General features: G+C 62.8%; 46 protein-coding genes, 3 tRNA genes and 1 pseudogene (1 of these 50 only partly in view). 33 read left to right on the top strand and 17 right to left on the bottom strand.

Going from position 1 to position 52,315, the window contains the following annotated elements:
- Nucleotides 1–23 precede the first annotated feature (23 nt).
- From V0U35_RS13005 to V0U35_RS12990, 4 genes are all read left to right on the top strand, one after another.
- Nucleotides 24–1,259 (top strand): aminotransferase class V-fold PLP-dependent enzyme, encoded by a 1,236-nt coding sequence (locus V0U35_RS13005; RefSeq protein WP_373696411.1) that lies wholly within the window; start codon nt 24–26, stop codon nt 1,257–1,259.
- Nucleotides 1,260–1,268: 9 nt separating this feature from the next.
- Nucleotides 1,269–1,691, top strand: a complete 423-nt coding sequence (locus V0U35_RS13000) for an SUF system Fe-S cluster assembly protein (protein ID WP_330197164.1) — start codon at nt 1,269–1,271, stop codon at nt 1,689–1,691.
- 14 nt (nt 1,692–1,705) lie between these two features.
- Nucleotides 1,706–2,065 carry a HesB/IscA family protein gene (locus tag V0U35_RS12995; RefSeq protein WP_330197163.1) on the top strand — a complete coding sequence of 120 codons (360 nt, stop codon included), beginning with the start codon at nt 1,706–1,708 and terminating at the stop codon, nt 2,063–2,065.
- A 128-nt stretch (nt 2,066–2,193) separates the two neighbouring features.
- Nucleotides 2,194–2,799 carry a glutathione S-transferase N-terminal domain-containing protein gene (locus tag V0U35_RS12990; protein WP_330197162.1) on the top strand — a complete coding sequence of 202 codons (606 nt, stop codon included), beginning with the start codon at nt 2,194–2,196 and terminating at the stop codon, nt 2,797–2,799.
- On the opposite strand, the gene V0U35_RS12985 is transcribed toward V0U35_RS12990, so the two are convergent.
- The 10 genes from V0U35_RS12985 to V0U35_RS12940 form a co-directional block, all read right to left on the bottom strand.
- Nucleotides 2,769–3,515, bottom strand: a complete 747-nt coding sequence (locus V0U35_RS12985) for a TMEM175 family protein (RefSeq protein WP_330197161.1) — start codon at nt 3,513–3,515, stop codon at nt 2,769–2,771. The genes V0U35_RS12990 and V0U35_RS12985 overlap by 31 nt on opposite strands.
- A 68-nt stretch (nt 3,516–3,583) precedes the next feature.
- Nucleotides 3,584–4,636, bottom strand: a complete 1,053-nt coding sequence (locus V0U35_RS12980) for a GGDEF domain-containing protein (protein ID WP_330197160.1) — start codon at nt 4,634–4,636, stop codon at nt 3,584–3,586.
- Nucleotides 4,637–4,742: 106 nt separating this feature from the next.
- Nucleotides 4,743–6,155, bottom strand: a complete 1,413-nt coding sequence (locus V0U35_RS12975; protein WP_330197159.1) for a DEAD/DEAH box helicase — start codon at nt 6,153–6,155, stop codon at nt 4,743–4,745.
- Between the two features lie 112 nt (nt 6,156–6,267).
- On the bottom strand, nt 6,268–7,539 hold the full coding sequence (locus V0U35_RS12970) for an amidohydrolase family protein (RefSeq protein WP_330197158.1): 1,272 nt from the start codon (nt 7,537–7,539) through the stop codon (nt 6,268–6,270).
- Nucleotides 7,539–9,005 carry an amidohydrolase gene (locus V0U35_RS12965; RefSeq protein ID WP_330197157.1) on the bottom strand — a complete coding sequence of 489 codons (1,467 nt, stop codon included), beginning with the start codon at nt 9,003–9,005 and terminating at the stop codon, nt 7,539–7,541. The genes V0U35_RS12970 and V0U35_RS12965 overlap by 1 nt, the downstream gene beginning before the upstream one ends.
- Before the next feature lie 78 nt (nt 9,006–9,083).
- Nucleotides 9,084–11,129 (bottom strand): DNA topoisomerase IV subunit B, encoded by a 2,046-nt coding sequence (gene parE, locus V0U35_RS12960; RefSeq protein ID WP_330197156.1) that lies wholly within the window; start codon nt 11,127–11,129, stop codon nt 9,084–9,086.
- A gap of 39 nt (nt 11,130–11,168) precedes the next feature.
- Nucleotides 11,169–11,774 (bottom strand): transglycosylase SLT domain-containing protein, encoded by a 606-nt coding sequence (locus V0U35_RS12955; RefSeq protein ID WP_330197155.1) that lies wholly within the window; start codon nt 11,772–11,774, stop codon nt 11,169–11,171.
- A gap of 55 nt (nt 11,775–11,829) precedes the next feature.
- Nucleotides 11,830–15,033: an autotransporter outer membrane beta-barrel domain-containing protein gene (locus V0U35_RS12950; protein WP_330197154.1), complete on the bottom strand. Its 3,204-nt coding sequence runs from the start codon at nt 15,031–15,033 to the stop codon at nt 11,830–11,832.
- Nucleotides 15,034–15,168: 135 nt separating this feature from the next.
- The gene (gene glnA, locus V0U35_RS12945) at nt 15,169–16,572 is read right to left on the bottom strand and encodes a type I glutamate--ammonia ligase (protein WP_330197153.1); all 1,404 of its coding nucleotides are present in this window, start codon (nt 16,570–16,572) and stop codon (nt 15,169–15,171) included.
- A 51-nt stretch (nt 16,573–16,623) separates the two neighbouring features.
- Nucleotides 16,624–16,962 carry a P-II family nitrogen regulator gene (locus V0U35_RS12940; RefSeq protein WP_330197152.1) on the bottom strand — a complete coding sequence of 113 codons (339 nt, stop codon included), beginning with the start codon at nt 16,960–16,962 and terminating at the stop codon, nt 16,624–16,626.
- A 128-nt stretch (nt 16,963–17,090) separates the two neighbouring features.
- On the opposite strand from V0U35_RS12940, the gene V0U35_RS12935 reads away from it, so the two are divergent.
- The 4 genes from V0U35_RS12935 to V0U35_RS12920 all read left to right on the top strand — a co-directional run bounded on the left by V0U35_RS12935 (nt 17,091) and on the right by V0U35_RS12920 (nt 23,087).
- A complete protein-coding gene (locus V0U35_RS12935; protein ID WP_330197151.1) occupies nt 17,091–18,575 on the top strand; it encodes an NAD(P)H-hydrate dehydratase in 1,485 nt (494 codons plus the stop codon).
- Nucleotides 18,576–18,654: 79 nt separating this feature from the next.
- Nucleotides 18,655–20,934, top strand: coding sequence for an NADP-dependent malic enzyme (locus tag V0U35_RS12930; protein WP_330197150.1), 2,280 nt, complete (start codon nt 18,655–18,657; stop codon nt 20,932–20,934).
- Between the two features lie 99 nt (nt 20,935–21,033).
- A complete protein-coding gene (locus V0U35_RS12925; RefSeq protein WP_330197149.1) occupies nt 21,034–22,455 on the top strand; it encodes an MATE family efflux transporter in 1,422 nt (473 codons plus the stop codon).
- 257 nt (nt 22,456–22,712) lie between these two features.
- Nucleotides 22,713–23,087 (top strand): GreA/GreB family elongation factor, encoded by a 375-nt coding sequence (locus V0U35_RS12920; RefSeq protein ID WP_330197148.1) that lies wholly within the window; start codon nt 22,713–22,715, stop codon nt 23,085–23,087.
- A gap of 16 nt (nt 23,088–23,103) precedes the next feature.
- Here the strand turns inward: V0U35_RS12920 and V0U35_RS12915 are convergent, their stop codons facing one another.
- Complete coding sequence (locus V0U35_RS12915; RefSeq protein ID WP_330197146.1) at nt 23,104–23,709, bottom strand: methyltransferase domain-containing protein; 606 nt, start codon at nt 23,707–23,709, stop codon at nt 23,104–23,106.
- Nucleotides 23,710–23,814: 105 nt separating this feature from the next.
- Here V0U35_RS12915 and V0U35_RS12910 point away from each other — a divergent pair.
- Nucleotides 23,815–23,899, top strand: a tRNA-Leu gene (locus V0U35_RS12910).
- A 118-nt stretch (nt 23,900–24,017) separates the two neighbouring features.
- Complete coding sequence (tig, locus tag V0U35_RS12905) at nt 24,018–25,547, top strand: trigger factor (protein ID WP_330197145.1); 1,530 nt, start codon at nt 24,018–24,020, stop codon at nt 25,545–25,547.
- A gap of 60 nt (nt 25,548–25,607) precedes the next feature.
- Here the strand turns inward: tig and V0U35_RS12900 are convergent, their stop codons facing one another.
- Entirely contained in the window at nt 25,608–26,594 is a 987-nt protein-coding gene (locus V0U35_RS12900) for a hypothetical protein (protein WP_330197144.1), read from the bottom strand.
- Nucleotides 26,560–27,135 (bottom strand): hypothetical protein, encoded by a 576-nt coding sequence (locus V0U35_RS12895; protein WP_330197143.1) that lies wholly within the window; start codon nt 27,133–27,135, stop codon nt 26,560–26,562. Before V0U35_RS12895 ends, V0U35_RS12900 begins: the two co-directional genes overlap by 35 nt.
- 198 nt (nt 27,136–27,333) lie before the next feature.
- On the opposite strand from V0U35_RS12895, the gene V0U35_RS12890 reads away from it, so the two are divergent.
- From V0U35_RS12890 to lysM, 5 genes are all read left to right on the top strand, one after another.
- Nucleotides 27,334–27,963, top strand: coding sequence for an ATP-dependent Clp protease proteolytic subunit (locus tag V0U35_RS12890; protein WP_330197141.1), 630 nt, complete (start codon nt 27,334–27,336; stop codon nt 27,961–27,963).
- A gap of 156 nt (nt 27,964–28,119) precedes the next feature.
- The gene (gene clpX / locus V0U35_RS12885; protein ID WP_330197140.1) at nt 28,120–29,412 is read left to right on the top strand and encodes an ATP-dependent Clp protease ATP-binding subunit ClpX; all 1,293 of its coding nucleotides are present in this window, start codon (nt 28,120–28,122) and stop codon (nt 29,410–29,412) included.
- Nucleotides 29,413–29,573: 161 nt separating this feature from the next.
- The gene (gene lon / locus V0U35_RS12880; protein WP_330197139.1) at nt 29,574–31,979 is read left to right on the top strand and encodes an endopeptidase La; all 2,406 of its coding nucleotides are present in this window, start codon (nt 29,574–29,576) and stop codon (nt 31,977–31,979) included.
- A gap of 186 nt (nt 31,980–32,165) precedes the next feature.
- Nucleotides 32,166–32,771 carry a DUF937 domain-containing protein gene (locus tag V0U35_RS12875; RefSeq protein ID WP_330197138.1) on the top strand — a complete coding sequence of 202 codons (606 nt, stop codon included), beginning with the start codon at nt 32,166–32,168 and terminating at the stop codon, nt 32,769–32,771.
- Nucleotides 32,772–32,806: 35 nt separating this feature from the next.
- Complete coding sequence (gene lysM / locus V0U35_RS12870) at nt 32,807–33,259, top strand: peptidoglycan-binding protein LysM (protein WP_330197137.1); 453 nt, start codon at nt 32,807–32,809, stop codon at nt 33,257–33,259.
- A 65-nt stretch (nt 33,260–33,324) separates the two neighbouring features.
- Here the strand turns inward: lysM and V0U35_RS12865 are convergent, their stop codons facing one another.
- The gene (locus V0U35_RS12865; protein ID WP_330197136.1) at nt 33,325–34,842 is read right to left on the bottom strand and encodes a helicase HerA-like domain-containing protein; all 1,518 of its coding nucleotides are present in this window, start codon (nt 34,840–34,842) and stop codon (nt 33,325–33,327) included.
- 190 nt (nt 34,843–35,032) lie between these two features.
- Here V0U35_RS12865 and V0U35_RS12860 point away from each other — a divergent pair, with 190 nt between their 5' ends.
- The 3 genes from V0U35_RS12860 to V0U35_RS12850 all read left to right on the top strand — a co-directional run bounded on the left by V0U35_RS12860 (nt 35,033) and on the right by V0U35_RS12850 (nt 36,904).
- Complete coding sequence (locus V0U35_RS12860; protein WP_330197135.1) at nt 35,033–35,365, top strand: YegP family protein; 333 nt, start codon at nt 35,033–35,035, stop codon at nt 35,363–35,365.
- Nucleotides 35,366–35,645: 280 nt separating this feature from the next.
- Entirely contained in the window at nt 35,646–36,815 is a 1,170-nt protein-coding gene (locus V0U35_RS12855; protein WP_330197134.1) for a bifunctional chorismate mutase/prephenate dehydratase, read from the top strand.
- A gap of 13 nt (nt 36,816–36,828) precedes the next feature.
- A tRNA-Val gene (locus tag V0U35_RS12850) sits at nt 36,829–36,904 on the top strand.
- Nucleotides 36,905–36,909: 5 nt separating this feature from the next.
- On the opposite strand, the gene V0U35_RS12845 is transcribed toward V0U35_RS12850, so the two are convergent.
- Together V0U35_RS12845 and V0U35_RS12840 are read right to left on the bottom strand one after the other, a co-directional pair.
- Nucleotides 36,910–37,710: a MipA/OmpV family protein gene (locus V0U35_RS12845; RefSeq protein ID WP_330197133.1), complete on the bottom strand. Its 801-nt coding sequence runs from the start codon at nt 37,708–37,710 to the stop codon at nt 36,910–36,912.
- Nucleotides 37,711–37,782: 72 nt separating this feature from the next.
- Complete coding sequence (locus V0U35_RS12840) at nt 37,783–38,406, bottom strand: peptidylprolyl isomerase (protein ID WP_330197132.1); 624 nt, start codon at nt 38,404–38,406, stop codon at nt 37,783–37,785.
- A gap of 134 nt (nt 38,407–38,540) precedes the next feature.
- Here V0U35_RS12840 and V0U35_RS12835 point away from each other — a divergent pair.
- Together V0U35_RS12835 and V0U35_RS12830 are read left to right on the top strand one after the other, a co-directional pair.
- Nucleotides 38,541–38,617, top strand: a tRNA-Asp gene (locus V0U35_RS12835).
- A 138-nt stretch (nt 38,618–38,755) separates the two neighbouring features.
- A complete protein-coding gene (locus V0U35_RS12830) occupies nt 38,756–39,349 on the top strand; it encodes a hypothetical protein (RefSeq protein WP_330197131.1) in 594 nt (197 codons plus the stop codon).
- Between the two features lie 58 nt (nt 39,350–39,407).
- Here the strand turns inward: V0U35_RS12830 and V0U35_RS12825 are convergent, their stop codons facing one another.
- A complete protein-coding gene (locus tag V0U35_RS12825) occupies nt 39,408–41,051 on the bottom strand; it encodes an AbgT family transporter (RefSeq protein WP_330197130.1) in 1,644 nt (547 codons plus the stop codon).
- Between the two features lie 272 nt (nt 41,052–41,323).
- Here V0U35_RS12825 and V0U35_RS12820 point away from each other — a divergent pair, with 272 nt between their 5' ends.
- From V0U35_RS12820 to nuoL, 13 genes and pseudogenes are all read left to right on the top strand, one after another.
- Nucleotides 41,324–41,689, top strand: a complete 366-nt coding sequence (locus V0U35_RS12820; protein WP_330197129.1) for an NADH-quinone oxidoreductase subunit A — start codon at nt 41,324–41,326, stop codon at nt 41,687–41,689.
- Nucleotides 41,659–42,263 (top strand): annotated as a pseudogene (locus V0U35_RS12815) (NuoB/complex I 20 kDa subunit family protein). The gene V0U35_RS12820 and the pseudogene V0U35_RS12815 overlap by 31 nt, the downstream one beginning before the upstream one ends.
- Complete coding sequence (locus tag V0U35_RS12810) at nt 42,260–42,871, top strand: NADH-quinone oxidoreductase subunit C (protein WP_330197127.1); 612 nt, start codon at nt 42,260–42,262, stop codon at nt 42,869–42,871. Before V0U35_RS12815 ends, V0U35_RS12810 begins: the two are co-directional and overlap by 4 nt.
- A gap of 4 nt (nt 42,872–42,875) precedes the next feature.
- On the top strand, nt 42,876–44,078 hold the full coding sequence (locus V0U35_RS12805) for an NADH-quinone oxidoreductase subunit D (RefSeq protein ID WP_330197126.1): 1,203 nt from the start codon (nt 42,876–42,878) through the stop codon (nt 44,076–44,078).
- Nucleotides 44,075–45,082: an NADH-quinone oxidoreductase subunit NuoE gene (gene nuoE / locus V0U35_RS12800; protein ID WP_330197125.1), complete on the top strand. Its 1,008-nt coding sequence runs from the start codon at nt 44,075–44,077 to the stop codon at nt 45,080–45,082. Before V0U35_RS12805 ends, nuoE begins: the two co-directional genes overlap by 4 nt.
- Nucleotides 45,082–46,392 carry an NADH-quinone oxidoreductase subunit NuoF gene (gene nuoF, locus V0U35_RS12795; protein WP_330197124.1) on the top strand — a complete coding sequence of 437 codons (1,311 nt, stop codon included), beginning with the start codon at nt 45,082–45,084 and terminating at the stop codon, nt 46,390–46,392. The genes nuoE and nuoF overlap by 1 nt, the downstream gene beginning before the upstream one ends.
- 3 nt (nt 46,393–46,395) lie before the next feature.
- Nucleotides 46,396–46,878, top strand: a complete 483-nt coding sequence (locus tag V0U35_RS12790) for a hypothetical protein (RefSeq protein WP_330197123.1) — start codon at nt 46,396–46,398, stop codon at nt 46,876–46,878.
- Nucleotides 46,875–48,977, top strand: a complete 2,103-nt coding sequence (nuoG, locus tag V0U35_RS12785) for an NADH-quinone oxidoreductase subunit NuoG (RefSeq protein ID WP_330197122.1) — start codon at nt 46,875–46,877, stop codon at nt 48,975–48,977. The genes V0U35_RS12790 and nuoG overlap by 4 nt, the downstream gene beginning before the upstream one ends.
- A 4-nt stretch (nt 48,978–48,981) precedes the next feature.
- Entirely contained in the window at nt 48,982–50,031 is a 1,050-nt protein-coding gene (gene nuoH / locus V0U35_RS12780) for an NADH-quinone oxidoreductase subunit NuoH (protein WP_330197121.1), read from the top strand.
- 1 nt (nt 50,032) lies between these two features.
- Entirely contained in the window at nt 50,033–50,521 is a 489-nt protein-coding gene (gene nuoI, locus V0U35_RS12775; protein WP_330197120.1) for an NADH-quinone oxidoreductase subunit NuoI, read from the top strand.
- Between the two features lie 40 nt (nt 50,522–50,561).
- Nucleotides 50,562–51,176, top strand: a complete 615-nt coding sequence (locus tag V0U35_RS12770; protein WP_330197119.1) for an NADH-quinone oxidoreductase subunit J — start codon at nt 50,562–50,564, stop codon at nt 51,174–51,176.
- Nucleotides 51,176–51,484, top strand: coding sequence for an NADH-quinone oxidoreductase subunit NuoK (gene nuoK / locus V0U35_RS12765; protein ID WP_330197167.1), 309 nt, complete (start codon nt 51,176–51,178; stop codon nt 51,482–51,484). Before V0U35_RS12770 ends, nuoK begins: the two co-directional genes overlap by 1 nt.
- 8 nt (nt 51,485–51,492) lie before the next feature.
- Nucleotides 51,493–52,315: the 5' end (the start) of an NADH-quinone oxidoreductase subunit L gene (gene nuoL, locus V0U35_RS12760; RefSeq protein WP_330197118.1), read on the top strand. 1,331 nt of this gene lie beyond the right edge of the window; 823 of the gene's 2,154 nt are visible here — the first part of the coding sequence; its start codon is at nt 51,493–51,495; its stop codon lies beyond the right edge, outside the window.

Genomic DNA, 52,315 nt, shown 5'->3' with positions numbered 1-52,315 from the left:
GGGTTGGGGTGGGGGGCGATCCTATGAACGCACACGCCAAACCTCCCCTCGATATCGCCGCCATACGCGGCGAATTCCCGATCCTGACCCGCGAGATCAACGGCAGGCCGCTTGTCTATCTCGACAACGCGGCCTCGGCGCAGAAGCCGCGCGCGGTGATCGATGCCGTCAGCCGCGTCTATGAGCACAGCTACGCCAATGTGCACCGCGGCCTGCATACGCTCGCGAATGAAGCCACAGAGGCCTTTGAGGGCGCACGCGAGAAAGTCGCGACTTTCCTGGGAGCTTCGACCCCCGACGAGATCGTGTTCACGCGCGGTGCGACCGAGGCGATCAACCTTGTCGCGGCGGCCTTCGGTCCCGGCCTGGAGCCGGGCGACGAAATCCTGATCAGCCAGATGGAACACCACTCCAATATCGTTCCCTGGATGATGCTCGCCGAGCGGACTGGCGCACGGGTTGTCTGGACCCCGGTAACCGACACCGGCGAGCTCGACACGGAGGCGCTCTCCGGCCTGATCAGCGCGAAAACCAGGCTGATCGCGATCACCCACATGTCCAACGTGCTGGGCACGGTCAACGATGCGGCCGCGATCACGAAGCTCGCCCATGACAAGGGCGTGCCGGTGCTGCTGGACGGCTCGCAGGCGGCCGTGCATCTGCCGGTCAACGTGTCGGAGATCGGGTGCGACTTCTACGCGTTTACAGGGCACAAGCTCTACGGCCCGAACGGGGCGGGCGCGCTTTATGCCAGGGGCGACTGGCTCGACCGTTTGCCGCCCTGGCAGGGCGGGGGCGAGATGATTGCCGACGTTCATGAGGACCGCATCACCTTCGCCGATGCGCCGCACAAATTCGAAGCCGGTACGCCCGCCATTGCTGATGTGATTGGCCTGGGCGCGGCGATCGACTGGGTCTCGCAATTCGACCGCATGGCGATCCTGGCCCATGAGCGCGCCCTGATGGACCGTGCGATGACGGGGCTTGCCGATATCGACGGGCTGCGTCTGATTGGAACGGCGCAGGACAAGGGCGCGATCATCGCATTCGCACTCGACGGGGCTCATGCCCACGATGTCGCGCAAATCCTTGACCGCTACGGCGTTGCGGTGCGGGCCGGGCACCACTGCGCCCAGCCGCTGATGCGCCGCTTTGGCGTGGACTCCACCGCGCGCGCCAGTTTTGCGCTCTACAACACGGCCGAGGAGGCGGATGCCTTCGTCGAGGCGTTGAAAAAAGCCCGTGGCTTTCTCATCTAGGACAGCGTGATGACCGAAACTGTAAAACGCGACCTGATCGACCTGTCCCCGCCGGCACTGCCGCAGGCGGATGCCGGTCCTGAGACAACCGAACCGAAAGCCGAGTTGACGCTGTCCGATGCGGAAATCACGCGCATTACCGATGACGTCGTGGCTGCGATGAAGACAGTCTTTGATCCGGAAATCCCGGTTGATATCTATGAATTGGGCCTGATTTATAAAGTTGATCTGGAAGATGATCATACCCTCAAGATCGACATGACGCTGACCGCGCCGGGATGTCCGGTGGCCGGTGAAATGCCGGTCTGGGTCCGCGATGCGGCCGAGACCGTGGACGGGATCGACAAGGCCATCGTCAACCTGGTCTTTGATCCGCCCTGGACGCCCGACCGGATGACCGACGAAGCGCGTCTTGCGCTCAACATGCTCTAGGGAGAGCCTGACCCATGACCCGTGAACGCCCCAAGGCCCTGAGCCTCACCGATGCCGCCGCCGAGCGAGTGAAGGCGCTGATGGCCAAGCGCGGAGCCGGTTTCCTGCGCGTCGGCGTCAAGAATGGCGGCTGTGCCGGCATGGAATATGTCATGGACTATGTCGCCGAGCCCGAACCGCTCGACGAGCGGGTCGATGACAAGGGTGTCTCCATTGTGATCGACGGGACCTCGCTTCTCTTTTTGCTCGGCTCGGTCATTGACTACGAGGTCACACCGCTGCACGCGAAATTCGTATTCCGCAATCCCAACGAGACCGATGCTTGCGGGTGCGGGGAAAGTGTGACGCTCGTCGCCGCGGCACCGGCGGGCTGAGTTCGCGCCCGATCTGTGATTAGCTGTCGAAAGCGGTGCGATTGCGCTTTCACCTCTGGCGGTCGCGGGTCTAGATAGTCGCGGGCGAGGGACGAAATGACCTGTTCCTGGGAAGGGGGCACCCGCCAATGAAGCTGATCATTTCCGAAACGTCGCCCTATGCCCGCAAATGCCGGGCTCTGGTGCGCGAAAAAGGTTTGCAGCCCAAGGTTCAGGAAGTCGTATCGATACCGTTCGACGACGCCCCTGAACTCCTGGAAGCCAACCCGCTCGGCAAGGTCCCGGCGCTGACCCGTGACAATGCGTCGACGCTGATCGACAGCCCCCTGATCTGCGAGTTTCTCGACAGCCTGGACGAACCGCGATGGGTACCGGCATCCGGCCCGGCCCGCTGGCGTGTCCTGCGGTTCCAGTCACTGGCCGATGGGCTCGTCGATCTGACCATCGGCCGTCGCATCGAACTCGTGCGCGACGAAAACCTGCGCTACGATTTCTGGGTCGGACGCCAGGAACGGGGGATCGCGAGAACCCTCGACCTTCTCGAGGACGAAAGCGACAAGTTTTCCGGTGCGGTCGATCTGGGTGCGCTGTCGATTGCGGTTGCGCTCGGCTATCTCGACTTCCGCTATCCGGAAAGCAACTGGCGGGACGGGCATCCCGGGCTGGCCGGGCTGTTCGCACGCTGGAGTGAGCGTCCGTCGTTTCAGGACACGGTCCCGCCTTCCGGGGCGTGAGCGGCATTGGCACGTTTGCGGGCCCGGGATGAGAGCCATCCCATGATCGGACCGATCACGAAATAGACGCCCCCGGCCATCGTCGACCAGCCGACCGGCAGCAGGAATCCCAACAGGATCGCTGCGACAGACACGCCAATCGCGGCCAGCCCCTGGTCGACCTCCAGCCGGGTCATGATGCGTTCCGCCTCGGACAGCTCCAGCACGTCTGATCGCCGCAAGGCATGCGCGTAGAGTAACGCAAACAGCCCGAAGACCAGCGCATAGCCGGCTGCGTAGACCGCCAGCATGTAAGGCACATCAGCCAGTGACAGCGTCGATTCGATCTGTCCCGGTGTCTGGAAGTAGCCGGTGAAGAAATTGACCAGGAAGGTCGCCATGAACTTCAGCGGATAGGCGAAGATCATGATCAGGAACAGGATGGTCGAGTTGATCAGGACGGTAAGCCCGTCCTCAAGGTCATAACGCCGGAAAAAGGCGTGATGTTTCGACCAGATCAGCAGGATCAGCGCGAAACTGAAGGCAATGGCAATTGCCTCTCGCCAGAGCGAGGCCAGCTCGCGGAAGGTCGCGGGGACCGCCGAGGCCACAATGAGAGTCAGCGATAGCGCAAAGACGATGTCGGACAGGTTCTCGAGCCGCGTGACATCGCGGCCGCGCCAGCGGAAATAGCGTTCGCCGCGCAGGCTGCGCCGGTTCTTCTGCTCGGTATCCAATGAAAACTCCCCCCGGAAAGCCTTTCCGGGGGGAGTGAAGCAGGCTTTGCCTGTACCGTCGAGCCGGATCAGGCGGCGGCGGCAGCGTCCTCTGGCGTTTCCACGCTGACGCGGTTCCGGCCGTTCTGTTTCGACTTGTAGAGATTGGTGTCGGAGCGCTCGATCAGGGATTCGATCGCTTCGCCCGGGCGGTATTTCGCAACGCCGAGCGAGACGGTGATATTGCCCAGATCCTCATTGGTAGATTTGCGCAACAGTTTTTTCGATTCGACTGTGTGCCGGATGGTCTCGGCCAGCTTGGACGCTTCGGCCAGGGACGTGTTCGGCAGGACGATGCCGAATTCCTCTCCGCCGTAACGTGCGACCGTATCGGTATCCTTGGCGTGCCGTGTCATGCAGCCCGCGACAAAGCGGATGATCTGGTCACCGGTCTGGTGGCCCCAGGTGTCGTTGAAGCGCTTGAAATGGTCGATGTCGCAGAGAATGAGGCAGAACTCCTCTTTCTTCTCATCGGCCTGGCGACGACCCTTGCGCAGTTTCTCGTCGAAACGCTTGCGGTTGGCGACGCCGGTCAGGGCGTCGGTCATCGCCTCCTCGCGGACGCGTTCGAGATTGGTCCGCAGCTGCGTGACTTCGGTCGAAGTCTCCTGGAGCCGGCGTTCGAGCGAGCGCGACCGGTTCTGCATCTTGGCCGTCGCCTCGACGAGGTCCTGGATCATGCGGCGCATGGTATCGGGGTCTGACGCGTTCGCCAATTCACCTTCGGCTCCCGCGAGGGTCTGGCCATAAGCTTCGGTATCGCGGCTGGCATCCGCGAGTGTCTTGGACACATTGCCGAGCTCCTTGCTCATGACACCTGATGAGTTGAGCAGAAGGTCTTCGATAACTTTCTGGCTGAAGAACTTGTCGTAGAGCCGGTCATTGATGGCAGCGGTGAAGGGCTCGCCGGACTCGATCATGGACTGAAGCGTGTCACAGAGATCGGCGTTGTGGTCGCTCGCATAAGACGACCAGACTGCGTAATTCTCGGGGCTGGGCGGCACGTCATGGGTTTCCATGAGTTCAAGCGCCCGTTTCGCCAGTGCACGGCATTCCGCGCCATTCAGAAGTCGTCCGTTCACCGCTTGCCCTTCCATTCACGAATGATGACCCTCCCCAGGGACATCTGTGTTGGCCGGAAGACTAGAGGCGAAAGGGAAAGAACCGGTAAACGGCCGGGCAGAAACGCTAGCCCAGATTGAAAAAGTCGGGCGTCTGGTCCCCGAATCCGGTCTGTTTCCGCTCACCCTTCGAGGATTTGCCGGATTTTCCGCTCTTGCTCCCCGTCGCGGCTTTTTCCGTCGTGGCACCGCTGCCGGACCTGGCCGGTTCGTCTGCCTTTTTCTTCCGGCCACCGCCACGGCCGGAGCGGGAGGGTTTGCCGGACTCGGCATCCTTGGCACGGGTATCCTTGGTATCGCCATCCTTGGCGTCCGCCTCGCCGGCGTCCGGAACAGTCTTTTGCGGCGCGGCCTTCGAACCGAAATCAGCGGTTTCGATCTTGTGTCCGATCAGGGCTTCGATGGCATCAAGTGATTTGGCGTCCAGCGGTCCGGCCAGTGTGACCGCTTCGCCGCCCAGTCCGGCCCGGCCCGTCCGGCCGATCCGGTGGACATAGTCATCGGCATGATGCGGGACGTCATAGTTGAAGACGTGACTGACCGCGGGAATGTCGAGGCCGCGTGCGGCGACATCGCTGGCCACCAGGAACCGCAATTCACCGGACTTGAAGCGTTCCAGCGTCTTGGTCCGCTGGCTCTGGTCCAGGTCGCCATGGATTGGCGCGGCCGAGAAACCGTGCTTGGACAGCGAGCGTGCGACCGTGTCGACATCGCGCTTGCGGTTGCAGAAGATAATGCCGTTCTTGACACCGTCGCGACCGATCGCGGTCCGCAATAGGTCGCGTTTGGCCTTGGGCGTCTTGTCTTTCACCCGCGCAATCAGCTGACGGATGTTGGTTCCCGTTGTGGCCGGCCTGGACACTTCGACACGCTCGGGGTTTTTCAGGAATTTAGAGACCAGGCTCTGGATTTCCTTTGGCATGGTCGCCGAAAAGAACAGGGTTTGCCGGCGCGGCGGGACCAGGGAGAAAATTTTCTCGATGTCGGGGATGAAGCCCATGTCCAGCATGCGGTCGGCTTCATCGACAACCATGATCTGGACGTCGAGGAGCAGGATCTTGCCGCGCTCGATCATGTCGAGCAGGCGGCCCGGTGTCGCGATCAGGACATCGGCACCCTGGTTGAGGATTTTCTCCTGCGGACCAAAAGCCACGCCGCCAATCAGCAAGGCCATCGTCAGTTTGGTGTTCGCGGCGTATTTCTCGAAATTCTCGGCAACCTGAGCGGCCAGTTCCCGCGTCGGCTCGATGATCAGCGAGCGCGGCATTCGGGCCTTGGCGCGACCGCGCGACAGCCGCTCGATCAGAGGCAGCGTGAAGGACGCGGTCTTGCCGGTGCCGGTTTGCGCGATACCCAGGACATCCTTGCCGGCCAGGGCAGGGGGAATTGCCCCGGCCTGAATCGGCGTGGGTTCGCTGTAGCCTGCCGCATCAAGCGCATCGAGGAGCGCCTTACCGAGACCGAGTTCTTGAAACGTCATGTGATCCTTGTGACCGGCTTCTACGCAAACGGCTGCGCCCTGGGGCGCAGCCGCTCCGTTACAGTCGCGCGCACCATAGGGTGAACGCCCGTCCTGTCAACGCGTTGGCGCGTCAGCGCCTATAGGCGAAGGGCGTTTCGTCCTCAAGGTCGGCATAGCGGTCACGCAGCCGCGTCTGCCGGCTTTCCATGTCCGTTTCCTCGCCGTCGACGAAAACATGGGTGGGCGCGCTCATGACTTCGAGCGGGTCGCCATCCCAGATAACGATGTCGGCGGCATAGCCGGTCGCCAGCGCGCCATAGCGGTCACCGACACCGTAGATTTCCGCCGGTGTCAGCGTGATCGCCCGGAAGGCTGCATCCCACGGCACGCCATGGGCCACGGCATTGCCGGCGTGCTGCGGCAGGAGCCGGGCATTGATGTACCCGTCTGCGGTGTCAGTCGTGTAGGCGACCGTCACACCGGCGGCATTGAGCCGTTGGGCCGCCGTCAGCGTCGAGCCAAGCGATTCGAACGAACCGGGCAGGTTGCGCATTGGATCGAGCAGGACGGGGATGCCGGAATCGGCCAGCTCATCGGCGACCATCCACGCCTCGGCACCGCCCCGGATAATCAGGCGGACCGCCCGATTGTCTTCCTGGAAACGGATCAGACGCAGGATGTCCGACGCCCGGTTGACCGTGACGACAAGCGGCATGCGTCCACGTACTACTTCGACCATCGCCGCCGCATCGGTCCGGCCCAGGGCCTCGCCCTGAGGACTGTTCAGATAGCGCCCGGGATAGCCGCGCGCATCAGCAAAGGCCGCTTCAAGGAAGGCCCAGGCCGCCGACCGGGACCCGCCAGCTGAATTGGCACCGGATTGGCCCATTTCGGCGTACATGAAGCTCTGGGTGTCAAACAGGGAGTCATATCCGCCGCCGGTATGGCCCAGGGCACCCTGACCGGCGATCAGATTGGCTCCGGTCGAAGGATAGACCGCATACCGTGTGACGCCTTCCATCCGGTTCACCGCCAAATGGCTGCTGTTCGGATTGAAACCGTCGGCGACATCGATAGAGGCCGAAAAGCTGGAACCGGAGGCGGCCGTATCCCGGGCCGAGCTCTCGGCACCGACTTCGACCAGGCCCAGCTGGCTGACAGGCGCGAAAATGCCAGGCGTGACCCATCCGCCGTTGGCGTCCACAGTGCGCAGACCTTCCGGCACGGCAAGGTCGGCGCTGACGCCGGTGATCTGACCGCCGCGAACCAGAACGGTGCCGTTCTCGATCACGCCATCGCCAGTATTGGTGATGACCCGTCCATTGATGATGGCGAAATCCTGCGCGGTGGCGGCCGGAATGGCGGCCAGGCCCAGCGCGGCCAGTGCGATAAGCATTCTCATCAGTCTTCTCCCTCACCTGGCAGGCCCAGCCGGAAATCACGAACCGTCTGACGCGTTTCATCGGAGCGGTCATAGAGAACCGCGCCATCGATGAAGACCTGGTCCGCAACGGCGTAGGTCGAATACGGATTGGCTGACCAGATCACGACGTCGGCGCGCTTGCCTTCTTCGAGCGAGCCGGTCTCGTCGAAAATGCCCAGCGCGCGGGCCGGGTTCGAGGACACCCAGGCCCAAGCCTCGGCCTCGCTGATATCAAGACCCATCCGGCGACCGTCAGACAGCGCCTTGGCGATCTCCTGGTTCAGGCGCTGTATGCCCAGCGAGTCATCAGAGTGGATCATGGCACAGGCCCCATTGGCGTGGGTCAGTGCCAGGTTTTCGCGAATGGTGTCATAGGCTTCCATCTTGAAGCCGCCCCAGTCGGCCCAGACCGCAGCGCAGATATCGGCGTCGGCCAGCAGGTCGGGTATCTTGTAGGCTTCGACCGCGTGGTGGAAGGCGGTCACCTGATAGCCGAACTCCTGGCTCATATCGATGACCTGGGCCATCTGGTCCGCCCGGTAGCAGTGCATCTGCACCAGGATGTCGCCTTCCAGTGCGCCCATCAGCGTGTCGAGTTCGAGGTCACGGGTCGGCGGATTATTGTTGTCCGGGTCGTCCCAATGCTCGTTCCAGCTGTCGCGATAATCGCTGGCGCGCTGCCACGCCGCGCGATAGCCGGCCATATTGCCCATGTCCGTCGCCGGGGACTGGTTGCGGCCACCATAGACGCGGGCCGGGTTTTCACCGCAGGCCATTTTCAGCGTGTAGGGCGCGTCGGGGAATTTCATGCCCTGCACCGTCCGCGAGGGAACATTGCGCAGGATAATGCCGCGGCCACCGAACAGGTTGGCTGAACCCGGCAGAACCTGAAGCGTGGTCACGCCGCCAGCCAGTGCGGCATCGAAGCCGGGATCCTGCGGCCAGACGCTGTGCTCGGCCCACACTTCTGCGGTGATCGGGCTGGTGATTTCATTGCCGTCCGAATGCGCGTCAGCGCCGGGCGAGGGATAGACCCCCAGATGTGAGTGGATGTCGATAATGCCGGGCGTGACGAAACGGCCCTGGGCATCGATGACGGTCGCACCGTCCGGTGCTTCGATATCGGTTCCGATGGCGGAAATCCGTCCGTCGACCATCAGCAGCGAGCCGTTTTCGATCCGCCCGCCAATCCCGTCGAGAATGGTCGCCCCGGTGATCAGGGTCGTCTCACCCGGCAGGGGCTCATAGGTTGAAGGATAGGGATCGGTATCGTGACGAACGAGATTGTCATTCCCGGATGATTCGGCCGTGCTGGATCCCTCTGCCTCTCCGCCGCCAGACGAATCGCTTGCCGGCTCGGCGTCCTCTGGCACGCCGTTGTTGCAGGCCGCCAAGAGCCCGGCCGCCGCGACAATCGCGGCCCACCTGTGCAGTCGTAACGTCATCGGATATCTACCCCATAATTCCCGCGGCACGGGGATGTGCCCCTTCGCGTATATTCAACACGGGGCAGGCGGGGTGCGTCAAACGTCGATTGAGCCGAACTGGGGCGCGTGTTCCTGGATGTACTGGAAGCGAAGTTCGGCCTTCCGGCCCATCAGTGTCTCGACCAGGGCTTCAAAACTCGGACGGGCGGCTTCCGGGAAAGTCACGCGCGCGAGCTGGCGAGTCTTGGGATCCATCGTCGTGGTTTTCAGCTGGGCGGGCGTCATCTCTCCCAGGCCCTTGAACCGGCTGATGTCGACCTTGCTCGACTTGAATTCCTGCGCGATCAGGGCGTCGCGGTGCGCCTCGTCACGCGCATAGGCGTTCTTGCCGCCCTGCGTCAGCTTGTAGAGGGGAGGCTGAGCCATGAAGAGCCGGCCCGATTCAATCAGAGCCGGCATGGCCGTGTAGAAAAACGTGATCAGCAGCGCCGCGATATGCGCCCCGTCCACATCGGCATCGGTCATGATAATGATCCGCTCATAGCGCAGGTCATCGAGGTTGAATTTTGATCCCGTCCCGCAGCCCATTGCCAGTTGCAGATCGGAGATCTCCTGGTTGGCCGCGATTTTGTCGAGACTGGCCGACGCCACGTTGAGGATCTTGCCCCGCAGCGGCAGAATGGCTTGTGTTTCCCGGTTGCGGGCCTGTTTGGCCGAGCCGCCGGCGGAATCGCCCTCGACCAGGAACAACTCGGTCCCGTCAGCATCCGCCCGGGAGCAATCCGACAGCTTGCCGGGCAGGCGCAGCTTGCGCGCCGCCGTCTGGCGCTTGACCTGTTTTTCCTTGCGACGGCGCAGCCGGTCCTCGGCGCGCTCGATACACCAGTCGATCAGGCGTTCGGCTTCCTTCGGTGAGCCGGCCAGCCAGTGATCGAACCGGTCGCGAACCGCCGTCTCGACAAGGCGCGCGGCTTCGGGCGTCGCGAGCCGGTCCTTGGTCTGGCCCTGGAATTCGGGATCATGGACGAAGACCGAGACCAGCGCGCCGGCGCCGCCCAGCACGTCGTCGGGGGTGATCAGGCCGCCCTTCTTGATACCCGCGATCTCGGCATAGGCGCGGACACCCTTGGTCAGGGCATTGCGCAGGCCCTGCTCGTGTGTACCGCCTTGCGGCGTCGGGACGGTGTTACAGAAGGACTGGGTAAATCCGTCGGCATCGCCAAAGCCGGTCGGCGACCACGTCACGGCCCATTCCACGCCGCCATGGCCGCTTTCCCGCTCGATCCGGCCGCTAAAGCTTTCAGCCGTGACGAGCGTCTTGCCCTTGACGATTTCGGCAAGCCGGTCGGCAAGCCCGCCCGGAAAGGACAGGACAGCCTCGGCCGGCGTCTCGGTACCCTCGACGAGTTCCGGCGCGCATTTCCACCGGATTTCCACGCCCCGGCGCAGGAAAGCCTTGGTACGGGCCATGGCGAACAGGCGTGCGGGACGCAGGCGGGCTTTCTCGCCAAAGATCTGCGGATCGGGACGGAAGCGGGCGCTGGTTCCGCGCCGGTTGGGGGCGGGGCCAACGGTTTCCAGTGGACCTTGCGGCAGGCCGCGCGAGAAGCTCTGGCGGTAGAGCGTGCGTTCGCGGGCCACCTCGACCACCAGCGAGTCCGACAGCGCATTGACGACCGACACGCCCACGCCGTGCAGGCCGCCGGCGGTCTTGTAGGCCTTGTCGGAGAATTTCCCGCCCGCATGGAGTGTCGTCAGCACGACTTCCAGTGCCGACTGGTCCTTGAATTTCGGGTGCGGATCGACCGGAATGCCCCGTCCATTGTCGGTCACGGTCACAAAGCCATCGGCATCCAGGCGGACCTCGATCCGGTCGGCCCAGCCCGCCACGGCTTCATCCATGGAATTGTCGAGCACCTCGGCGAAGAGATGGTGCATCGCGCGGTCGTCGGTGCCGCCAATATACATGCCGGGCCGGCGGCGGACCGCTTCGAGACCTTCCAGGACCTCGATATGTTCCGCGTCATAGCCGGTGCCCGACGGGGCGGCGGACTTGGCCGGAGACGGGGCCGGAGAGGGCGCAGCGTCCGGTTTGGCCGGGGCAGCGCCGAACAGGTCGGATTGGGCCGAGGGTCTGGTCATGATGGGAAGTCTGCCCGAATGAAACGATTCGGGAAAAGCCTATAGCAGCCAGAAACGGCCCCGGTTGAGCCGTCTTTCGCAGCGATCAAGCTGGGACTGATAGCGCGCGGCGTCCTGGGCAACGGTATCGGCGGCCCGCATCAGCCAGGCATGCTGCCGGTAGGTGCCGCGGTTATAGCCGCCATGGCCCTGGTGGTAGGCGAGATAGAGCGCGCGCGCATCGGTCGGGGCAATCCCGGAGCGTTGTCCGCTGAGATGGCCGTACCAGCCGACGAAATCGACGGCGTCTTCAAAGCTGTCGCGGTCCGCAAAGCGTTGCCCGGTGGCTTCCTGAAACTCATCCCAGGTTCCGTCGAGTGCCTGCGCATAGCCATAGGCCGAGGACGGACGGCTGCCGGGAATGAAGCCGAGCAGGCGACGCCGGGCCGGCCGGGCATGGGCATTGAAACTGGACTCGCGTTTCAGGATGGCAAGCTGGATCGCCGGCGAAATCCCCCAGCGTCGCTCGCTGCGCTGTAGGGCCCGCCACCAGGACCGGTTGTCCTCCAGGATTAAACAGGCATCAGCGGTCTGCTCGGGCGGGGCGTGACCGCACCCGACGGCAAACAGGCTCAAGGCCAGTATGGAGGTTCGAAACAGCCGCATGTCGCGGACAAATGTCCGCGAACACGGTTAACCAGCGGTTTCCAGTCAGTCCGGCCTAGAAGACGAGGCGCAGCACAAGGCGGGCCGTGTGGCGCACAAATCCTTCACGCAGGTCGGCGTCGTAGTCGAACGAGAAGGTCGAGTAGTCCGACCCGGCCTGCATCGCGAAGCCCAGAATCACACCCGAGCCGGGCAGGTCCTCGGCCTGGAAGGTGAAGGGATTGTTGTAGCCCACGAAACGCGCCGTGGTTTCCGAATCCACGCCGCCCAGCTCGTTGCGGTAACCGATCCGGAATTGCGGCGACCACCAGGCATCGGAGTCGCCATAGACCGCGCCGATCGTGAAGCTGGCCGTCGACGAGAAGGTCTGCGTTTCGCGGTCATCAACCAGGAGGTCAATGCCGACCCCGCCGCCGGTTTCCTCGTAGGAGCTTTCAAACAGGCGCAGATAATCAACCGAGATCGCCGGGCGCGCATACCAGCGGCCCATCTCCAGATCGCGGCCGAAGCGGGCCGAGGCGGCATAGTGATAGCCCGTCCATTCCGCTGTTGCGGTCTGGTCGAACGTGCCGATCAGGACCCGGCGTTCGGACTCAAAGCGATCAATACCGGCACCGGCGTAGAAATCACCGGTGAATCCGCCAGCCTCAAAGCCGCCATAGCCGCCGAACTGGGCGGTGAGGGCGGTCATGGGTTCGTCGACACCGTTGGATTCCGCGATTTCGCTGGCCGCGCCAACGAGGTTCAGGCCGACGCTGTAGAAGGGACCGGCCGGGCGGTCGATACCGGCGGCAACGCCGACGCCCTGACCGCGATAGCCCGGACCGAAGGCATTGGCTGCGCGGTCGGCGAAATAACCGAATTCCTGGACCCAGATACCGCCGGTCTGGTCCGGGCTGCGCCGGGCCGCATCGAGGCGGTTCGACAGGGCACCGATGGCGCTGTCATTGCTGGCGATGGCGAACTGGATCGCGCTGGCCGAATATTCCGGCAAAAGCTGGTCATAGGCCGAGAAGAAGTCCGCCGCCGTTGTCAGCCGCGCGAAGGCAGCGCCCAGCGCGCTATTGTCTTCCCAGGTCTGGAAGGCCGCGTTGTAGGCGGCCCCCTGATTGTCGTGCATGCCCAGCTCGCTCGCCGTGCGGCGGCGCATCGTCAGGACCAGCGTATTGGTGTCGTTCGGATCCCGCGACAGTGTCGACGAATACAGATACGGCGCGTCGGTGTTCTCAAGCTCGGTCAGCGCCTCGTCAATCACAAGCGTGCTGGCACGGAGCACGATATAGGATGCTCCGTCGCCGATCAGGTTGGACAGGGAGGCGGTGACACGAGACCCGGCCTGGAATGTCGCCGTGTCAGTGACATCGAGCAGCGGCGCGCCAGAGGGTGCCTGGTCGACCTGGAAAATCAGGCGTGATCCATCGCCGAAGCGCGCTTCGCGGATGGTGGCGGTTGCGGTGTTGAGGATTTCGAGGTCCCCGCCATCGGCCTGGATGGAGAGGTCGCCATCGGCATCGTGGATGGCGCTGGAAATCTGGGCCGTGCCGGACACCCGAAGCGTATCTGCGCCGGTCCCGAAATAGAGGTCGCCGTCAATAATGCCGGCTGAAGCATCAATCGTGTCGTCGCCCGATCCCATGCGGATATCGCCACGGACACCGGTCTGGGAATCGTCTTCAACGCCGTCAGCCAGCATCTGGCGATAGGTCACATCAATGGTCGAATTGCGCACATCAATGGCCGTGCGCTCGATCATTTCCTCCGGCGAGTCCGACCCGTCATCCGTCGTCGGGTCGAGCGCTCCACCGTTCTCGTCCCGCAGAAGTGCAGTGATAAAGCCGGTATTCTCGATCGTCCCGAGCGTGTTGGACTGATCGATAATGCCATAGGCACCACCACGGCCATTCGCCGTCGCAATGATGACGCTGTTATTGCGCAGGATCGGGGTGTTCGCGCCGGCCAGAATCACGATGGCACGGGCATCGCCATTCGTGCCGTTCATGATTGCCCGGATCTGCAGGTCGTTGCGGATGACCGGAATGATCGCACCGTTACCGAGCAGGACGGCGGTGGCATTGGCCGAGAAGGATTCCGCGGCAATTGTCCCGAGATTGTAGAGGCCGCCCTCCAGCGTCGTTGTGTAGAACACATTGTCGACCATGGCCCCTTCGATACGAAGGCCGGTCGACGTATTCCCGTCCAGAAAACCCGAACCGGTCACCGTGCCGCGATTCACAAAGCTGAACTGGAAAGCCTCTTCGGTCGAATCCTCGTCGTCCGGGTCGGCCGGAAGCGTCACAAGACCCAGCACGATATTGCCGGCTGTGCCGGTCGCAAATTCCGGTGAAATCCAGATGGCCGGTGCCGTTGTCCGCGCGTTGATGGTTGCGCCCTGGGTAATGGTCTGTCCGTTCGCCGAGGAGAACCCTTGTGAATAGAATCCACCACCCAGGCTGGCACCGATCTGGATTGCGGAGCCGGACAGGCGGATATCGTCCTCGTCAATGAAACGCGCGCCGATAACCGTCGGGCGGAAGGACACGCGGTAGGCCGAGGTGTCGACCGTGCCGCCGACGAAGAACATGCCGTCAATCGCCGAACCGACACGGATGCCGACACTGTCCACACCATTGGCGGTAATCCGGCCATTGTGAGTGAGGTCGCCGGTCAGGCCACCGCGGATGTCGATACCATAGGAGTAGTCACCCGTTATCCCGATTTGCCCGGCATTTTCTATGTTGCCATCGACAAGACCCATGGCCCGAATGCCGGCTGACTGGTTGCCGATAACAGTGATCACACCCGATCCGGTATTGACGATGTCGCCGGTAAACGTGCCCGGATCAATCAGGATCGCGACGCGGTTGGAACCGAACGCGGTCGGTCCATCCAGGTCGCCATCGCCGTCCTCGTCGGTCGGACCATCCGTGGACGACACGTTGATCTGCCCGGAATTGGTCACGCCGCCTGTCACGCCGTCATTAACCTGGATACCGACACCACCATCGGCACCGATCACCGAGATGTTGCCGCGGTTGTCAACGGTGTGGTTGCCGTCGACGATAACGGCTGGTCCGGGATCGGTATCGGCCAGCGTAACCCGGCCGGTATTGGTGATGATCAGATTGTCGCCATTGTCGCCCAGCGTCGACGTCCGGATCGGGTCCGTACGTTCGTCTGTCACTTCGGTATCACCAAAGGCCAGGGGCGCGCCCAGGAGGGCCGCGCTCAACGCGCTGGAAAGCAACAGACTTTTCCGCATGACAACACTCACAAACTGACAATCCGCTCGAGTCGAAAAAACCCGAGACAGCTATTTAGCCGAGTGGGTCCGCCACGTCGACCGTTTCCAGCGGCAAGGCGGCAGCGGAACCGGTGTTCCGCTGCCTCAAGCCCGCTAGCACTTGTAGTACATGTCGAATTCGACCGGGTGCGGATGCATTTCGTAGCGTTGCACTTCGGCCATCTTCAGCTCGATGAAGGCGTCGATCTGGTCGTCGTCGAACACATTGCCTTTCTTCAGGAAGGCGCGGTCGGCGTCGAGTGACTCCAGCGCTTCGCGAAGCGTCCGGCAGACGGTCGGGATGTCCCGCAGCTCTTCGGGCGGCAGGTCATAGAGGTCCTTGTCCATCGCGTCGCCGGGGTGGATTTGGTTCTCGATGCCATCAAGACCGGCCATCATCAGGGCCGAGAAGGTCAGGTAGGGGTTGCCGGCCGGATCCGGGAAGCGGGATTCAATCCGCTTGCCCTTCGGCGACGGCGTGTGCGGGATGCGGATCGACGCCGAGCGGTTGCGCGCCGAATAGGCCAGCAGGACCGGCGCTTCAAATCCCGGCACGAGGCGCTTGTAGCTGTTCGTGGTCGGGTTGGCGAACGCGTTGATCGCGCGGGCGTGCTTGATGATACCGCCGATGTAATAGAGGCAGGTTTCCGACAGGTCGGCATAACCATTGCCAGCGAAGGTCGGTTCGCCGCCCTTCCAGATCGACTGGTGGACGTGCATACCGGTGCCGTTGTCGTTCCAGACCGGCTTGGGCATGAAGGTCGCGGTCTTGCCATAGGCGTGGGCGACCATCTGGACGATGTATTTGTAGACCTGCATCCGGTCGGCCATCGTCGTCAGCGTGGAGAATTTCATCCCCAGCTCGTGCTGCGACGGCGCGACTTCGTGGTGGTGCTTTTCCGGCTCGAGACCGAGCTCGGTCATCACGGCCAGCATTTCGGAACGCATGTCCTGGGCGGAATCGATCGGCGGCACGGGGAAGTAGCCGCCCTTCGGTCCCGGACGGTGGCCCATGTTTCCGCCTTCCATCATGGTCGCGGAGTTGTAGGGGCCTTCGTCGGAGTCGATCGCGTAGCCGGTATCGTCCTGGCTGGTGGACCAGCGCACGTCGTCGAACACGAAGAATTCAGCTTCCGGGCCGATATAGATCGTGTCGCCGATACCGCTGGATTTCAGATAGGCCTCGGCCTTCTTCGCGGTGGTGCGCGGATCGCGGTTGTAGCTTTCGCCCGTCATCGGATCGAGCACGTCACAGAACAGGAACATCGTCTTGTTCTGGAAGAAGGGATCGATCGGCGCGTAATTGGCGTCCGGCTTCAGCGTCATGTCGGATTCGTTGATGGCTTTCCAACCATCGATCGAGGAGCCGTCGAACATGATCCCGTCCTCGAAAAAGTCGTCATCGACCATCGAGACATCGAAGGTGACGTGCTGCATTTTCCCGCGCGTGTCGGTGAATCTCAGATCCACGAACTCGACGTCTTCGTCTTTGATCTTCTTGAGTACCTTGTCGGACATTTTAGGAAGGGCTCCTGTTTGAGCGTTGGTGGTGGCGGGAGTAGGCAGCGGTCACAAGGCGTTGTCGTCGGTCTCGCCAGTGCGGATGCGGACCGCGGCATCCACCGGCGAAATGAAGATTTTGCCGTCACCGATACGTCCGGTGCAGGCGGCGGTCTGGATCGCCTCGACGATGGCCTCGACACGGGCGTCGGTGGCGACCAGTTCGATTTTGATCTTGGGCAGGAAGTCGATGACATATTCGGCACCCTTGTAGAGTTCCGAGTGTCCCTTCTGGCGTCCGAAGCCCTTGGCTTCGATCACGGTCATGCCTTGAACCCCGATATCCTGAAGCGCATCACGCACGTCATCGAGCTTGAAAGGCTTGATAATGGCTTCGATTTTTTTCATCCCACCCCGGTGCGTGTTTGACGATCCGGGTTGGGAGACGACAGAATCCGCCCGGATGAAGAGAACGCAGGTGCAGCATTAAACGATTCCGAATCAAAATGGCGCCCGTCAACGCAGAAATTTTTTCCGTGGACGCCATCAGGCGCGCCGACGCGTTTGCGATCGCGAACGGCGTTGACGGCTGGACGCTCATGCAGGCGGCCGGTCAGGCCGTCGCGCAATCCATCGCCCAGCGATGGTCGAAACGGCCGGTCCGGGTGTTGTGTGGCCCGGGCAATAATGGCGGCGACGGATTTGTTGCCGCTGCAGCGCTGCGGGAGAAGGGCTGGCCGGTTCGCGTTTTCCTGCTGGGCGATGCCGCAAAACTGACCGGCGATGCGGCCAGGGCCTATGCGCACTGGGGTGATCCTGCCGAACCGCTAGAGAATGCCCGGCCGGATGAAGCAGGGCTGGTGATCGACGCCCTCTTTGGTGCGGGCCTGGCCCGGCCGCTTGAAGGCCAGGCTGCTGAATTGTGCACTGCAACCAATAGCGCCAGAGCGGTTTGTGTCGCGGTTGATGTGCCCAGCGGTCTCGACGGCGACCGGGCGCAGGCGGACGGCGCTGTATTCAGGGCGGACCTGACCGTCACCTTCCATCGCCCCAAACCCGCTCACCTTCTCGAGCCGGGGCGCGGCCAGTGCGGAGAGATTGTTTGCGTCGACATCGGCATTCCGGATGGCTGGCGCGCTGAGATTGAGCCGGTCGGCGATTATAACACGCCGGACCTTTGGCCTGACCTGCCTACCCGCCCGGATAGGCAGACCCACAAGCACGGGCGCGGCCGCCTGGCCGTCCTTTCCGGTGGCCCGTCCGCGACGGGAGCTGCGCGCCTCGCCGCGCAGGCAGGGCTTCGCGCCGGGTCCGGTCTGGTCACGGTTCTGAGCCCGAAGAATGCGCTCCTGGTCAACGCCCAATCCCTGAGCGAGGTCATGGTGCGCGGCTTTGATGGCGTGGAAGGGTTCCTCGCCGGGCTGGATGGCCTGCGGGCGACCGCCGCCGTGCTCGGGCCGGGGGCAGGCGTGGGTGAGGGGACACGAGAGCTCGTCATCGCCGCTTTGTCCCGTTCACCAGCGCTGGTCCTTGATGCCGATGCGCTGACGAGCTTCGAGGGCGAGACGGACCATCTGTTTTCGCACCTGCGTCCCGGCGATGTCCTGACACCTCATGCGGGTGAGTTCGCACGCCTTTTCCCCGATCTGGCTGAAGCCCCAATCAACAAGATCGAAGCCGCCCGCACCGCGGCGGAGCGGGCAGGCTGTGTGGTTGTCTTTAAAGGCCCGGACACGGTCATTGCCGCACCGGACGGTCGCGTCCGGGTCAACACCCACGCAACCCCGGCGCTGGCGACGGCTGGGACAGGCGATGTGCTGGCCGGGATAACCGGCGCTTTCCTCGCCCAGGGTACCGATGCGTTCGATGCAGCCAGCGCGGCGGTCTGGCTGCATGGCGATGCCGGTTTGCGCGCCGGGGAGGGGCTGATCGCGGGCGATGTCATCGCGGCCTTACCCAACAGCTTCGCGGCGCTACGCAGGCGGCGGCGGACGGATGCCGCCCGGTCCGCGTTGAAATGACATTCGGGCGGGCGCGAATCCCGCTACCGGGGTAAGGATCAGGATCGAGACGCTTGGGACCAAGAGGGCGGGCCGCGCCATGACCGAGAAGAAACCGCTGACGCCGATTGAACGCGACGCGCTGGAATTTCATGCCGAACCCGTGCCTGGGAAAATTGCGCTCGCGCCGACAAAGCCGATGGCGACCCAGCGCGATCTGTCGCTGGCCTATTCGCCCGGTGTTGCCGCGCCGGTGAAGGCGATCGCCGAGGACCCGGAAGCGGTCTACGACTACACCTCCAAGAGCAACATGGTCGCCGTCGTCTCGAACGGCACGGCCATTCTGGGCCTGGGCAATCTCGGGCCCCGTGCGTCCAAGCCGGTGATGGAAGGCAAGGCCGTTCTCTTCAAGCGCTTTGCCGATATCGATGCTTTCGACATCGAGGTTGACTACACCGACCCGGACAAGTTCGTGGACTGCGTCGCCGGGTTTGGCGACAGTTTCGGCGGCATCAACCTGGAAGACATCGCCAGCCCGCACTGTTTCGAGATCGAGCAGCGCCTGCGCGAGCTTCTGCCCATTCCCGTCTTCCATGACGACCAGCACGGCACCGCGATCATCGCGGCCGCCGGTCTGCTCAACGCCTGCGATCTGACCGGTCGCAAGATGTCTGAGCTAAATGTTGTCCTGTGCGGGGCCGGGGCGGCGGGCCTGTCGGTGCTCGACCTCATCCAATCCATGGGCGTTGATCCGGACAAGGTGCTCGTCGTCGACAAGGACGGTGTCGTCCATGATCGGCGCAATGATCTCTATCCGCGCCTCGCGACCTACGCGAAGAAGACCGATCTGCGCACGCTGGAGCAGGCGATGAAGGGCGCGGACTGTTTCATCGGTCTGTCGGCGGGCGGCATCGTGACCGGCGAAATGGTCCGCTCGATGAATGCCGAACCGATCATCTTCGCGATGGCCAATCCCGAGCCGGAAATCCGGCCCGAAGCGGTTCTGGAAGTCCGCAAGGACGCGATCATCGCGACGGGGCGCTCGGACTATCCCAACCAGGTCAATAACGTCCTCGGCTTCCCCTACATCTTCCGAGGCGCATTGGACGTGCGCGCGCGAACGATAAACGAGGAGATGAAGATCGCCGCGGCCAAGGCGCTCGCTGATCTCGCCCGTCTCGACGTGCCCGACGAGGTCGCCGCGGCCTACAAGTCCGGGCGGATGCAGTACGGCAAGGACTACATCATCCCGACGCCCTTCGATCCGCGTCTCATTGGCCATGTCCCGCCCTTCGTGGCGCGTGCGGCGGTGGAAAGCGGTGTCGCCCGCATCGAGGCCAAGGACGACGAGAGCTACCGCCATTCACTGGCGCGCCGGGTCGATCCGACAGCGGCCCTGCAACAGCGCGTAACCGCCGCGATCCGGGCCGACCAGAAGACCATCGTCTTTGCCGAAGGCGAAGCACCGTCTGTGATCCGCGCGGCCCATGCCTTCCAGAACCAGGGATTGGGCAAGCCCATCCTCGTCGCCCGCGAGCAGATCGCCCATCAGAACATGCGCGAACTCGGCATCCCCGAGGACGCGCTGGAGATTTGCAATGCGCGCCTGTCAGACCACAATTACGACTATGCGAAATTCCTCTACGAGCGGCTCCAGCGCCGGGGTTTCCTGAAGCGCGATGTGCAGCGGCTGGTCAACACCAACCGGAATGTCTTCTCCGCCCTGATGGTCAAGATGGGCCACGCCGACGGCATGGTCTCGGGTGTCACGCGCCACACCAACACGGTGATGAATGATGTTCGCCTCGTACTCGACCCGATCGAGGGCGGGCGTATCGTCGGGATCAATGCCGCGATCTCGCGCGGGCGGACGCTGCTGATCGGCGACGTGGTCGAGACCGAGTTCCCGACACCGGACGAGCTGGCTGACATCGCCGAGGAAATGGCCGCGACCGCGCGCCGCTTCGGACTGACGCCGCGTGTGGCCTTCCTCTCTTATTCCTCGTTCGGCAACCCGCCGGGCGAGCGGACCGAGAAGATGGCCGGGGCTGTCCGTGTGCTCGACGCGCGCGGCGTGGACTTCGAATACGAAGGCGAGATGGCCGCTGACGTAGCGCTCAACCCCGAACACAAGGAACTTTATCCGTTCTCGCGCCTGACCGAGCCAGCCAATGTCCTTGTCATGCCGGCAGTGCATTCCGCCTCCATCGCGACACGGCTCCTGAAAGCCGCCGGTGCGGCGACCGTGATCGGCCCGATCATCGTCGGGCTGGAAAAGCCGGTTCAGATCACAAGGCTCGGCGCGTCGGTCTCCGACATCGTCAACCTCGCCGGGCTTGCCGCCTTCGATCCGTCGGCGGCGGGGTTGAAGACGAACTAGCGTTCTATTCACAGGCGCACACGGGCCAAACGCCCTTTCGTGATGCGCGTGTGATCGAACCACCCTATATGGTCACCCCAACGCACAGAGGGGACTGACATGGCCGGACGCGCCAGCCGCGACATGACCGAGGGACCGGTCTTCGGACACATCATGCGCATGGTCATCCCGATGAGCTTTGCCATCGTGGCGATGATGCTGACCGGCATTGTCGATGCCTACTGGGTGGGGCGGCTCGGTACGGCCCAGCAGGCCGCCGTGCAGATGAGCTTCCCCGTCTCCATGCTGATGATGAGCGTGGCCATCGGGCTGGGAGCCGGGGCGGTCTCCGCCGTCTCCCGCGCGGCGGGCAAGAAGGATTTCTCCTCGGTCCGGCGCATCGCCACCGACGCGCTGACCCTCGCCCTCCTGATGGTCGGGGCGGTCTCCATTCTCGGCATTCTGCTGGTTGAGCCGCTCTTCCGCGTCATCGGCGCAACCGAGACGATGATGCCGCACGTGACCGACTACATGACGGTCTGGTTTGCTGGCAATGTGCTGATCGTCGGCCCGATGGTGGCGAGCAACGTCCTGCGCGCCATCGGCAATGCGGTCGTCCCCTCGATGATGATGATCATCGCCGCGGTGGTGAACCTCATCCTCGATCCGTTTTTCATCTTCTCCGAAGTGCCGTTCGTCGGCCTGCCGGGCCTCGGCTGGGGCGTATCGGGTGCGGCTCTGGCGACGGTTGCGGCCAACGCCGTCACTTTCCTGCTGGTCGGCTGGTATCTCGCCTTCCGGGAAAAGCTGATCGACTTTTCCTGGCCGGGCTTCAGCGAGGTCTTCCACCACTGGGGCGAGATCGCGCGCGTCGGTATCCCGGCCTGCATCTCCAACACCTTCAATCCGCTTTCCATGGTCGTGGTCATGGGCGGATTCGGCATGGCGCAGTTCGGTGACGCGGCGGTCGCCGGGGTCGGGGTCGGGGGACGGCTGGAAGCCTTTGGCATCGTCCCATTATTCGCGCTCTCGGCCTCCATCGGGGCGGTGGCGGGGCAGAATGGCGGTGCGGAACTGACCGACCGGGTCCGGCGCGCCTTCCTGACGAGTTTCGCCTTCTGCCTGGGGTGGGGTCTGCTCGTCGCCCTGGTCCTGATCGTGGCGCAGGGACCGCTGGCGGCGTCCTTCCTGCCCAGCGCGGCAGGGCAAGAGGTGGCGCGCCTCTATTGGATGCTGGTGACGCTGACGGTCTTTGGCTACGGCATCACCATTGCCGCGAGCGCCGGGTTCAACGGGCTGGGGCGGCCCTCCTACGGTGTCATGATCACATCGAGCCGGGCGATCATGGTGATCGGCTTCTCGATAGCCGGGGCCTTCATCGCCGGCGGCCCCATCGGCGTGATCGCCGGTCTGGCTGTCGCCAATCTCCTGTCTGGTGTCGGCACGGCGGCCTATGTGCTGACCCGCGCGCCGATGACGGCCAAGGCGGGCAAGGGGCGCAAGGTTCCTAAACCGGTCGACAAGGTCGATGCCCCGGCCTGATCAACGAAAAAGCAATCCTGATTGACTTGTGCTGCGGCCAGGCAGATGCTCGGCTTTATGGCTTGCAACTCGATACATGCGCGCGGCTTGTCCCGCATTGATGAGGGTCTGCTTCTCGTAAGCAGTCAGCCCCGGGCCTAGCCGATTCCGGTCAGGTGCCGGGGTCAATTTCCGCCACAGATCACATTCCATCCCGACAGATATCGCTTGCGCCATCTTGATGGCCGCAACGATCCGTCACTGCTTTCGAGAGTCCCATGCGCGCCAATCCCGCCGTTTATGTCACCCGTTCCGATTATGACCAGCTCTCCGGGCTTGCTGCCCGTGATTCCGCCGCATCCTTTGGCGCAGCACTGCTCGGTCAGGAGCTTGACCGGGCAATCCTTGTGCAAACCGGTTCCAGCCGGTCATTTGTGCGTCTGAATTCGACCGTCACCTATCTGGACATGCGGACCGGCCGCGAAAGAGTGGTCAGGCTGGTCCTGCCTCAGGACGCCGATATTGATCAGGGCCTGATCTCGGTCCTGTCTCCGGTAGGTGCTGCCCTGCTCGGTCTGGTGCCAGGCCGGGTCTTTGGCTGGGAGGATGACCGGGGACGGTCCTGTCTGATCCGTATTGTCTCGATCGACTGACCCGCAATTCGCAAGCTCACCGCCGCTCCAGAATGACCGCCAGTTCCGGCTTCCCGTTCAGCGACGGGTGCGGGTAGGAGGCCGGGCTGGTCTTCGGCCAGGTCCAGCGGTCGGCCGGGAACAACGCGCGCATCGCGTCCAGTGAACAGCCATAGGGCGGACCGCCGCGCTCCGCCTTCTGCATGAAGAGGGCAAAGAGCTGTCCGCCGGGCTTCAGCCAGGCGTAAACGGTCGCCTCGTATTCGGTGCGCAGGCGGGGCGGGATGGCACAGAGGAAGGTCTGCTCGTAAACGCCATCGAGCGGCGCGTCCGGCCGCCAGGCCAGCACATCGCCTTCAAAGAGCGTGGCGGTGAGATCGCATTCCTCCAGCCGCTTTCGCTGCCAATTGATCGCGGTCGTCGAAAGGTCCGCGGCAATCGTCGCGATGCCCGCATCGGCGAAGGCGGCGACTTCCGGCGCGCGCCCGCAACCGGGTACGATCACCGAGTCGAGCCCGTCGAACGCGCCCGAGGCCTGCCAGTCGACAAAGGCCGGATGCAGGCCGGGCCGTTCCCACGGCGTTGAGTCTTCGACAAAGCGTTGCTCCCAGTCGAGGGCGGAACGGGTCTCGTCAGTGGTCATGGGCGTGAACGCTTCCGGCACGGGGAATTCCGTTTGCCTCTACATAGGAGCCTGCTATCACGCCGTCACGCGGGATGTGTGCCTTGCGCACCATCCCGGCGCGATGCGGATGTGGCGGAACTGGTAGACGCGCTGGATTTAGGTTCCAGTGGAGCAATCCGTGGAGGTTCGAGTCCTCTCATCCGCACCATAACTCCGCACCTGCCGCGCCTGCCCGTTGCGCGCGGGGAATCGCCGTGACATAACGCGCGCTCTTTCAACCGGGGGCGCACACCACCCGCCCGAAACGCATGACTTAAGGCCGATCGATGAACGTCACCGAAAAGAAGTCCGAAGGCTTGAGCCGCACCTTTGAAGTCACCATTCCTTCCAAGGATTTGCAGGCTCGCCTGACCACCAAGATCGAGGAAATCCAGCCGCAGGTCCGCCTGAAGGGCTTCCGTCCGGGCAAGGTGCCGGCCTCGCATATCCGCAAGGTGTTCGGCGAATCGATCCTCGGCGACGTGCTCGACGAGATGCTGCCCGAAACCGTCAAGTCGGTGATGGACGAGCGCAAGCTCGAAGCCGCCTCCCAGCCCAAGCTGGAGGTCAAGACCGATCCGAAAGGCGCGATGGCGGGCGAGGACTTCGAATTCGAGATCCAGGTCGACATCATGCCGGAGTTCGAGGCTGCCGATCCGGCCAAGCTGAAACTGACCCGTCCGGTCGCCGAAGTCGGCAAGGACCAGATCGACGAAGCGCTCGCGAACCTTGCCAAGGAAGCGCGCTCCTACAAGGAAAAGACCGCCAAGACGGCCAAGGCCGAAGAGGGCGATGTCGTGGTCATCGACTTTGTCGGCAAGATCGACGGCGAAGCCTTTGACGGTGGTTCGGCCACCGATTCCCGCGTCGCCATCGGCGACGGGGCCTTCATCCCGGGTTTCGAGGAGCAACTCGTCGGGGCCAAGAAGGGTGAAGAGCGCCAGCTGAAAGTGACCTTCCCGAAGGATTATGGTGCCGAGCACCTGGCCGGCAAGGAGGCCACGTTCGACGTCACGGTGAAGTCCATCGAGGCTCCCACCGAGACCAAGATCGACGACGATCTGGCCAAGAATTTCGGTCTCAGCTCGCTCGACGAACTCAAGAACGCGCTCAAGTCCCGGTTCGAGAAAGAGCACAGCCAGCAATCCCGGATGAAGGTGAAGCGCGATCTGCTCGACCAGCTCGACGCCGCGCACAACTTCGACCTGCCGCCGGGCATGGTCGACCAGGAATTCGAGACCATCTGGCGCGAAGTCAGCCACGCGATGGAGCACGGCCACCTCGAGGACGAGGACAAGGACAAGTCCGAAGACGAGCTGCGCACCGAATATCGCGGCATTGCCGAGCGCCGTGTTCGCCTCGGCCTGGTCCTCGCCAAGATCGGCAAGGGCTCCAAGGTCGAAGTGAGCCAGGAAGAGGTCGCCCGCGCGATCAATGCCGAGGCCGGCAAATACCCCGGCCAGGAAAAGCAGGTCGTGGAATACTTCCAGAAGAACCCGAACGCCGTCGCCCAGATGCGCGCGCCGATCTATGAAGAGAAGGTCGTCGATTACATCATCGAGCTGGCGGACGTGAAGGACACCAAGGTGTCGCGCGACGCGCTGTTCGCCGAGGACGAGGAACCGAAAGCCAAGGCCTCTGCCAAGAAAGCGCCGGCCAAGAAGGCGGCTGCGAAAAAGGCTCCGGCCAAGAAGGCCGCTGCCAAGTCTGACGACGCCAAGCCGGCCGCCAAGAAAGCCCCGGCCAAGAAGGCCGCCGCGAAAAAGGCTCCGGCGAAGAAGGCACCTGCCAAGAAGGCCGCTGCGAAGAAATCCTGATCCTTTGCAGGTTCAGAACAATATCACGAGCGGGGCGGTCATCGGCCGCCCCGTTTCGATTCACGGTATGGCTGACTCGACCGGTAGGTCGGCACCGTCCGAGGCGAGTGCTTCGATGATGTGCCATAGACTGTTGGGATCGCTAGAAAGCTGACGAGCAAGTTGAGATAGCGCTTCGCATTCCAGCTCGCCGTCGGAATCAGGCAGTGCAGCCAGCAGCGTCTCCGCAAGGCCGAGGTAGATCGCTGCCGTCGTTGATTGGTCAAACGGCAAATCGCTCCTGTGTGCATCAAGAAGCCGGGCGAGCGTCTGATCCGAGAAAGGGGCCGCATCCTCAGCCTCATCGTCCGACTCAAAGGCGATGGAAGAAGGAGGGTGAGCGTGCCGCGGCAATTCTCTGGTCGTCACAAGGGTTGCACAATATCCGACCAGATAGGCAGCGACTTCTTCCTCTATCGTCCCCACATCGCGAAATGCCGACTGGTCAACTGCCCAGCGATGAAAAGTTTCGTGCGCGGACGTGCGAGCGATCCTCGCGATAAGGTGATCCGAATCTGCGTGAAATGCGATCGGTAGTCGCCACGGATCCCCCCGGCGGCGCAGCCCGCGATCGACCCTTGAAAATCCGGCTCCACCATCAATCAGGTAGAGCGTGACGTCCATTGGCGGAGCCTGTTCCCCCGTGCAGAACGTAAATCCGCGATTCAAAACCTCTTGAATGGATACGGCGGCATTTACCGTGAGGCTGCGGTCCTCAGAGCTGTGGTTTAACTCCACTTCCGCAGACGGGCGGAACGAGACCGGAATTTCGGTGGCGGGCCGGATTGTCTGCAAGTGGCCGGGAAGGACGACCCCAGCTGACCAGATGACGCCCAGGGGCGACTGAGTATGTTGAAAAGAGTGTCCTGAGGCGTGCTGCGCCGTGATCGGCATGTCGGGGGTTGCGCAAGCGGCCAGGGCGAGTGCCGAAAGGACGGCCGCCGGTTTCCAGGCGGCCATCCCGGCATACTGACTAGCAGATAACGACGTAGGGCTGTCCTTGCTCACACTCGTTGATCCACATCTCGCCATCGGACGCGACAAGTGATCCATCATATTGAACGCTTATCAAGAAGGTGTTGTAGCCTTCCTCTGTGCTGAGCGGACCGGAATAGAGCTCGAAATCTGCCGATGCGGCACCTTGTGCATTTACAGCCGCCCAGGAATTGACGGCATTGGGATCACTCGGCGTGATGACATTGCCCGAACGCGACCAGCCGAACGTCTGAGAGGCGACTAGGCCGCCACTTGCGTTGCGGGCATGAACCGTGATCGAACCCGACTGTGGGACGCTGACGCTTGAGCCATCAAGGTGAAACGACAGCAAGTTCGCGTCGATGCCCTGTAGGAGCGGATTTGGCTCGACATATTCGGGTTGATCTTCGCCGCCCCAGGTTCCTCCCACTGTGCCACGGGTGACAGTCTCGTCCGTGCAGCCTTGTTGACCGCACGTTTCCGTTCTTTCGACCTCAACTTCCCAATTGACCGACGTGCACCCATGCAAGCCAGCAATCGCCACTGTCCCTACCAATAAAACGATACGCCGCATGTCCGAAATCTCCCGATATAAAACACGCAAAGGTAGAGTATAGACAACTTTAGCGCAAGCTGCGAAAGGCGTCGCACAGTCGGATGTCTTGCGCGGGGCGTTTTCGCTTCCGATAGTCCTGTTCGCCACTCGTTAAGTGAATCGGTCTTCTGTCCCCGGCCGAACCCACAGTCATTTCCATCCGGAGCGCGTTACACGATGAGAGATCCCGAAGACGTCATGATGAACCTCGTCCCCATGGTGGTGGAGCAATCCAGCCGGGGCGAGCGGGCCTACGACATCTATTCCCGCCTGCTGAAGGAGCGCATCATCTTCGTTACCGGTCCGATCGAGGACCACATGGCGACGCTCATCATCGCCCAGCTGCTGTTCCTGGAATCGGAAAACCCGAAGAAGGAAATCGCGATGTACATCAACTCGCCGGGCGGTGTGGTCACTGCGGGCCTGGGGATTTACGACACGATGCAGTACATCCGCTCGCCGGTCTCGACCTCCTGCATCGGCATGGCGGCCTCGATGGGCTCGCTACTGCTGGCCGGGGGCGAGAAGGGTATGCGGTCCGCCACGCCGAACGCCCGCGTCATGGTTCACCAGCCCTCGGGCGGTTTCCGCGGTCAGGCCTCGGACATAGAGCGGCATGCCGAGGATATCCTGAAGCTGAAGCGCCGCCTCTACGAAATTTACGTAAAACACACCGGTCAGGACTACGATACAGTCGAACAGAAACTGGATCGCGATACCTTCCTGTCCGCCGATGAAGCCAAGGATTGGGGCCTCATCGACCACGTGTTCGAGAAGCGGGAAGGTCTCGAGACGCCGAAGGAGTAGGGTGGCATTACGGTTAACCGCGCTTGATCGTTGCGCCCGCAATGTGGTCGTATGCGCAGGCGCGGAAACCTTTCGCTAAACTCCGGCCCTGATCCTGCATGGGTTTGGGGCCGAAGCGGAGGGCAGCGTGCCGCGCAAGTGTGAGGGAAGGCAGTCATGAGCAAATCATCCGACAGCAGCGGAGGCGGCGACGCCAAGAACACGCTCTACTGCTCATTCTGCGGCAAGAGCCAGCATGAGGTCCGCAAGCTGATCGCGGGCCCGACCGTGTTCATCTGCGATGAATGCGTCGAGCTGTGCATGGACATCATCCGCGAGGAGAACAAGTCCACCCTCGTCAAGAACAAGGAAGGCGTTCCGACCCCGCAGGAGATCAACCAGGTCCTCGACGACTATGTGATTGGTCAGGCGCGCGCCAAGCGCGTGCTCGCCGTGGCGGTCCACAACCACTACAAGCGCCTCAACCACGCCGCCCAGAACCAGGACGTGGAACTGGCCAAGTCGAACATCCTGCTGATCGGCCCGACCGGTTGCGGCAAGACGCTGCTGGCCCAGACGCTGGCGCGCATCATCGACGTGCCCTTCACCATGGCCGATGCGACCACGCTGACCGAGGCCGGCTATGTCGGTGAGGATGTCGAGAACATCATCCTGAAACTGCTGCAGAGCGCGGACTACAATGTCGAGCGCGCCCAGCGCGGCATCGTCTATATCGACGAGGTCGACAAGATTTCGCGCAAGTCCGACAACCCGTCGATCACGCGCGACGTGTCAGGCGAGGGCGTCCAGCAGGCGCTTCTGAAGATCATGGAAGGCACGGTCGCATCCGTGCCGCCGCAGGGCGGCCGCAAGCATCCGCAGCAGGAATTCCTGCAGGTGGACACGACCAACATCCTCTTCATCGTCGGCGGCGCGTTCGCCGGGCTGGAGAAAGTCATTTCCCAGCGCGGCAAGGGCTCGGCCATCGGCTTCGGGGCCGACGTGCGTGAAACCGACGACCGGCGCACGGGCGACATCCTGAAGGAAGTTGAACCCGATGATCTGCTGCGCTTTGGCCTGATCCCGGAATTCGTCGGCCGTCTGCCGGTCATTGCGACTCTGGAAGATCTCGACGAGGGTGCCCTGATCCAGATCCTGACTGAGCCGAAGAACGCGCTCGTGAAGCAGTATCAGCGCCTCTTCGACATGGAAGGCGTGGGCCTGACCTTCAACGATGAAGCGCTGAAGGCCATTGCCCGCAAGGCCATTGCCCGCAAGACGGGGGCCCGTGGCCTGCGCTCCATCATGGAAGGCATTCTTCTGGAGACCATGTTCGAACTTCCGGGCCTGGAAGGCGTGGAAGAGGTCGTGGTCAATGGCGAGACCGTAGAGGGCAATGCCAAGCCGCTCTACATCTACGCCGAGAAGAAGAAGGCCGAACCGCGCGCCGAGCCGCGTTCCAGCGCCTGACCTTGACGCGCGGCGGCCTGATCGCCACCTGACCCATAGAGAGGGGCCGGATCAGGCCCTGCTGCAAAACGCCCGCAGACCGGCTCGAATCGCGCCACTCTGCAGGGCTGAGACACTTGCGCGCCGATTGTGCCGTGGCGCATCAGGAGACCTGTCAGTCCATGTCTGAATCCCGTACGCTTCCGCTTCTTCCGCTTCGCGACATCGTCGTGTTCCCGCACATGATCGTGCCGCTCTTCGTCGGCCGCGAGAAATCGGTGAAGGCGCTGGAAGAAGTCATGCGCGGCGACAAGCAGATCCTGCTCGCCACCCAGATGAATGCGGGCGATGACGACCCGGCCACCTCGGCGATCCACCAGACCGGCGTGCTGGTTTCGGTCCTGCAATTGCTCAAACTGCCTGACGGTACGGTCAAGGTGCTCGTCGAAGGCGGTTCGCGCGTGCGCATTGCCCGCTATCTCGACAATCCGGAGTATTTCGAAGCCGAAGCCGAGATCATTCCCGATGCGGCTGGCGATGCCTCGGAAATCGAGGCGCTGATGCGCGCCGCGGCGGAAAAATTCGACGATTACGTCAAGCTCAACAAGAAGGTGCCGCCCGAAGCGCTGGCGTCGGTCGGTCAGATCACCGACCCCTCCAAGCTCGCCGACACCATCGCCGCGAATCTGGCCGTGAAGATCGCTGACAAGCAGGTCCTGCTTGAGGAAAGCGATGTGGCGCGCCGGCTGGAGCGCGGTCTCGGCCTGATGGAAGGCGAGATCAGCGTCCTCCAGGTCGAGAAGAAGATCCGCAGCCGCGTCAAGCGCCAGATGGAAAAGACGCAGCGCGAGTACTATCTCAACGAGCAGATGAAGGCGATCCAGCGCGAGCTGGGAGAGCCGGATGAAACGCGCGAGGAACTCGCCGAGCTCGAGACCCGCATCGCTGAAGCCAAGCTCTCGAAGGAAGCCCGCACCAAGGCGGAAGCCGAATTCAAGAAACTCAAGCAGATGGGCCCGATGTCGGCCGAAGCGACCGTCGTGCGCAACTATCTCGACTGGGTGCTGGCGCTGCCCTGGGGCAAGCGCAAGCGCCTGAAGTCGGACCTGAAACGCGCCGAGACCATTCTTGATGATGACCATTACGGTCTCGAGAAGGTCAAGGAACGCATCCTCGAATATCTCGCGGTTCAGGCCCGGGCGAAAAAGATCAAGGGGCCGATCCTCTGCCTCGTCGGACCGCCTGGCGTCGGCAAGACCTCGCTCGGCCGTTCGATCGCTCGTGCAACGGGGCGCGAATTCGTGCGCATGTCGCTCGGCGGTGTTCGCGACGAGGCGGAAATCCGCGGCCATCGGCGGACCTATATCGGCTCGATGCCGGGCCGGATCATCCAGTCACTGAAGAAGGCCAAGTCGGCCAATCCGCTCTTCCTGCTCGACGAGATCGACAAGCTCGGCGCGGACTATCGCGGCGACCCGTCCTCGGCGCTGCTCGAAGTGCTGGACCCGGAACAGAATTCGACCTTCGCCGACCACTATCTCGAACTCGACTATGACCTGTCGGGCATCATGTTCGTGACTACAGCGAACTCGCTGAACATGCCCCAACCGCTTCTCGACCGGATGGAGATCATTCGTATCGCCGGTTACACCGAGGACGAGAAGGTCGAGATTGCCCAGCGCCACCTGATCCCGAAACAGCGCAAGGAACACGTGCTGAAGGACGAAGAATGGTCCCTGAGCGAACCGGCGCTGCGTGACCTCATCCGCTATTACACGCGTGAGGCGGGTGTGCGTAACCTGGAACGCGAGATCGCCAATCTCGCCCGCAAGGCCGTGCGCAAGATCGAGGGCGGAGAAACGAAGTCCGTCGATGTCACGACCGAAAACCTTAATGACTTCGCCGGTGTGCGAAAACACCGCTTTGGCGAGACCGAGGGCGACGACAAGATCGGCGTCGTGACAGGCCTGGCCTGGACCGAGGTCGGCGGCGACCTGCTGACCATCGAAGCGGTCAAGATGGCCGGCCGTGGCAAGATGACCGTGACCGGCAATCTGCGCGACGTGATGAAGGAATCCATTTCCGCGGCGAACAGCTTTGTTCAGGCCCGCGCCCCGTCGCTCGGTGTAAAGCCCACCGTCTTCCGGGCGACCGACATCCACGTTCACGTGCCCGAAGGCGCGACGCCCAAGGATGGTCCGTCGGCCGGTGTGGGCATGATGACGGCCATTGTCTCGGTGCTGAACCAGATCCCCGTGCGCAAGGATGTCGCCATGACTGGCGAAATCACACTGCGCGGCCGGGTCCTGCCGATTGGTGGGCTGAAGGAAAAACTCCTCGCCGCGCTGCGCGGCGGTGTGAAGACGGTTCTTATCCCGTCGGAGAACGAGAAGGACCTCGCCGACATCCCCGACAATGTGAAGTCGGGCCTGGAAATCATTCCGGTCTCCACTGTCGAGGAAGTCCTCAAGAACGCCCTGGTCCGGGAGGTCGAACCGGCCGAATGGACTGAGGCCGATGAGGCCGCGCTCGCCGCGCTCTCATCCCAGCCCCAGAGCGGGCAGGGCGGCGGTGCCGTCGCCCACTGACGGCGGTTTTTTTCAGGACTGATGAATTGCCAAGCGCCGCTCGTGTTAAACGGGCGGCGCTTTTCCTGCACGATTACAGCTTGTGGGCGACTTGCAGCCGCGCCATAGGCAGCCCGGAAACGGGCGTCTAGGCTTGATTCCGAGGGCGGCGCTTCAGGCGCAATCAGACCAAGGGATCATCGTTTTATGAACAATTCTGCCATTCTCGACATGCTCGCCTCCGCGCAAGGGGGCAGTGCGATTTCCAATATCGCCTCGCGGTTCGGCCTTGATGAAGGTCAGGCGCGATCAGCGGTCGAGGCGCTGCTTCCGGCACTGGGGGCTGGCGTCGAGCGCGAACAGCGCGCCGGGGGGCTATCGTCCCTGCTGGGACAGCTGCAGCCTGAAACCGCTGACCGTGTCCTCGAGACCGAAGATGCTCTGGCGGACGAAACGACGGTCGAGCAGGGAAACACCCTGCTAGGCGAACTGTTCGGCTCCCGGGAGGTCTCGCGCCGTGTCGCCGCGGATGCATCCGCCCGAACCGGTGTGGATGATGGTATACTCAAACAATTGCTGCCGGTGATCGCGACCATGGTGGTCAGCCGCATGGCGCAGGCCGACCCCGATCACGGCGCGCGTCCGGCGCAAAGCAGCTTTGGCGGCCTGACGGGAATGCTCGGTTCGCTAGCGGGCGGCAGCGGCAATCAGGGAGGCGGCCTCGCCGGCATTCTCGGCGCGTTGGGTCAACAGGGAGGACAGGATGGAATTGCAGACGACATCCTGGGCCTTATCAACCGGCGCGGCCGGTAGCGCGTTTGCATCAAGGGAAGAAAGGGACCTCAATCATGTTCAATCTGATCAATGTGGTGGCGGAAGCCGGCAAGGCACTCGGCTTCGACCGGTCAAAATCGCGGGACGAAAACCGCGACGTGGTAGAGCGGGAAATCCGCAGCCTGGACGTTGAAGGTGCCAAGGATGTCGAGCTGGACATCGAGGACGACAAGGTCGTCCTGAAAGGCCAGGGGCTGAGCCAGGCCGCCAAGGAAAAGCTGCTGATGGCAGCTGGCAACATCAAGGGCGTGGCCGGTGTTCACGACAAGATCATCGCCGCCAAGAAAGAGGCCGCCGGAAATTTTCACACGGTGAAGTCCGGGGAGTCGCTGTCGAAGATCGCCCAACAGCACTATGGCAAGGCGAACGAGTACAACAAGATTTTCGAAGCCAACAAGCCCATGCTGGATCACCCGGACCGGATCTATCCCGGGCAACTCCTGCGTATCCCGCCGAAAGGCAAGTAAGCCGACCAGGGCCTACGGGCGGAAACGGGGCTCCCGGTCATTGACCGGGAGCCTTTTTCGTTCTGCTAGCGCCGGCGAAGCGATCCGAATATGCCGCGTACGACCTCGCGCACCAGCGTGTTGGAGGACTGCCGCAAGACTCTGTTGATGGTGGATTGGGCCGACGAAGTCCGCCGGCGTGTCCGCCGCCGCGTCGTGGTTCGGCGCGTCGTCTGGCGGCTCGCGCGCTGGCGTTCGGCCCGCCGCGCTTCGGCCGCTTCACGTTCGGCGGCTTCCAGTTCCGCCTGACGCTGTTCGGCCGCACGCCGTTCCAGCATCTCATAGGCGGACTCCCGATCAATCTCGGTGTCGTAAACCCCGGTCATCGGCCCGTTCTGGACAAGGGCCCGCCGTTCATCGGGCAGGATGGGGCCCAGTCGCGAGGAGGGCGGGCGGATCAGTGTGCGCTGGACAACGGAGGGCTCGCCTTTCTCTGCCAGCGTCGAGACCAGCGCTTCGCCAACACCGAGCTGGGTGATCGTGTCTTCGGTGTCAAAGGCCGGGTTGGGCCGGAACGACCCGGCGGCGGCGCGAACGGCCTTCTGTTCGTTGGGCGTATAGGCCCGCAAGGCATGCTGGATACGGTTGCCGAGCTGAGCGAGCACTGACTCCGGCAGATCACGTGGATTCTGGGTGACGAAGTAAACGCCGACACCCTTGGACCGGATCAGCTTCACCGTCTGGTCGATTTTCTCCAGCAACGCCTTGGGCGCGTCCCGGAACAGAAGGTGCGCCTCGTCGAAGAAGAAGACCAGTCGCGGTTTGTCGGGGTCACCGACCTCGGGCAGTTCCTCGAACAGCTCCGAGAGCAACCACAGCAAGAAGGTGGAATAGAGCCCCGGATTATTGATCAGCCGCGTGGCGTCCATGATGTTCACATGGCCGCGGCCATCCGCATCAACCTTCATCATGTCGTCAAGTGACAGGGCAGGCTCGCCGAAGAAGTGATCAAGGCCTTCGCGTTCGAGAACGAGCAGGCGGCGCTGGATGGCTCCGACCGAGGCCGGCGAGACATTGCCATAGCTGCGGCTGAGTTCACTGCGACGGTCCGAGACATGCGCCAGCAGCGAGCGCAGATCCTTCAGATCAAGCAGAAGCAGGCCATCATCGTCGGCCAGCTGGAAGGCGATGTTCAAAACCCCTTCCTGGGTGTCGTTCAGTCCCAGAAGGCGTGACAGCAGCAGTGGCCCCATCTCCGACACTGTGGTCCTCAAGGGATGCCCCAACTCCCCGAACACGTCCCAGAACACCGCCGGTGAGGCGGCATAGCCGTAAGGATCGAGACCGATCTTCTCGGCGCGCGAAACCAGTTTCGGGTGCAGCTTGTGTTCGGCACTGCCCGACACGCCAATCCCGGACAAATCACCCTTCACGTCGGCGGCGAAAATCGGAACGCCGGCATTGGAAAACCCTTCGGCGAGGATTTGCAGCGTGACGGTCTTGCCGGTGCCGGTCGCGCCCGCGATCAGCCCATGCCGGTTGGCACGTTTCAACAGGAGCGTCTGTGCCTCGCCGTCCGCACCGCCGATGAAAATTCTGTCCAATGTTGTCTCCTATGGAACCGGGTCCGTGAATCTGCGTCTGAGCCAGGATTGATGTAAGCCAATAGCTCCGAGTTGACCAATAGACCCGGTGCAAGCGACTATAGTCCCAGATTTCCGAATTCCGGGAATTTTCTGGACTTACAACCCTGCCGCATAAAGCCGCACGTTATACAATTGGAGCACGAAACTCATGGCCGGAAAATTTGAACTGAAAAAAGCCAACAACGGTGAATTCTATTTCTCGCTGATTGCGGGCAATCACGAGAATGTCGGCCGGTCCGAGACCTACAAGGCCAAGGCCAGCGCGCTCAACGGCATCGAGTCCGTCAAGAAGAATGCGGGGAATATGGCGCGCTACATCATCAAGGAAGGCAAGAACGGCAAGTTCTACGTCTCTCTCAAGGCCGGCAATGGCGAAGTCATTCTGACCGGACAGGGCTATTCTTCGGAAGATGGCGCGAAAAAGGGTTGCGAAGCGATCGGCCGCGCTGCTGACGGTGCCAGCACAGACGACCAGACCTGAGCTGGGCTCTCCGGCACTGGAGACCAGACGCCGTCCCGGAAACGGGGCGGCGTTTTTTGTTATGGTGCTGGCATGCCCGCTTGACCGGCCCGCCGCGCCGCCGCATCGTCGTGGCCATGACACGCGCAGCGATCTATTTTGCGGGCTTTTTTACGACCGACCGGAACCGGGAGGCCGCCCGCTGACGCGCTGATTGTCCAGGACATCACACCGCACAGCTACACAGGGCCTCCCGCTTCGGGGGGCCTTTTTCGTTTCCGCACGAGGGAGGACACAGATCATGGATGGACACACGCTGGAGACGCTTCGCGAGTCGATCGACGCAGTTGATCGCGACATTCTTCACCTGGGCGCGCGGCGGGCTGCCCTGGCGTCGGAGGTCGCGCGGGCGAAGAGCCGGTCGGGCGCACCGGTCCGCGATACGGCAAGGGAACGTGACGTCATCGCCTCCGCGATCGAGATGGGACGGGGACTGGGGCTGGAGCCTTCGGCAGTTGAGCGCCTGTTCCAGACGCTGATCGATCTGTCACTGCGAGGGCAGCGGGCCGAACTCGACGCCCGCGCTGCAACCGACATGGACGAAGTCTCGGTTGCCTATCTCGGCGGGCCGGGAACTTACTCCCACTTCGCCGCCCAGGCCCATTTCGGCCCGCGCCATGGCGGCGTGGCTCCGGTCGTGCGGCGGGACTTTTCGGCCATTGTGCGCGCGGCCGAGGAGGGCGAGGCGGACTACGCCTTCCTGCCGATCGAGAATACGACGACCGGCGGGATCAACGAGGTCTATGACCTGTTGCTCGATACCGGTCTCAGCATCGTCGGCGAGCATCACTACCGCGTGCGCCATTGCCTGGTCGGGCGGACGGGTTCGCTTGATGGCGTGGAACGTGTCTACGGCCACCCCCAGGCGCTGGCCCAGTGCCGCCGCTTCCTGTCAAAGTATGACGGGGTCACAACGCATTTCGCGTCGAGTTCAACCCGGGCTATCGAGCACGCCATGGAGGATGGGCCCGGTGTCGCCGCCATAGCGGGCGCGGATGCTGCGCGCCTCTTCGGTCTCAACGTCATCAGCGAGGATATCGGCGATGCCGAGGAGAACTACACCCGCTTCGTCGCGTTGGCCCGCAAGGCGAAACCGCCTGCGCTGAACCTGCCGTGCAAGACCTCGCTCGTCTTCGCCACCGCACATGAGCCGGGCTCGCTGGTCGACGTGCTGGCCGCCTTCCGCGACGAGGGGGTCAATCTCGCCAAGCTGGAATCCCGGCCTGTGCCCGGCAAGCCGTGGGAGGAGATGTTCTTCCTTGATGTCGAGCGCCACAGCGAGGATCCGGCCTGCCGCCGGGCGCTGGCGGCGATTGGCGACCGGGCGCTGCGGCTGCGTGTGCTGGGCTGTTATGGCGCGGACCGGCTGGCACCTGTTTCCGTTCTGGCCAATCCGGCAAAGCCCGGCTAAAAGCGCGATCAACGGGCGGTTAGCTCAGCTGGGAGAGCATCTCGTTTACACCGAGAGGGTCGGGGGTTCGAACCCCTCACCGCCCACCATTCCCCTAGAATCGTCGGCCGATTCCGATCCCGGCGAAATAGGCCGTGTCGTCGCCCCGGACCGTGACGATGGGACTATCGGCATAGTCGCCCTGCAGCTGTAAGGCCCCGAAGACGCCAGTGACCGACCAATTCTCACTGACCTGCTGATCCAGGAAGAGCGTCAGGCCGATGTCCTGCACGCCGCCTTCGGCGGTGTAGGGCGCGAGCCCGCTTGCCGCGGCGCCGGCTGCATCGACCGAGAACAGGGCGCTCGCATAGTCGTCGCCAGACCCCGAAACCGACAGATTTGCGATAAACAGTGTGGTGCGTGACAGCGGTGTAGCGTAGGCGAGCGAGGTCGACCAGAAGACGCCGCCATACTCGCCGGTCAGGTCGCCACCGGCGCGGGCGCTGACATAGACGCGGTCGTATTGGTTGGCGACGCCGTTCGCGACCTGCAGGCGGACGAAGCCGCCCGCGACCGCCGCACCGTCGCGTTCAGGCAGAAGCCGCACGACCGCGTCATCGATATCGTCGTCGCGTCCGCCATACCAGCGCACATAAGCCCCGGCTTCGAGCGGGCCCTCATTGATGAAAGCCGCTGACAGGCCCGGACCTTCGACCTGGTAGGTCACGCCGCCCAGTGTCGCACGTCCGGCCCCGAACGGCAGGAAGCGGTAATCGTCAGACCCGGGATGGTCGGGTGCCGTCGCAACGCCGAATGCCACGAAATTGGGCGCGCCAACCTCCTCCTGCGCCAGGGCCGGGCTGGCCAGCAACAAGGGCAGGCCAATCAGAAAAGATGTAGCAGGGGCGCGGCGCATGGATGTCCTCCGGTCAGCGGGTTCAATGACTTATACGTGGATCGCGGCCGGTTGGTTTGCCCTGCCGACACATTATTCTGCGATCCGGATTCGTTCGATCCGGACCGGCTCGGTCAGCCACTGCGCAGAATAGCCGTCCGGCGCACTGTCATTGCCCGTCGGGGCCTGCCAGATCGCCTCGGCGACCTCCATGCCGCCGGTGACGTAACCGAAGACGGCAAAGCCTTCGCCATCGGGATGGCGGCCGTCCGGCCCTGCATCGAGGATCAGGCTGTCGGTGATGACGATGAAGAATTCGCTCGACGCTGAACCCGGCTCGTTGCGCGCCATCGAGATCGCACCGCGCGTGTGGGTCAGGCCCGTCGCGTCCGTGCGTTCATGGGCGATGGGCACCGCGCCGGGCAGGCCGTCGAACCCGGCCCCGCCCTGGATCACGTCGATCCGGGCTTCGGGCCGGTCATTGTCGGCCCGGACGGTCCGGTAAAAACTCGTCCCGTCGAAGGCTCCGGCCTCGGCGAGTGCGACGAAGTTCGCGACCGTCACCGGCGCGGCCGCGGCATCGAGCGCAAGCGTGATATCGCCCGCGCGGGTTTCGATGATGGCGCTCACCATGCCCGGCGAATCGGACGTGTCATCGTCCGGGCTGCAGGCGAGGAGGGTCAGGGCGGCGAGTGAAGCGAGGGCGGGGCGGAGCATGGCGGCTATCCTTTGCAGCGGCACTTAAGGGCGAGGTGAGTCTAGCGCATTTTCCGCCGCGAAACGCGCTTGACCGGACCGGCCACCTCCCTTAGACAACGCCTCCTCGCTGATGCGAGAGGAATGGCCCTTTTGCGGGTGTAGCTCAGTTGGTTAGAGCGCCGGCCTGTCACGCCGGAGGCCGCGGGTTCGAGTCCCGTCACTCGCGCCATTTCTTCAAAACACAGCCCACTCACGGATCGGTGGCGCATCCGTTGGAACCGGCCTTGAAAAATTTCAGCCTTGGAGCTCAGATGCGGCATTCCTGATTTTGCCGGTCGTCTCCCGGTAAGTTTGCCGGGAGCCGGTTATGGCCAATCGCGAAACAACTGAGTCTCCAGTTGCGTCATCGCCCGGATTCGGTCCGGGGATCATTACGGTCACCATTGGCTCGATGACCCTGAATACGCTGAATCTTGCAGCCCTCGCCGATGATGTCGTCGAATGGCGTGAATTCTTTTCCGACGGTGTTCTTACACCGTACGTCAATCTCCGCGAGTTCGTGCTGGGGCTGTTTCCGTTCGAAATCCCGTACGCCGAATGGATCATCAATATCCTGGTCATCAATGCACTGTTTGTCGTTGGTGCCCGGATTGGAACCTATGTGAATCTGCAGCAGGGTCAGGAGCGCATTCCCGAGTACGACAACTGGCGCAATGACGTGTTCGTATACCTGATTGCGCCGTTTCTGCTACTGCTGTGCGTTGCCGTTTCGGTCTATTATGTAATTGTATTCGCAGGCCGATATATAATTCCATCGGGCGCGCTCAAGACCCATTTCCAAGGATTGAACCAGAGAGGCAGCCTCTGCCGGATGTCGCTCCACATCGTGGGGTTTTTCCTGGTTGCCCTGATCCCCTTCTTCGGATTGCTCTTCTTCGCAACGAACGCCTTTGTCGCCTAGCCCATACGAAAACGGCCGCCCGGAAGGGGCGGCCGTTCGCGTTTGAGGACTGCCTGATTTATTGCGTCGCGGCAGGCAGTTCGTAGGCGACTTCCGCGCCGGGCCCCAATGGCAGGCCGAGATAGACCCAGGCCACCGTCATCAGAATGCCGGTGACGATCAGCCAGATGGAGTAGGGGATCATCGAGGCGGTCAGCGAGCCGATGCCGAATTCCGGTACCCAGCGGCGCGCGAAGACGAGGATCAGCGGGAAATACACCATCAGCGGGGTGATGATGTTCGTACCGCTGTCGCCGACGCGATAGGCCGCCGTCGCCATTTCCGGGCTGACGCCAAGCAGCATCAGCATCGGCACCAGGACCGGAGCCATAAGCGCCCATTTCGCGCTCGCCGAACCCACAAAGAGATTCAGAAGGGCGGCGAAGAGCACGATCAGCCCCAGTACGATGGGCAGGGGCAGGCCGGACGCCTCGATGGCATTAGCCCCGTTGACCGCCGAGATCAGGCCCAACTGGGACTCATTGAACAGTTCGACGAAATAGGCGGCGAAGAAAGCGAGGACGAGATAATAGCCCATGTCCTTCATGGCACCGGCCATCATGTCGACGATGTCGCGGTGCGACTTGATCGTCCCGGCGGCCCGGCCATAGGCCACACCCGCGAAGATGAAGAGCAGCATGAAGCCCGCCACCAGCGAGGTGAAGAAGGGCACCAGGCGCTGCGTTGTGCCCAGTGACGTATCGGAACTGAACAGCGGGGCGTTGCCGCCATAGAGCGAGGCCGATCCGCCGGTGACCAGCGCCACCACGTCGATCGTCATGAACAGCCAGATCAGCGCGACGATCAGGACGGCGATACCGGCGTGGGCGAGGCCCTTCTTCTGGCCCGGTGTCATTTCGGCGTCCGGGTCATTGTCGGGATCGTCTGACCCGGCGACCGTTCCGCCCTGCCAGGGGCCGAGGCGCGGCTCGATGATCCGGTCAGTGACAAACCAGATGACCGGCAGGAAGAGGAAGGTCATCGCGGCAATGAAATACCAGTTCCCGGCGATGTTCATGGTCCAGGCCGGGTCGAGCGCGACGACCGCTTCCTCGGTGATACCAAAGAGGAGCGCGTCTAGCTGGCCGGGTAATAGATTGGCCGAGAAGCCGCCTGAAACACCGGCGAAGGCAGCAGTAATCCCGGCGACCGGATGGCGCCCGGCGGCGGCAAAGATCACCGCAGCAAGCGGGATCAGCACCACATAGGCGGCATCCGCGGCCAGGTTGCCCATCATCGCCGCCAGCGCCACGGCCGGCGTCAGAAACAGTCTCGGAACATCGCGGACGGCTGCGCGCATGGCCGTACCGAACAGGCCGGCCCGCTCGGCCACGCCTGCGCCGAGCATCACGACAAGTACATAGCCAAGCGGGTGGAAGCCGGTGAAGATCTCCGGCATCTCGACCAGCAGGTGCCGGATGACATCGGGGTGCAGCGCGCTGATCGCCGAAACGATGACCGGATTGCCGCTGTCATCCAGGCGGGTTGGGTGCTCGACCTCGAGACCGGCGAAATAGGCAATCGTCGAGATCACCGCCATGGCAATGATCAGGTAGAAGAAGATGAAGGCCGGGTCGGGAAGGCGGTTCCCGGCCCGTTCGACGAGGCCGAGAAATCCGGTCTGTTTTTCCGGTGCCGGTGTGTTTCCGGTCTGATCGCTCATGCAGGGCTCTCCGTTTGAGTTTTCGCGGGCAAGCTAAGAGGAGGCGCAAGCCTCTGGCAAGGAAAACCGCCTCAGTTAAGAACCATTCTCAATCAACGGCTTGCGGCGTGTTTTTGACAGACAAAAGCGGCGCTTTCGCCTTGCAGGTGAGAGACTGTCGCTCTAGCTTCCGCACCGATCAGGCGGGGGCTTGCTCTTGTGGATTCGGCTCGCCCGAATTCGTCACCTCCGTCATTTTTGGCCGCACGGGCGAACTGTCAGGGATCCGGGCGATGGACACGCTCCTACTCGACTACCTACCGATTGTGATCTTTCTGGGAATCGCGACCGCGCTTGGCGTGATTTTCCTGCTGGCCGCTTATGTGCTGGCCCCGTCCGATCCCGATTCGGAAAAGGTCTCGACCTACGAATGCGGGTTCAACGCTTTCGATGACGCGCGCATGAAATTCGATGTGCGCTTCTACCTGGTGGCCATCCTGTTCATCATTTTCGATCTCGAAGTCGCCTTCCTCTTTCCCTGGGCCGTGACGCTGCAGGAGACGGGGCCCTTCGCATTCTGGTCGATGATGGTCTTCCTTGCCGTTCTCACCGTGGGCTTTGTCTACGAGTGGAAGAAGGGCGCGCTGGAGTGGGAGTAGAGACGACGTCATGACCGAGACCCGCACCCCGGCACTCACTGCCGCACGCGCCGCGACGCCGCATTATGATCCGAAGAAGCACGATCCGTTTTTCGACGGCGTGTCCGACGCGCTGGCCGACAAGGGCTTCGTTGTCGCTGCCGCTGACGATCTCATCACATGGGCACGCACCGGCTCGCTGATGTGGATGACGTTCGGCTTGGCGTGCTGCGCGGTCGAAATGATGCAGGCCTCGATGCCGCGCTATGACGTGGAGCGCTTCGGGTTCGCGCCGCGCGCATCCCCGCGCCAGTCCGACGTGATGATCGTCGCGGGTACGCTCACCAACAAGATGGCTCCGGCCCTGCGCAAGGTCTATGACCAGATGCCCGAGCCCCGCTACGTCATTTCGATGGGGTCGTGCGCCAATGGCGGCGGTTACTACCACTATTCCTATGCGGTGGTGCGCGGCTGCGACCGGATCGTTCCGGTCGACATCTATGTGCCGGGCTGCCCGCCGACAGCCGAAGCGCTGGTCTACGGCATCCTGCAGCTGCAGAAGAAGATCCGCCGCGAGGGGAGTATCGAGCGATGAGCGAGGCTCTGTCCGAACTCGGCGAACACATCGCCAATGTCCTCGATTCCGCGATCCGCGAGCAGTCGGTGACCCATGGCGAACTGACGCTGACCATCCACCGCGACCGGATCGAGGAAATGCTGCGCTTCCTGCGCGATGATCCGGCTTGCCGCTTCACCACGCTGATCGACATTTGCGGGGTGGACTATCCCCAGCGGGCCGACCGGTTCGACGTGGTCTATCACCTGCTGTCGATGCATCTGAACCAGCGCATCCGGGTCAAGCTCTCGACCGACGAGGACACGCCGGTCGCCAGCGTACACGAGATTTTCCCGGTCGCCGACTGGTTTGAGCGCGAAGCCTTCGACATGTACGGCATCGTCTTCTCCGATCACCCGGACCTGCGCCGCCTGCTGACCGATTACGGCTTTGAAGGCTATCCGCTGCGCAAGGATTTTCCGCTGTCCGGCCATGTCGAAGTGCGGTGGGACGAGGAGCAGAAACGCGTGGTCTATGAACCGGTCGAGCTGGTCCAGGAATTCCGCGACTTCGATTTCCTCTCGCCCTGGGAAGGCGCGAAATACGTCATCCCGGGTGACGAAAAAGCCAAGCAGGGAGGGGCGTAAGATCATGGCCATCACCGATCCCTCCACCGAGGAACGCACATTCACCATCAATTTCGGGCCTCAGCACCCGGCCGCGCACGGCGTGCTGCGCCTCGTGCTGGAGCTCGACGGCGAGATCGTCGAGCGCGTCGATCCGCATATCGGCCTTTTGCACCGCGGCACCGAGAAGCTGCTGGAGCACAAGACCTATCTCCAGGGCATTGGCTATTTCGACCGGCTCGACTATGTCGCGCCGATGAACCAGGAGCATGCCTTCTGCATGGCGGTCGAGCGGCTTGCGGGAATCGAGGTTCCGATCCGCGCCAGCTATGTTCGTGTCCTCTACTGCGAGATCGGCCGGATCCTGTCGCACCTCCTCAATGTCACCACGCAGGCGATGGATGTCGGAGCGCTGACTCCGCCGCTGTGGGGGTTCGAGGAACGTGAAAAGCTCATGGTCTTCTATGAGCGCGCCTCGGGTTCGCGCATGCACGCGCATTATTTCCGGCCTGGCGGTGTGCACCAGGATCTGCCGCCCGACCTGATCGACGATATCGGCGCGTGGTGTGAGCAATTCCCCGAAAAGCTCGACGACATCGACACGCTGCTGACCGAGAACCGCATCTTCAAACAGCGAAACGTCGATATCGGTGTCGTGACGCGTGAAGACGCGCTCGCCTGGGGCTTCTCTGGCGTCATGGTGCGTGGCTCGGGCATGGCCTGGGATCTGCGCCGGTCACAGCCCTACGAAGTCTATGACGATCTCGAATTCGACATTCCGGTCGGCAAGAACGGGGACTGCTGGGACCGTTATCTCTGCCGCATGGAAGAGATGCGCGAGTCGGTAAAGATCATGCGCCAGTGCGTCGAATGGCTCAAAAAGCCGGAAAACGCGGGCGAAGTCCTGCCGACCCGGTCGAAATTCGCCCCGCCGCGCCGCGCGGAAATGAAGCGGTCAATGGAAGCGCTGATCCACCACTTCAAGCTCTACACCGAAGGCGCGCACGTCCCGGCCGGCGAGACCTATGCCGCCGTTGAAGCGCCCAAGGGCGAGTTCGGCGTCTATCTCGTCGCCGACGGCACCAACAAGCCTTACCGGGTGAAGATCCGCGCGCCGGGTTTCGCCCACCTCGCGGCGATGGACTACCTCAATCGCGGCCACATGCTGGCCGACGTTTCGGCGATCCTCGGTTCGCTCGATATCGTGTTCGGAGAAATTGACCGATGAGTGTGCGCCGCCTTGCAACCGTCCAGCCGGAAAGCTTCTCGTTTTCAAAGGAAAGCGAGAAACTTGTGACGTTCTGGATGAATAAGTATCCGGACAACAAGAAGGCGTCTGCCGTGATCCCGCTTCTGTGGATTGCGCAAAAGCAGGAAGGCTGGGTCAGTGAGCCTGCCATCCAGCTGATCGCCAACCGCCTGAATATGCCGCGTATCCGGGTTTACGAGGTCGCGACCTTCTACACCCAGTTCAATCTCGCCCCGGTGGGAGAGCACTTCATCCAGGTCTGCGGCACCACGCCGTGCTGGCTGCGCGGGGCCGGGGACATCAAGTCCGTTTGCGAGAAGAAGATCGGCCCGAAAGGCACGGTCCGCGCTGACGGCAAGCTGTCCTGGAACGAGGTGGAATGCCTCGGGGCCTGCGCCAATGCGCCGATGGTCCAGATTTCAAACGCGGACGGCGATTACTATTACGAGGACCTGACGGTCGAGAGCTTCACCGCACTCGTGGAAAAGCTGGAGCGCGGCGAGACCGTCGAGCCCGGCCCGCAATCGGACCGCAAGGCCTCCGAACCGGCGGGTGAACCGGCAACGCTGACCGACACCGCCCTGTTTGACGGCTCGAAGGCCAAAAAGATCAGTCTTCCCAATGCCGTGTCCAAATCCGGCAGCAAACCGAAAGCAGACAAGGCGGCCCCGTCGGCGACCAAGCCGCCCGCCAAGGCAAAAGCCCGGCCCAAGCCGGTCGCGCCCGTCGCGTCGGTGGGCGAAGAGCGCGAACCGCGCCTTCTGAAAGCCGCGAAAGGCAAGGCTGACGACCTGAAGCGTCTGTCGGGTGTCGGTCCGAAGCTGGAGCAATTGCTCAACAGCCTGGGTGTCTTCCACTTCTCGCAGATCGCCGAATGGGGCGCGGACGAGATCGCCTGGGTTGATGCCCGGCTGAAATTCAAGGGCCGGATCGAGCGTGAAGGCTGGGTCGAGCAGGCCAAGGCCCTGGCGGAGGCGAAGTGATGGGACAGCTTCTTCAGGACAAGGACCGGATTTTCACCAACCTCTATGGCCGCCACGACTGGCGGCTGGAGGGCGCGAAACAACGCGGCGCGTGGAACGGCACCAAGGACATGATCGATCAGGGCGGTGACTGGATCATCGACCAGATCAAGGCGTCCGGCCTGCGCGGCCGGGGCGGGGCGGGTTTCCCGACGGGCCTGAAATGGTCCTTCATGCCCAAGGAAGTCGGCGAGCGCCCGCACTATCTCGTCGTCAATGCCGACGAGTCCGAGCCGGGCACGTGCAAGGACCGCGAGATGATGCGCCACGATCCGCACCTGCTGATCGAGGGCTGCCTCATCGCCTCCTTCGCGATGAAGGCCCATGCCTGCTACATCTATATCCGTGGCGAATACGTGCTGGAGCGCGAGCGCCTCGAAGCGGCGATTCTGGAGGCCTATGAGGCCCGGCTGATCGGCAAGAACAACATCCACGGCTGGGATTTCGACCTCTACGTCCATCACGGGGCGGGGGCCTATATCTGCGGCGAGGAAACCGCGCTGCTTGAAAGTCTGGAAGGCAAGAAGGGCCAGCCGCGCCTGAAACCGCCATTTCCGGCCAATGCCGGTCTTTATGGCTGCCCGACCACGGTCAACAACGTCGAATCCATCGCTGTTGCGCCGACCATTCTGCGCCGCGGAGCGGAGTGGTTTGCCGGCTTCGGCCGTCAGGGCAATACCGGCACCAAGGTCTTCTCGATCTCCGGCCACGTGAACAAGCCGTGCAATGTCGAAGAGGCGATGTCGATCCCGCTCAAGACGCTGATCGAAACCCATGCGGGCGGCGTGCGCGGCGGCTGGGACAATCTCAAGGCCGTCATTCCGGGCGGCTCGTCCGTGCCGTGCATCCCGGCGGACACCTGCCACGACGTGCTGATGGATTTCGACGCGCTGCGCGACGAGAAATCCGGCCTCGGCACGGCGGCGGTCATTGTCATGGACAAGTCGACCGACATCGTGAAGGCGATCGCGCGGATTTCCTACTTCTACAAGCATGAAAGCTGCGGTCAGTGTACGCCCTGCCGGGAAGGTACCGGCTGGATGTGGCGCGTGCTGGAACGCATGGCGCGCGGCGAAAGCTCGACGGCGGAAATCGACATGCTGCTCGATGTCGCCGGTCAGGTGGAAGGCCACACGATCTGTGCGCTCGGTGACGCGGCGGCCTGGCCGGTCCAGGGCCTCATCCGGCATTTCCGCCACGAGATCGAGGACCGCATCGCCGCCTACCGCGCCGACCGCCCGGTCGCCGTCTCCAACGTGGCCGCGGAGTAAGCGTTGAGAACGCTCCTCACATACGGTCTGGCCATCCTGGTCTGCGCCGTGGCGGTGACGCTGCTGCGCGTCGCCATGGGCGGCCTCAGCCTGTCAGGCGACGCCAACGGGATCACGGTTGTCGCGTTTTCCTTCCTGCTCGCCGCCGGCTTCTTCGCCATCTTCGGATCGGCGTCCTGGTGGCTGGGCGGGCGCATTCTCTCTGGCCTGGGCCATACGTTTTCCGGTAGCGGAATCCTCGCCAAGTCCGTCATCATCTGGCTGGTGGTTGCGATGGGCCTGATGGCATGGGATATCGCGCCCGCGATGATGGATATTCTGGCCGGGGGCGGTCTACCGATGGGCCGAATGGGCAATCTTCTTCTCGCCAATCTGCCGGTCTTCCTCGGGGCCGGTGTTTTGACCGGTCTCGTCTGGGGCGCTGTCTTCTGGCTGCGCGAACCGAACACTGATCACACCCCTGAACCAACAGGACACGCCGCATGAGCGATCTGCGCAAAATCATTGTCGATGGCGACGAGGTCGAGGTTCCGGCCTCCTACACGCTGCTGCAGGCCGCCGAAGCGGCAGGCCGGGAAATCCCGCGCTTCTGCTATCACGAACGACTGTCGGTCGCCGGCAATTGCCGCATGTGCCTGGTTGAACTGGTCGGCGCGCCCAAGCCCGCGGCCTCGTGCGCCATGCAGGTCAAGGACATGCGCGGCGGACCGAATGGCGAACCGCCGGCGATGAACACACTTTCACCGATGGTGAAGAAGGCGCGCGAAGGGGTGATGGAGTTTCTCCTCATCAATCACCCGCTTGACTGTCCGATCTGCGATCAGGGCGGGGAATGCGACCTGCAGGACCAGGCGATGGCCTATGGCCGCTCCGGCACGCGCTATGAGGAGAACAAGCGCGCGGTCGAAGACAAGTATATGGGCCCGCTGATCAACACGATCATGACCCGCTGCATCCAGTGCACGCGCTGCGTCCGCTTCGTTACCGAAGTCGCCGGTTCGCCCGAAATGGGCATGATCAACCGGGGCGAGGACGCGGAGATCACCACCTATCTGGAAAGCGCGGTGACGTCGGAACTGTCCGGCAATGTCATCGACCTTTGCCCGGTCGGTGCGCTGACCTCGAAACCTTATGCCTTCAATGCGCGCCCCTGGGAGCTTCGCAAGACCGAAACCATCGACGTGATGGACGCGATGGGCAGCTGGATCCGCGTCGATGCGCGCGGCACCGGCGTTCTGCGCATTCTTCCGCGCGTCAATGACGCGATCAACGAGGAATGGATTTCCGACAAGACCCGCTTCGTGTGGGACGGGCTGCAGCGCCAGCGCCTCGACCGCCCCTATTCGCGGGTCAAGGGCAAGCTGGTCCCGGCGACCTGGGATGCGGCCCTGACCATCGCGGAAGAGAAACTCGGAGGTGATCCGAAGAAGATCGGCGTCATCGCCGGCGACCTCAATTCCATCGAGGAATTGAAGGCCGCGAAAGACCTCTTTGACGGGCTCGGCGTCAAATCGATCGATTGCCGCCAGGACGGCGCGAAGATCGGCGGCGGTCCGCGCTCCGGCTATCTCTTCAACTCGACCATCGAAGGCATCGACCAGGCCGACGCCATTCTGCTCGTCGGTACCAATCCGCGCCTTGAAGCCCCGGTCCTCAATGCCCGCATCCGCCGGGCCTGGCTGGAGCGCGATGTGCCGGTCGCGATGATCGGCGAGGCTGCCGACCTGACCTATCCGGTCGAGCACCTCGGAAACGGCGGCAAGACGCTTGGCGGTCTGGGTGGCAGCTCGAAGGGTTTCGCCAAGACGCTGAAAGACGCGAAGAAGCCGATGATCATCGTCGGCATGGGCGCACTGACCCGCGCCGATGGCGGCAAGGTGCTGCGCGCGGCCGCTGAACTGGCCAAGAAGACCGGTGCCGTCACCGATGGCTGGAACGGTTTCAACGTGCTGCACACGGCGGCGGGGCGCGTCGGCGGGCTCGATCTTGGCTTCCTGCCGGGCAAGGGCGGCAAGGACGTCGCCGGTATCCAGCGCGCGGCCAAGAAAGGCGATATCGAAACCGTGGTCCTGATGGGCGCGGACGAGCTCGACATGGACGCGTTCGGCGACGCCTTCGTCATCTATGTCGGCCATCACGGCGATGCCGGGGCGCACCGCGCCGACCTGATCCTGCCGGGCGCGGCCTATACCGAAAAGAAGGGTATGTGGGCCAATACCGAGGGCCGGGTCCAGCTCAACGCCCGTGCCGTCTTCCCCAAGGGCGAAGCCAAGGAAGACTGGGCGATTTTCCGCGCGCTGTCAGAACGCCTGGGACGGACCTTGCCTTATGACTCGCTCGACCAGCTGCGCGCGAAACTGATCGCCGACCATCCGGTGCTCGGCGAGATCGACCATGCGCCGGGCCATGAAAGCGCAGGCGAGTTTGATCCGGCGAAGATCGGCGAAGCGGGCGATGTCACCGACAAGCCTTTCGTCTCGCCGGTAACCGATTTCTACCAGACGAACGCTATCGCGCGGGCGTCCAAGACGATGGCGGAATGCTCGGCGATGAAAGCCGGCCCGTCTGCGGTGGCGGCGGAGTAGGGCGATGAGCGGATTTATCGAACAATACGGCGTCGTCTGGGGACCGCTCCTGAGCGTGGCTCAGGTGCTGGCCTTTACGATCATCCTGTCGCTCTCAGTTGCCGCTGCGGTGCTGCTTGACCGGAAGATCTGGGCGGCGGTGCAGATGCGCAAGGGGCCGAACGTCGTCGGGGCCTTCGGCCTCCTCCAGACCATCGCCGACGCGCTGAAATTCTTCTTCAAGGAAATCGTCGTTCCGGCCGGCGCCGACCGCATTCTGTTCCTGCTTGCACCGCTGATCACGCTGGTCCTCGCCTTCATCGGTTGGGCCGTGGTCCCGGTTGCGCCGGGATGGGTCATCGCCGACCTCAATGTCGGTATTCTCTACCTGCTGGCGATTTCCTCGCTTGGCGTTTACGGCATCATCATCGGCGGCTGGGCCTCGAACTCGAAATACCCCTTCATGGGCGCGTTGCGGTCAACGGCCCAGATGATCTCCTATGAAGTCTCCATTGGCTTCGTCATCGTCACCGTCCTGCTCTTTGCCGGATCGATGAACCTCTCGGTGATCGTCGAACAGCAGGCTGGCGGATTCTGGAACTGGAATCTGCTGGCCGCGCACGCTCTGCCCTGGCCGATGTTCCTCGTCATGATCCCGATGGCGGGCGTCTTCTTCATCTCGGCGCTGGCGGAAACCAACCGTCCGCCGTTTGACCTGCCCGAAGCCGAATCCGAGCTCGTGGCGGGCTATCAGGTGGAATACTCCTCCACGCCTTTCCTGATGTATTTCTTCGGCGAGTATCTGAACATCATGCTGATGTGCGCGATGACGACGATCCTCTTCTTCGGGGGATGGCATCCGCCGTTCGATTTCGCGCCCTTTACCTGGGTGCCGCCGATTTTCTGGTTCCTTCTGAAGCTGGTCTTCTTCTTCTTCATGTTCGCGATGGTGAAGGCGCTGGTCCCGCGTTACCGCTATGACCAGCTGATGCGGCTGGGCTGGAAGATCTTCCTGCCAACCTCGCTCGGCGCGGTCGCCATTGTCGGGGCCTACATCACCTACGGAGCCAACTGACATGTCCCGGATCGCACAGACCATTCGCGGCGCGCTCCTTCTGGACTTCTGGGGGGCGTTCGTCCTGGGCATGAAGTATTTCTTCCGGCCCAAGACCACGCTGAACTATCCGTTCGAGAAAGGTCCGCTCTCGCCGCGCTTCCGCGGCCAGCACGTGTTGCGCCGTTATCCCAACGGGGAAGAGCGCTGCATCGCCTGCAAACTCTGCGAAGCGGTGTGCCCGGCCCAGGCCATCACCATCGAGGCCGAACCGCGCGCGGACGGCTCGCGGCGGACCACCCGCTACGACATCGACATGACGAAGTGCATCTATTGCGGCTTCTGCGAAGAGGCCTGCCCGGTCGATGCGATCGTGGAGGGGCCGAATTTCGAGTTCGCGACGGAAACGCGCGAGGAACTCTACTACGACAAGGCTAAGCTTCTGGAGAATGGCGACCGGTGGGAAGCCGAGATCGCCCGCAATCTGGAACTGGACGCGCCTTACCGTTAAGGCGGGGCGAGAGGACGATAGGACAGGGACGACGGCATCGATGTTAATTCAGGCAATCGCATTCTGGGCACTTTCGGGGGTCGCGGTACTGTCCGCGCTCTTCGTCGTGATTGCCCGGAACCCGGTGCGGTCGGTCATGTGGCTGATCCTCGCCTTCTTCTCCTCGGCCGGCCTGTTTGTACTGCTCGGCGCGGAATTCCTCGCCATGCTGCTGGTCGTCGTCTATGTCGGCGCGGTCGCGGTGCTCTTCCTCTTCGTCGTCATGATGCTCGATGTCGACTTCGTGGAGATGAAGCAGGGCTTTCTCAGCTATTTGCCGCTCGGCGGTCTGGTCGGGATCGTACTGGCGGCGGAAATGGTGCTGGTTGGCCTGGCCTGGAATGCCGATGACGTGCCCGCCCGTGATGGCATCAGTGCCACGCCCGAAGGCGTCTCCAATGTCGAGGCGCTCGGCGCGCTCCTTTATGACGATTACGCCTATTTCTTCCAGGCGGCGGGCCTGGTTCTGCTGGTCGCGATGATCGGTGCGATCGTGCTGACACTCCAGCACCGTCCGTATGTGAAGCGCCAGCAGGCGCACGTCCAGGTCGGGCGGGACCGCAAGACCGCCGTGACCCTGCACGACGTCAAATCCGGAGAGGGGATCGGGGAATGATGGAGATCGGCCTCGCACACTATCTCGGAGTCGGCGCGCTCCTGTTCACGATCGGTGTCTTCGGCATCTTCGTGAACCGGAAGAATGTGATCATTCTCCTCATGTCGGTGGAGCTTCTCCTGCTCGCCGTGAACATCAATCTCGTGGCGTTTTCCAGCTATCTCGGCGATCTCGCCGGGCAGGTCTTCGCCATGTTCGTGCTGACCGTGGCGGCTGCCGAAGCGGCCATTGGTCTCGCCATTCTCGTCGTCTACTTCCGCAACCGCGGCAATATCGCGGTTGAGGACGTCAATCTGATGAAGGGCTGATCGGAACGATGCCGCTTATTATCGTATTCGGACCGCTGATCGGCTCGATCATTGCGGGTCTCTTCGGCAAGTGGATCGGCGACCGCGCGGCGATGCTCGTCACGACGGTGCTGCTCGGACTGTCTGCCGTCCTGTCGATCTGGATGTTCTATGACGTGGCGATCCTCGGCAACGAGCGCACCATCCCGCTCGCGACCTGGATCAGTATCGGCGACTTCGAGGCGGTCTGGTCGATCAAGCTCGACACGCTTTCCGCGGTCATGCTCGTAGTGGTGACCAGCGTTTCCTCGCTCGTGCACCTCTATTCCTGGGGCTATATGGCCGACGACCCGCACCGGTCGCGCTTCTTCAGCTATCTCTCGCTCTTCACCTTCGCCATGCTGGCGCTGGTGACGGCAGACGACTTCCTCCAGCTCTTCTTCGGCTGGGAAGGGGTGGGGCTGGCGTCCTATCTGCTCATCGGCTTCTGGTACAAGAAAAAGTCGGCCAATGACGCGGCGATCAAGGCCTTCGTCACCAACCGGGTCGGCGATTTCGGCTTCGCGCTCGGCATCATGGCGGTGTTCGCCGTCTTTGGCTCGATCGGCTTTGACCAGGTCTTTGCCGCCATCGGCGATCACGAGGCCGACGTGCTGGCGCTCGGCTCGCTACAATTCCAGGCGATAGAGCTGGCGGCCTTCCTTCTCTTCATCGGCGCGATGGGCAAGTCAGCGCAATTCTTCCTGCATGTCTGGCTGCCCGATGCGATGGAGGGCCCGACGCCGGTTTCCGCGCTCATCCACGCGGCAACCATGGTCACGGCGGGCGTCTTCCTCGTCTGCCGCTGCTGGC

The sequence above is a fragment of the Hyphobacterium marinum genome (assembly GCF_036330325.1).
Taxonomy (GTDB): Bacteria; Pseudomonadota; Alphaproteobacteria; order Caulobacterales; family Maricaulaceae; genus Hyphobacterium; species Hyphobacterium marinum.
This window is presented reverse-complemented; position numbering and strand designations above follow the sequence as displayed.

Bases quoted from the DNA above. Each gene is read 5' to 3' on its own strand.
- V0U35_RS12940 (WP_330197152.1), bottom strand. From the start codon at position 16,962: ATGAAAAAAATCGAAGCCATTATCAAGCCTTTCAAGCTCGATGACGTG.
- V0U35_RS12915 (WP_330197146.1), bottom strand. From the start codon at position 23,709: ATGACCACTGACGAGACCCGTTCCGCCCTCGACTGGGAGCAACGCTTT.
- lon (WP_330197139.1), top strand. From the start codon at position 29,574: ATGTCTGAATCCCGTACGCTTCCGCTTCTTCCGCTTCGCGACATCGTC.
- tig (WP_330197145.1), top strand. From the start codon at position 24,018: ATGAACGTCACCGAAAAGAAGTCCGAAGGCTTGAGCCGCACCTTTGAA.
- parE (WP_330197156.1), bottom strand. From the start codon at position 11,129: ATGACCAGACCCTCGGCCCAATCCGACCTGTTCGGCGCTGCCCCGGCC.
- nuoI (WP_330197120.1), top strand. From the start codon at position 50,033: ATGTCCCGGATCGCACAGACCATTCGCGGCGCGCTCCTTCTGGACTTC.
- V0U35_RS13000 (WP_330197164.1), top strand. From the start codon at position 1,269: ATGACCGAAACTGTAAAACGCGACCTGATCGACCTGTCCCCGCCGGCA.
- V0U35_RS12995 (WP_330197163.1), top strand. From the start codon at position 1,706: ATGACCCGTGAACGCCCCAAGGCCCTGAGCCTCACCGATGCCGCCGCC.
- V0U35_RS12930 (WP_330197150.1), top strand. From the start codon at position 18,655: ATGACCGAGAAGAAACCGCTGACGCCGATTGAACGCGACGCGCTGGAA.
- V0U35_RS12990 (WP_330197162.1), top strand. From the start codon at position 2,194: ATGAAGCTGATCATTTCCGAAACGTCGCCCTATGCCCGCAAATGCCGG.
- nuoF (WP_330197124.1), top strand. From the start codon at position 45,082: ATGGGACAGCTTCTTCAGGACAAGGACCGGATTTTCACCAACCTCTAT.
- V0U35_RS12855 (WP_330197134.1), top strand. From the start codon at position 35,646: ATGGATGGACACACGCTGGAGACGCTTCGCGAGTCGATCGACGCAGTT.
- nuoG (WP_330197122.1), top strand. From the start codon at position 46,875: ATGAGCGATCTGCGCAAAATCATTGTCGATGGCGACGAGGTCGAGGTT.
- V0U35_RS12860 (WP_330197135.1), top strand. From the start codon at position 35,033: ATGGCCGGAAAATTTGAACTGAAAAAAGCCAACAACGGTGAATTCTAT.
- V0U35_RS12770 (WP_330197119.1), top strand. From the start codon at position 50,562: ATGTTAATTCAGGCAATCGCATTCTGGGCACTTTCGGGGGTCGCGGTA.
- V0U35_RS13005 (WP_373696411.1), top strand. From the start codon at position 24: ATGAACGCACACGCCAAACCTCCCCTCGATATCGCCGCCATACGCGGC.
- V0U35_RS12925 (WP_330197149.1), top strand. From the start codon at position 21,034: ATGGCCGGACGCGCCAGCCGCGACATGACCGAGGGACCGGTCTTCGGA.
- V0U35_RS12890 (WP_330197141.1), top strand. From the start codon at position 27,334: ATGAGAGATCCCGAAGACGTCATGATGAACCTCGTCCCCATGGTGGTG.
- V0U35_RS12810 (WP_330197127.1), top strand. From the start codon at position 42,260: ATGAGCGAGGCTCTGTCCGAACTCGGCGAACACATCGCCAATGTCCTC.
- V0U35_RS12845 (WP_330197133.1), bottom strand. From the start codon at position 37,710: ATGCGCCGCGCCCCTGCTACATCTTTTCTGATTGGCCTGCCCTTGTTG.
- V0U35_RS12970 (WP_330197158.1), bottom strand. From the start codon at position 7,539: ATGAGAATGCTTATCGCACTGGCCGCGCTGGGCCTGGCCGCCATTCCG.
- V0U35_RS12805 (WP_330197126.1), top strand. From the start codon at position 42,876: ATGGCCATCACCGATCCCTCCACCGAGGAACGCACATTCACCATCAAT.
- V0U35_RS12965 (WP_330197157.1), bottom strand. From the start codon at position 9,005: ATGACGTTACGACTGCACAGGTGGGCCGCGATTGTCGCGGCGGCCGGG.
- lysM (WP_330197137.1), top strand. From the start codon at position 32,807: ATGTTCAATCTGATCAATGTGGTGGCGGAAGCCGGCAAGGCACTCGGC.
- V0U35_RS12875 (WP_330197138.1), top strand. From the start codon at position 32,166: ATGAACAATTCTGCCATTCTCGACATGCTCGCCTCCGCGCAAGGGGGC.
- V0U35_RS12825 (WP_330197130.1), bottom strand. From the start codon at position 41,051: ATGAGCGATCAGACCGGAAACACACCGGCACCGGAAAAACAGACCGGA.
- V0U35_RS12840 (WP_330197132.1), bottom strand. From the start codon at position 38,406: ATGCTCCGCCCCGCCCTCGCTTCACTCGCCGCCCTGACCCTCCTCGCC.
- clpX (WP_330197140.1), top strand. From the start codon at position 28,120: ATGAGCAAATCATCCGACAGCAGCGGAGGCGGCGACGCCAAGAACACG.
- V0U35_RS12820 (WP_330197129.1), top strand. From the start codon at position 41,324: ATGGACACGCTCCTACTCGACTACCTACCGATTGTGATCTTTCTGGGA.
- V0U35_RS12895 (WP_330197143.1), bottom strand. From the start codon at position 27,135: ATGCGGCGTATCGTTTTATTGGTAGGGACAGTGGCGATTGCTGGCTTG.
- V0U35_RS12920 (WP_330197148.1), top strand. From the start codon at position 22,713: ATGCGCGCCAATCCCGCCGTTTATGTCACCCGTTCCGATTATGACCAG.
- nuoH (WP_330197121.1), top strand. From the start codon at position 48,982: ATGAGCGGATTTATCGAACAATACGGCGTCGTCTGGGGACCGCTCCTG.
- V0U35_RS12955 (WP_330197155.1), bottom strand. From the start codon at position 11,774: ATGCGGCTGTTTCGAACCTCCATACTGGCCTTGAGCCTGTTTGCCGTC.
- V0U35_RS12830 (WP_330197131.1), top strand. From the start codon at position 38,756: ATGGCCAATCGCGAAACAACTGAGTCTCCAGTTGCGTCATCGCCCGGA.
- V0U35_RS12975 (WP_330197159.1), bottom strand. From the start codon at position 6,155: ATGACGTTTCAAGAACTCGGTCTCGGTAAGGCGCTCCTCGATGCGCTT.
- nuoE (WP_330197125.1), top strand. From the start codon at position 44,075: ATGAGTGTGCGCCGCCTTGCAACCGTCCAGCCGGAAAGCTTCTCGTTT.
- V0U35_RS12950 (WP_330197154.1), bottom strand. From the start codon at position 15,033: ATGCGGAAAAGTCTGTTGCTTTCCAGCGCGTTGAGCGCGGCCCTCCTG.
- glnA (WP_330197153.1), bottom strand. From the start codon at position 16,572: ATGTCCGACAAGGTACTCAAGAAGATCAAAGACGAAGACGTCGAGTTC.
- nuoK (WP_330197167.1), top strand. From the start codon at position 51,176: ATGGAGATCGGCCTCGCACACTATCTCGGAGTCGGCGCGCTCCTGTTC.